The organism is Paenarthrobacter nitroguajacolicus, from assembly GCF_031455195.1.
Taxonomy (GTDB): Bacteria; Actinomycetota; Actinomycetes; order Actinomycetales; family Micrococcaceae; genus Arthrobacter; species Arthrobacter nitroguajacolicus_D.
The window spans coordinates 284,253-341,145 of sequence record NZ_JAVDSH010000003.1 but is presented as its reverse complement, the minus strand read 5'-3'; the positions used below and the strand labels follow the sequence as shown (position 1 = coordinate 341,145).

General features: G+C 63.0%; 56 protein-coding genes and 1 tRNA gene (2 of these 57 only partly in view). 34 read left to right on the top strand and 23 right to left on the bottom strand.

Features of this window, described 5'->3' with window-relative positions; genetic code table 11:
* A protein-coding gene (locus J2Y68_RS09005; RefSeq protein WP_309992347.1) for a Na+/H+ antiporter crosses the window boundary here: on the top strand, positions 1-431 show its final stretch. It extends 1,138 nt beyond the left edge of the window; only the last 431 of its 1,569 coding nucleotides appear in the window; its start codon lies beyond the left edge, outside the window; it ends in the stop codon at positions 429-431.
* Positions 432-483: 52 nt separating this feature from the next.
* Here J2Y68_RS09005 and J2Y68_RS09000 read toward each other — a convergent pair whose 3' ends face one another.
* Positions 484-1,701, bottom strand: a complete 1,218-nt coding sequence (locus J2Y68_RS09000) for an ROK family protein (RefSeq protein WP_309992344.1) — start codon at positions 1,699-1,701, stop codon at positions 484-486.
* A gap of 233 nt (positions 1,702-1,934) precedes the next feature.
* Here J2Y68_RS09000 and J2Y68_RS08995 point away from each other — a divergent pair, with 233 nt between their 5' ends.
* The 5 genes from J2Y68_RS08995 (at position 1,935) to J2Y68_RS08975 (ending at position 7,863) form a co-directional block, all read left to right on the top strand.
* Positions 1,935-3,206, top strand: coding sequence for an ABC transporter substrate-binding protein (locus J2Y68_RS08995; protein ID WP_309992620.1), 1,272 nt, complete (start codon positions 1,935-1,937; stop codon positions 3,204-3,206).
* Positions 3,207-3,228: 22 nt separating this feature from the next.
* Positions 3,229-4,143, top strand: a complete 915-nt coding sequence (locus tag J2Y68_RS08990; protein ID WP_309992341.1) for a carbohydrate ABC transporter permease — start codon at positions 3,229-3,231, stop codon at positions 4,141-4,143.
* A complete protein-coding gene (locus J2Y68_RS08985) occupies positions 4,143-5,054 on the top strand; it encodes a carbohydrate ABC transporter permease (RefSeq protein ID WP_309992338.1) in 912 nt (303 codons plus the stop codon). The genes J2Y68_RS08990 and J2Y68_RS08985 overlap by 1 nt, the downstream gene beginning before the upstream one ends.
* 78 nt (positions 5,055-5,132) lie before the next feature.
* A complete protein-coding gene (locus tag J2Y68_RS08980) occupies positions 5,133-6,887 on the top strand; it encodes a glycoside hydrolase family 13 protein (protein ID WP_309992335.1) in 1,755 nt (584 codons plus the stop codon).
* A gap of 16 nt (positions 6,888-6,903) precedes the next feature.
* A complete protein-coding gene (locus J2Y68_RS08975; protein WP_309992332.1) occupies positions 6,904-7,863 on the top strand; it encodes an aldo/keto reductase in 960 nt (319 codons plus the stop codon).
* A 102-nt stretch (positions 7,864-7,965) separates the two neighbouring features.
* Here the strand turns inward: J2Y68_RS08975 and J2Y68_RS08970 are convergent, their stop codons facing one another.
* From J2Y68_RS08970 to J2Y68_RS08955, 4 genes are all read right to left on the bottom strand, one after another.
* Positions 7,966-8,895: a TauD/TfdA dioxygenase family protein gene (locus tag J2Y68_RS08970; protein WP_309992329.1), complete on the bottom strand. Its 930-nt coding sequence runs from the start codon at positions 8,893-8,895 to the stop codon at positions 7,966-7,968.
* A gap of 81 nt (positions 8,896-8,976) precedes the next feature.
* Positions 8,977-9,885 (bottom strand): ABC transporter permease, encoded by a 909-nt coding sequence (locus J2Y68_RS08965; RefSeq protein ID WP_309992327.1) that lies wholly within the window; start codon positions 9,883-9,885, stop codon positions 8,977-8,979.
* The gene (locus J2Y68_RS08960; protein WP_309992324.1) at positions 9,885-10,775 is read right to left on the bottom strand and encodes an ABC transporter ATP-binding protein; all 891 of its coding nucleotides are present in this window, start codon (positions 10,773-10,775) and stop codon (positions 9,885-9,887) included. The genes J2Y68_RS08965 and J2Y68_RS08960 overlap by 1 nt, the downstream gene beginning before the upstream one ends.
* A complete protein-coding gene (locus tag J2Y68_RS08955) occupies positions 10,772-11,806 on the bottom strand; it encodes an ABC transporter substrate-binding protein (RefSeq protein ID WP_309992321.1) in 1,035 nt (344 codons plus the stop codon). Before J2Y68_RS08955 ends, J2Y68_RS08960 begins: the two co-directional genes overlap by 4 nt.
* Positions 11,807-12,181: 375 nt before the next feature.
* Here J2Y68_RS08955 and J2Y68_RS08950 point away from each other — a divergent pair, with 375 nt between their 5' ends.
* Genes J2Y68_RS08950 through J2Y68_RS08920 form a run of 7 tightly spaced genes read left to right on the top strand, consistent with a single transcriptional unit; the run spans position 12,182 to position 17,538 of the window.
* Positions 12,182-13,045, top strand: a complete 864-nt coding sequence (locus J2Y68_RS08950) for an HpcH/HpaI aldolase/citrate lyase family protein (protein WP_309992319.1) — start codon at positions 12,182-12,184, stop codon at positions 13,043-13,045.
* A gap of 2 nt (positions 13,046-13,047) precedes the next feature.
* Positions 13,048-13,962 (top strand): DUF2797 domain-containing protein, encoded by a 915-nt coding sequence (locus tag J2Y68_RS08945; protein ID WP_309992316.1) that lies wholly within the window; start codon positions 13,048-13,050, stop codon positions 13,960-13,962.
* Between the two features lie 29 nt (positions 13,963-13,991).
* Positions 13,992-14,216: a DUF3188 domain-containing protein gene (locus tag J2Y68_RS08940; protein WP_309992313.1), complete on the top strand. Its 225-nt coding sequence runs from the start codon at positions 13,992-13,994 to the stop codon at positions 14,214-14,216.
* A gap of 30 nt (positions 14,217-14,246) precedes the next feature.
* Positions 14,247-14,696 carry an FAS1-like dehydratase domain-containing protein gene (locus J2Y68_RS08935; protein ID WP_309992310.1) on the top strand — a complete coding sequence of 150 codons (450 nt, stop codon included), beginning with the start codon at positions 14,247-14,249 and terminating at the stop codon, positions 14,694-14,696.
* A 2-nt stretch (positions 14,697-14,698) separates the two neighbouring features.
* A complete protein-coding gene (locus tag J2Y68_RS08930) occupies positions 14,699-15,136 on the top strand; it encodes a MaoC family dehydratase (RefSeq protein ID WP_309992307.1) in 438 nt (145 codons plus the stop codon).
* A 41-nt stretch (positions 15,137-15,177) separates the two neighbouring features.
* Entirely contained in the window at positions 15,178-16,461 is a 1,284-nt protein-coding gene (locus J2Y68_RS08925) for an MFS transporter (protein ID WP_397334828.1), read from the top strand.
* Between the two features lie 9 nt (positions 16,462-16,470).
* Positions 16,471-17,538 (top strand): UDP-N-acetylmuramate dehydrogenase, encoded by a 1,068-nt coding sequence (locus J2Y68_RS08920; RefSeq protein WP_309992303.1) that lies wholly within the window; start codon positions 16,471-16,473, stop codon positions 17,536-17,538.
* A gap of 80 nt (positions 17,539-17,618) precedes the next feature.
* Here the strand turns inward: J2Y68_RS08920 and J2Y68_RS08915 are convergent, their stop codons facing one another.
* Positions 17,619-18,098 carry a hypothetical protein gene (locus tag J2Y68_RS08915; RefSeq protein WP_235517162.1) on the bottom strand — a complete coding sequence of 160 codons (480 nt, stop codon included), beginning with the start codon at positions 18,096-18,098 and terminating at the stop codon, positions 17,619-17,621.
* A gap of 85 nt (positions 18,099-18,183) precedes the next feature.
* Here J2Y68_RS08915 and J2Y68_RS08910 point away from each other — a divergent pair, with 85 nt between their 5' ends.
* Together J2Y68_RS08910 and J2Y68_RS08905 are read left to right on the top strand one after the other, a co-directional pair.
* Positions 18,184-19,308, top strand: a complete 1,125-nt coding sequence (locus tag J2Y68_RS08910; protein WP_309992300.1) for a winged helix DNA-binding domain-containing protein — start codon at positions 18,184-18,186, stop codon at positions 19,306-19,308.
* 424 nt (positions 19,309-19,732) lie between these two features.
* A complete protein-coding gene (locus J2Y68_RS08905) occupies positions 19,733-20,731 on the top strand; it encodes a DUF559 domain-containing protein (protein WP_309992298.1) in 999 nt (332 codons plus the stop codon).
* A gap of 23 nt (positions 20,732-20,754) precedes the next feature.
* On the opposite strand, the gene asd is transcribed toward J2Y68_RS08905, so the two are convergent.
* The 9 genes from asd to J2Y68_RS08860 form a co-directional block, all read right to left on the bottom strand.
* Complete coding sequence (gene asd, locus J2Y68_RS08900; RefSeq protein ID WP_309992295.1) at positions 20,755-21,897, bottom strand: aspartate-semialdehyde dehydrogenase; 1,143 nt, start codon at positions 21,895-21,897, stop codon at positions 20,755-20,757.
* Between the two features lie 118 nt (positions 21,898-22,015).
* On the bottom strand, positions 22,016-22,237 hold the full coding sequence (locus J2Y68_RS08895; RefSeq protein WP_309992292.1) for an NF038396 family protein: 222 nt from the start codon (positions 22,235-22,237) through the stop codon (positions 22,016-22,018).
* A gap of 10 nt (positions 22,238-22,247) precedes the next feature.
* Complete coding sequence (locus tag J2Y68_RS08890; protein WP_309992289.1) at positions 22,248-22,847, bottom strand: dihydrofolate reductase; 600 nt, start codon at positions 22,845-22,847, stop codon at positions 22,248-22,250.
* Complete coding sequence (locus J2Y68_RS08885; protein WP_309992285.1) at positions 22,844-23,647, bottom strand: thymidylate synthase; 804 nt, start codon at positions 23,645-23,647, stop codon at positions 22,844-22,846. Before J2Y68_RS08885 ends, J2Y68_RS08890 begins: the two co-directional genes overlap by 4 nt.
* A complete protein-coding gene (locus J2Y68_RS08880; RefSeq protein ID WP_309992284.1) occupies positions 23,644-25,314 on the bottom strand; it encodes a hypothetical protein in 1,671 nt (556 codons plus the stop codon). The genes J2Y68_RS08885 and J2Y68_RS08880 overlap by 4 nt, the downstream gene beginning before the upstream one ends.
* A gap of 71 nt (positions 25,315-25,385) precedes the next feature.
* Entirely contained in the window at positions 25,386-26,354 is a 969-nt protein-coding gene (locus tag J2Y68_RS08875; RefSeq protein ID WP_309992618.1) for an NUDIX hydrolase, read from the bottom strand.
* 8 nt (positions 26,355-26,362) lie between these two features.
* Complete coding sequence (locus tag J2Y68_RS08870; protein WP_211712097.1) at positions 26,363-28,612, bottom strand: RNA degradosome polyphosphate kinase; 2,250 nt, start codon at positions 28,610-28,612, stop codon at positions 26,363-26,365.
* A gap of 91 nt (positions 28,613-28,703) precedes the next feature.
* Complete coding sequence (mshD, locus tag J2Y68_RS08865) at positions 28,704-29,675, bottom strand: mycothiol synthase (RefSeq protein WP_309992280.1); 972 nt, start codon at positions 29,673-29,675, stop codon at positions 28,704-28,706.
* 239 nt (positions 29,676-29,914) lie between these two features.
* A complete protein-coding gene (locus J2Y68_RS08860) occupies positions 29,915-30,613 on the bottom strand; it encodes a winged helix-turn-helix transcriptional regulator (protein ID WP_090817688.1) in 699 nt (232 codons plus the stop codon).
* A 261-nt stretch (positions 30,614-30,874) separates the two neighbouring features.
* On the opposite strand from J2Y68_RS08860, the gene J2Y68_RS08855 reads away from it, so the two are divergent.
* From J2Y68_RS08855 to J2Y68_RS08825, 7 genes are all read left to right on the top strand, one after another.
* Positions 30,875-31,609, top strand: a complete 735-nt coding sequence (locus J2Y68_RS08855; protein WP_309992276.1) for a permease — start codon at positions 30,875-30,877, stop codon at positions 31,607-31,609.
* Positions 31,610-31,775: 166 nt separating this feature from the next.
* Positions 31,776-32,375, top strand: a complete 600-nt coding sequence (locus J2Y68_RS08850) for a nitrobindin family protein (RefSeq protein WP_309992273.1) — start codon at positions 31,776-31,778, stop codon at positions 32,373-32,375.
* A gap of 51 nt (positions 32,376-32,426) precedes the next feature.
* Entirely contained in the window at positions 32,427-33,149 is a 723-nt protein-coding gene (locus tag J2Y68_RS08845; RefSeq protein WP_309992270.1) for a flavodoxin family protein, read from the top strand.
* Positions 33,150-33,171: 22 nt separating this feature from the next.
* Positions 33,172-34,257, top strand: coding sequence for a CAF17-like 4Fe-4S cluster assembly/insertion protein YgfZ (gene ygfZ, locus J2Y68_RS08840; protein WP_309992267.1), 1,086 nt, complete (start codon positions 33,172-33,174; stop codon positions 34,255-34,257).
* Positions 34,254-34,667 carry an ankyrin repeat domain-containing protein gene (locus tag J2Y68_RS08835; RefSeq protein WP_211712104.1) on the top strand — a complete coding sequence of 138 codons (414 nt, stop codon included), beginning with the start codon at positions 34,254-34,256 and terminating at the stop codon, positions 34,665-34,667. The genes ygfZ and J2Y68_RS08835 overlap by 4 nt, the downstream gene beginning before the upstream one ends.
* 103 nt (positions 34,668-34,770) lie before the next feature.
* Positions 34,771-35,400: a PadR family transcriptional regulator gene (locus tag J2Y68_RS08830; RefSeq protein WP_309992264.1), complete on the top strand. Its 630-nt coding sequence runs from the start codon at positions 34,771-34,773 to the stop codon at positions 35,398-35,400.
* A complete protein-coding gene (locus J2Y68_RS08825) occupies positions 35,384-36,904 on the top strand; it encodes a DHA2 family efflux MFS transporter permease subunit (RefSeq protein WP_309992262.1) in 1,521 nt (506 codons plus the stop codon). The genes J2Y68_RS08830 and J2Y68_RS08825 overlap by 17 nt, the downstream gene beginning before the upstream one ends.
* Positions 36,905-36,982: 78 nt before the next feature.
* Here the strand turns inward: J2Y68_RS08825 and J2Y68_RS08820 are convergent, their stop codons facing one another.
* The 5 genes from J2Y68_RS08820 to J2Y68_RS08800 form a co-directional block, all read right to left on the bottom strand.
* On the bottom strand, positions 36,983-37,732 hold the full coding sequence (locus J2Y68_RS08820) for a GNAT family N-acetyltransferase (protein ID WP_309992259.1): 750 nt from the start codon (positions 37,730-37,732) through the stop codon (positions 36,983-36,985).
* Between the two features lie 9 nt (positions 37,733-37,741).
* Complete coding sequence (locus tag J2Y68_RS08815; protein WP_211712108.1) at positions 37,742-38,767, bottom strand: ATP-dependent 6-phosphofructokinase; 1,026 nt, start codon at positions 38,765-38,767, stop codon at positions 37,742-37,744.
* Between the two features lie 189 nt (positions 38,768-38,956).
* Complete coding sequence (locus J2Y68_RS08810) at positions 38,957-39,205, bottom strand: PspC domain-containing protein (protein ID WP_211712109.1); 249 nt, start codon at positions 39,203-39,205, stop codon at positions 38,957-38,959.
* Positions 39,206-39,253: 48 nt separating this feature from the next.
* The gene (locus tag J2Y68_RS08805; RefSeq protein ID WP_309992254.1) at positions 39,254-39,628 is read right to left on the bottom strand and encodes a hypothetical protein; all 375 of its coding nucleotides are present in this window, start codon (positions 39,626-39,628) and stop codon (positions 39,254-39,256) included.
* Between the two features lies 1 nt (position 39,629).
* Positions 39,630-41,123, bottom strand: a complete 1,494-nt coding sequence (locus J2Y68_RS08800) for a PspC domain-containing protein (protein ID WP_309992251.1) — start codon at positions 41,121-41,123, stop codon at positions 39,630-39,632.
* Positions 41,124-41,248: 125 nt separating this feature from the next.
* Here J2Y68_RS08800 and J2Y68_RS08795 point away from each other — a divergent pair, with 125 nt between their 5' ends.
* Both J2Y68_RS08795 and J2Y68_RS08790 read left to right on the top strand, forming a co-directional pair.
* Entirely contained in the window at positions 41,249-42,733 is a 1,485-nt protein-coding gene (locus J2Y68_RS08795) for an ATP-binding protein (RefSeq protein ID WP_309992248.1), read from the top strand.
* Positions 42,730-43,404: a response regulator transcription factor gene (locus tag J2Y68_RS08790; protein WP_309992245.1), complete on the top strand. Its 675-nt coding sequence runs from the start codon at positions 42,730-42,732 to the stop codon at positions 43,402-43,404. The genes J2Y68_RS08795 and J2Y68_RS08790 overlap by 4 nt, the downstream gene beginning before the upstream one ends.
* A gap of 147 nt (positions 43,405-43,551) precedes the next feature.
* On the opposite strand, the gene J2Y68_RS08785 is transcribed toward J2Y68_RS08790, so the two are convergent.
* Positions 43,552-44,781: a pyridoxal phosphate-dependent aminotransferase gene (locus tag J2Y68_RS08785; protein ID WP_309992242.1), complete on the bottom strand. Its 1,230-nt coding sequence runs from the start codon at positions 44,779-44,781 to the stop codon at positions 43,552-43,554.
* 255 nt (positions 44,782-45,036) lie between these two features.
* Between J2Y68_RS08785 and J2Y68_RS08780 the strand changes: the two genes are divergently transcribed.
* The 9 genes from J2Y68_RS08780 (at position 45,037) to rplL (ending at position 51,562) form a co-directional block, all read left to right on the top strand.
* A tRNA-Trp gene (locus J2Y68_RS08780) sits at positions 45,037-45,109 on the top strand.
* Between the two features lie 80 nt (positions 45,110-45,189).
* Positions 45,190-45,471: a preprotein translocase subunit SecE gene (gene secE / locus J2Y68_RS08775; RefSeq protein WP_211712115.1), complete on the top strand. Its 282-nt coding sequence runs from the start codon at positions 45,190-45,192 to the stop codon at positions 45,469-45,471.
* A gap of 115 nt (positions 45,472-45,586) precedes the next feature.
* Entirely contained in the window at positions 45,587-46,450 is an 864-nt protein-coding gene (nusG, locus tag J2Y68_RS08770; RefSeq protein ID WP_309992238.1) for a transcription termination/antitermination protein NusG, read from the top strand.
* 130 nt (positions 46,451-46,580) lie between these two features.
* Positions 46,581-47,012 (top strand): 50S ribosomal protein L11, encoded by a 432-nt coding sequence (gene rplK, locus J2Y68_RS08765; protein WP_011775609.1) that lies wholly within the window; start codon positions 46,581-46,583, stop codon positions 47,010-47,012.
* Between the two features lie 131 nt (positions 47,013-47,143).
* Positions 47,144-47,851, top strand: coding sequence for a 50S ribosomal protein L1 (gene rplA, locus J2Y68_RS08760; RefSeq protein WP_211712117.1), 708 nt, complete (start codon positions 47,144-47,146; stop codon positions 47,849-47,851).
* 105 nt (positions 47,852-47,956) lie between these two features.
* Positions 47,957-49,066, top strand: a complete 1,110-nt coding sequence (locus J2Y68_RS08755; RefSeq protein WP_309992234.1) for a GNAT family N-acetyltransferase — start codon at positions 47,957-47,959, stop codon at positions 49,064-49,066.
* A complete protein-coding gene (locus J2Y68_RS08750; protein ID WP_309992232.1) occupies positions 49,045-50,214 on the top strand; it encodes a GNAT family N-acetyltransferase in 1,170 nt (389 codons plus the stop codon). The genes J2Y68_RS08755 and J2Y68_RS08750 overlap by 22 nt, the downstream gene beginning before the upstream one ends.
* A 300-nt stretch (positions 50,215-50,514) precedes the next feature.
* Positions 50,515-51,108, top strand: a complete 594-nt coding sequence (rplJ, locus tag J2Y68_RS08745; protein ID WP_062073190.1) for a 50S ribosomal protein L10 — start codon at positions 50,515-50,517, stop codon at positions 51,106-51,108.
* 76 nt (positions 51,109-51,184) lie between these two features.
* Positions 51,185-51,562, top strand: a complete 378-nt coding sequence (gene rplL / locus J2Y68_RS08740; RefSeq protein ID WP_011775604.1) for a 50S ribosomal protein L7/L12 — start codon at positions 51,185-51,187, stop codon at positions 51,560-51,562.
* A gap of 70 nt (positions 51,563-51,632) precedes the next feature.
* On the opposite strand, the gene J2Y68_RS08735 is transcribed toward rplL, so the two are convergent.
* Positions 51,633-52,115, bottom strand: coding sequence for an aminoacyl-tRNA deacylase (locus J2Y68_RS08735; protein ID WP_309992227.1), 483 nt, complete (start codon positions 52,113-52,115; stop codon positions 51,633-51,635).
* 11 nt (positions 52,116-52,126) lie between these two features.
* Positions 52,127-53,326: an acetyl-CoA C-acetyltransferase gene (locus J2Y68_RS08730; RefSeq protein WP_309992224.1), complete on the bottom strand. Its 1,200-nt coding sequence runs from the start codon at positions 53,324-53,326 to the stop codon at positions 52,127-52,129.
* A 394-nt stretch (positions 53,327-53,720) separates the two neighbouring features.
* Between J2Y68_RS08730 and rpoB the strand changes: the two genes are divergently transcribed.
* Positions 53,721-56,893: the 5' portion of a DNA-directed RNA polymerase subunit beta gene (rpoB, locus tag J2Y68_RS08725; RefSeq protein WP_144648597.1), read on the top strand. 334 nt of this gene lie beyond the right edge of the window; 3,173 of the gene's 3,507 nt are visible here — the first part of the coding sequence; its start codon is at positions 53,721-53,723; its stop codon lies beyond the right edge, outside the window.

Below are 56,893 nucleotides of genomic sequence, written 5' to 3'. Positions count from 1 at the left end.
CCGTGCTCCTGGCCACATTGGTCCTTCCCGGGTTGACGCTGCCTTGGCTGATGCGGGTCCTGAAGGCTACCGAGGATGGTTCGCACGAACAGGACGCAGCGCGTGTCCTGGCGCGGCGCGCCCAGTCCGCCGCCGTTGCGGCCCTGAAGGACCACGACCTCATGAAGGAATTGCCCGCCGAGAAGGTGGCCCTGATCAAGGAGAAAATGCGTCGGCTCCACGCCGAACTGTTGGATGGCACCTTGCAGAATGAGACGACTGCCGAGAAGCGCAAGCGCGGGCGGGAGTTGTCAATCGCCGTTCAAACGATCGCCCTGGACGCCGCACGCCAGGAAGTGGTCTCAGCACGCAATGAGCCTGGGACTGACCCTGAAGTGGCTGACCGGGTGCTGCGGCAACTGGACCTCCGGACCATGTCGATGCCGGAGTAGGCCCGGTGGGGCCTAAGGCGTCCCCGCTGGTTTGTTCAACGAAGCTGTTTGTTCAACGAAGCTGTTTGTTCAACGAAGCGGGCGAGAGGTCCAGTGCATTCTCTTCCACATAGTCCAGTGCGTGACGAACGGCTCCGAGTGACACGATGCCATCGCCGAGGGTGGAGCTGGCCAGGCGCGGGGGAGTGAAGGTGAACTCCGGGAGCTGCTTTTCAATGGCGGGGAGCAGGGCGTTGGCGGACGCTGCGACACCTCCCGCTATGACAAACAGTTCGGGATTGACCAGGGTGCTGAGCGAGCCAATGACCCTGGCCATTCGGTGTGCCACGCGGTCCAGCGCGCTTTGTGCGGCGTGATCGCCGTCGGCTGCCGCTGTGAAGACCATCCCGGCGGTCAGTGCTGAGGGGTCGCCGCCACAGAGTGTTCCGAGGGCCGAGGTGGCGTCGTCTTTGAGGGCTTCACGGCCCCACAGGGCAGCGTAGTGGGCAATTCCGTACGTGTCGCCAACGCCGTCTACGTTGTCGAGGTAGCCGAGTTCACCGAAGCCGCCCAGTTGGCCGTGGAGCAGGCGTCCTGATTCGAGGATGCCCGAGCCCAGGCGGTCGCCGGCCAGCATGACCACCAGGTTGTCCACTCCTTGGGCTGTTCCCTGCCAGCGTTCGGCGAGGGCGGCCAGGTTGGCGTCGTTTTCCAGAAGCACATGCCAGCCATGCCGTTCGGCAACTATCCGGCGGACATCGAAGGAGCGCCAGAATTCCTGGACTGTGAGAACCTCGCCTTGGCGGTTTACCGGGGCAGCAACGCCGACGGATACGGCGAGGACGGAGTCTGCCGTGATACCGGCCTTGTGCAAGGCATCTGCCGCGATCCGGTCCAGTACATCGGCGCGCTCATCAGCGGGGACGTTGTAGGTCCGGAAGGGCATGGTGACCTGGGACAGGGGCGTGCCGGCCATGTCCGCCACTATGGTGGTGATCTTGGTGGCGCCGATGTCGATGCCCAGAACGTGGGCCGCGTTGTTGTCGAAGACGAAGCGGCGTGCAGGGCGGCCCTTCACATAGTCTCCGGCCACCCGTTGATTTTCCAGTTCCTGGAGCCATCCGAGGCGGACCAGTTCGTCGCATATGGAGATGACGGTGGCCCGCGAGAGTTCGGTGGAGGCCATCAGTTCGGTGCCCGTAACGACTCCGGCGCCACGCATCGCCTTGAGCATCGCGCTGGCGTTGACCCGGCGGACCAGCTGTGTAGACGGAGCGGTACCGGTCAGCATGCTGCTTCCTCGCTTTCCCGACCGCCTGCAGGAACTGAGACAGCGGTCTATCTAAATTTAGTGCATAAATTTAGATACAGACACATTTCCTTCAAAGTCTTGACGGTGTGGCGGCCGTCACTCGATACTAGCGATAGGTTATAAATTTATCTCCTATCTAAAATCATGGTCGGGGTAACTGACTCCCTGGATGGTGACGCGGCCGCTGGGGTCCGCAGGATGAAAGGACTATGGTGTCTGCACAATCGACACGCAAGAAACGCCTGGCAGCGATGGGGCTGGGGCTGGCTCTGCTGGCAGGCCTCCTCTCGGGTTGCACGGGTGACCCGGGCAAGGAAACAATCCGGTTCACGTTCAGTAAGCGCGAGGCCATCGGCTTCATGAGCAAACTCGTTGCAGAGTACAACGCCTCGCAGGACAAAACAGAAGTCGTCATGGACACGTCCGGCGTCGACGTCGTGTCCGCAAGCTTCGTACGCGGCAACCCACCGGACATTGCCCTGGCCAACTACAACATGGAATCGTCCCGGTTCGTCCAGCGCGGTGTTTTGAGCGATCTTTCCGGAACCAAGGCTGCCTCCCGCATCAGGGAAGACCTCCAGCCGTTGATGGACCAGTACGGCAAGTACCCGGGCCGTACCAGCGCCCTTCCCTATTCGGTGATGGCATCCTCCGTGATCTACAACAAGGACATCTTCGCGGCGAACAACATCAGTGTGCCTACGACCTGGAGCCAGTTGATCGCTGCCTGCGAGAAACTGAAAGCCGCTGGAGTGACGCCGTTCTATGCCACGTGGAAGGACGACTGGACGATCGCGCAGGGATGGTTCGACTACTCCGTTGGGGGCCAGGTGGACACCATCGACTTCTTCAAGAAGCTGGCCGATGAAGGAACGGAAGTCGGTCCGGATTCCCCGGTGTCGTTCCAGAAAGACTTCGACCAGCCGGTTGCCAAGATGCTGCAGTTGACCAAGGACTACGTCAACAAGGACGCTGCGAGCAGGGCCTATGGCGACGGAAACCTCGCGTTTTCGCAAGGCAAGGCCGCTATGTACCTGCAGGGGCCGTGGGCCTTCAGCGAAGTGGCCAAGACCGCCCCCGACCTCCAGCTGGGAACTTTCCCATTGCCCATGACCGAGAACCCGGAGGACTTGCGCGTCCGCGTCAACGTGGACCTCGCAGCGTGGATTCCTGAGGCGTCCAAGCACAAGGACGCTGCGCGCGGCTTCCTTGAGTACCTGTACAGGCCGGAAGTGATGGACGCATATAACAAGTCCCAGCTTGGGTTCACCCCAACCAAGGACTCCACGGTGGTTCCGGACGCGCGGATCGCGGGCATGGCCGGCTACTACGAGCAAGGAAAGGTGTACCAAGGTCCCTCGGTTTTGGTTCCAAAGACCATCCCCATCATGAACTACACGCAGGCGCTCGTCTTCGGCGCGGGACCTGAATCCACCCTCCGAACCCTCGACGCAGATTGGGCGCGCCTGGCGTTTCGCCAGTAGTGCCGGACCCGGGAGCTAAGAAATGTCCATCCTCACCAACAAAACCACCTCCGGCAGGGACCTTCCCCGGCAACGCAGCGCGCGATCCGTTGAACCCATCTTCTACTTCTTCCTTGTACCCAGCCTTCTCTTGTTCACGCTGGCCATCACCATCCCGGCCATCATTGGTATTTTCTTCAGCTTCACGGATTCCATCGGCATCGGCGATTGGGAATTCGTAGGCTTTACCAATTACCTTGCGATCTTTGGTGACCCAGCGATCCTGCAGAGCTACCTTTTCACCTTCGGGTTCTCCCTCGTTACGGTGATCGCAGTCAACGTGGTCGCCTTCCTCCTGGCCGTGGGACTGACATCGCGGATCCGGATGAAGTCTGCGCTTCGAACCGTTTTCGTCATCCCCATGGTGGTTTCCGGCATCATCATCGCCTACGTCTTCAACTTCCTGTTCTCCAACTCGCTGCCGGCAGTCGGGGCGGCAGCTGGGATTCCATGGCTGGAAAGCAGCCTGCTGGCCAACCCGGACCTGGCATGGATCGCCATTGTGCTGGTCACCGCGTGGCAGGCAGTTCCCGGCGCCCTGCTCATCTACATCGCCGGCCTCGTCGCTGTTCCCGGGGACGTCTATGAGGCGGCGGACATTGACGGTGCCAGCAAGTTCCAGCAGCTCGTGAAGATCACCCTTCCGCTGGTGGCCGGATATGTGGTCATCAACATCATTCTCGGGTTCAAGGGCTTCCTGAACGCCTACGACATCATTGTCGGGTTGACGAACGGCGGCCCGGGAACCTCCACCCGAAGCATCGCAATGACCGTTATCGCCGGCTTCAACGGCGGCGACTACGCCTACCAGATGGCCAACGCAACGATCTTCTTCGTTGTAGCCATCCTGATTTCCCTTGTACAGCTCTCGTTGACCCGCGGACGGAATGCTCTCTGATGACCGAACAAGCCACCATCCAAACTGAAGCCCGGCAAACCAAGCCAGGCGCCGCCGTCGGACGCTCCCGCTCCGAGGCCAGAGTAAAGCCGGAACGGGCCAACTGGCCGGGGACCGCTATCCTCCTGCTGTGTGCCGTTACTGTCCTGCTACCCCTGTACGTCACGGTTTCCATGGCTTTCAAGACCCAAGGGCAAGCGGTGGATGGCAACGCCTTCTCATTCCCGGCGCCATTAAGCCTCGACGGCTTCGTCCAGGCTTGGACGTTGACGAACTTCCCCGTTGGCGCCGCCATGTCGCTGCTGGTCACGGCAGGCACGGTTGTGGCTACCATCATCCTGGCTGCGTTCGCTTCATACGCGATCGTGCGCAATTGGGAGCGCAAACTGTTCCGGTACTCGTTCTTCTACCTGCTGGCGGCCATGTTCATCCCGTTCCCCGTGGTGGCACTGCCGCAGATCCAGCTCACCGGCCGGCTGGGACTGGACAACCCGTTCGGCGTGATCCTGCTCGCCACCATGTTCCAACTGAGCTTCAGCGTGTTGCTCTTCACCGCGTTCCTCCGGTCAATCCCCATGGAATTGGAAGAGAGCGCCCGGATCGATGGTGCTACGACGTGGCAAACGTTCTGGAAGCTGATCTTCCCGCTTCTGGCCCCGATGAGCGCAACGGTTGGAATCTTTGCGTTCCTCTATGCGTGGAACGACTTCATGATGCCGTCGCTGATCATTTCCGATCCGGGCCTGCAAACCCTTCCGGTGCGGCAAAACCTGTTCCAGACCCAATTCAGCAACAACTACCACGTGTCCTTCGCGTCCTACCTCATGGCCATGGCGCCCGCGATCATTGCTTATCTCTTCACCCAGAGGTGGGTCATGGCGGGCGTCACCCAGGGCGCAGTCAAGGGCTGAATCACTGTTGACCTTCCCGCGTCCGGCGTTTCATACTGGTCCGGGATCTAAATTTAGAATCTAAATCAAAGGAGTTTCGTGAGCACCCCCACTACGCAGGCACACCGTACCGACGCCGGGCGCATGGCTGATCCGAACTGGTGGCGTCAAGCAGCTGTCTACCAGATCTATCCCCGCAGCTTCCACGACGCGAACGGGGACGGGCTGGGAGACATCAAGGGCATCACAGCCAAGGTTCCGTACCTGAAGGAACTGGGAATCGATGCGGTCTGGCTCAGCCCGTTCTATCCTTCGGCCCTCGCCGACGGCGGCTATGACGTGGATGACTACCGCAATGTGGACCCCAAGCTGGGGACTCTGGAAGACTTCGACGAGATGGCCGCAGCCCTGCACGCCGCTGGCATCAAGATCGTCGTGGACATCGTGCCCAACCACTCTTCCGACCGCCACGAATGGTTCAAGGAGGCGCTGGCATCCCCGAAGGGCTCAGCCGCCCGCGAGCGCTACATTTTCCGTGACGGCAAGGGCGAAAACGGTGAGCTGCCTCCGTCGGACTGGGATTCCGTCTTTGGCGGGCCCATCTGGGAGCGCATCACCGAGCCGGACGGCACGCCTGGCCAGTGGTACCTGCACATCTTCGCCAAGGAGCAGCCGGACTTCAACTGGGAGAACCCGGAGATCCGCGAGGACTTCCTGAAGACCCTCCGCTTCTGGTCGGACCGCGGCGTGGACGGCTTCCGCATCGATGTGGCCCACGGCATGGCCAAGGACCTTTCCGAGCCGCTGCCCATGAAGGCCGACCTCGAGGCCAAGGCACATGGAACTGACGGCTTCACCGACGGCTCGCACCCATTCTGGGACCGCGACGAGGTCCACGAGGTTTATTCAGAGTGGCGCAAGCTTTTCAACGAGTACAACCCGCCGCGGACCGCTGTTGCCGAGGCCTGGGTCCATGAGTCCCGCCGTGCCCGCTACGCCAGCCCAGAGGGACTCGGCCAAGCGTTCAACTTTGACCTGCTGCAGTCCGACTTCGACGCCGCATCCTTCAAGAAGATCATCACGGACAACCTGGTTGCCGCCAAGGAATCCGGAGCCTCCTCCACTTGGGTCTTCTCCAATCACGACGTCGTCCGCCACGCCACCCGTTATGGGCTGCCGAAGGGCGGTTCGGTGGCACAAGGAACCAACGCAGCCCAGGACATCACCGGTAGCGAACCCAAGGGCCAGGACGGCAAAGGCTGGCTGCTTGCCGGCGCGCCCGCTGAGGAGCTCGACGTCGACCTTGGCTTGCGTCGCGCCCGCGCCGCTACGCTCTTGTTGCTCGCGCTTCCGGGCTCCGCGTACCTGTACCAGGGTGAAGAGCTGGGCTTGCGTGAAGTGACGGAGATTCCCGACTCCGAGCGTCAGGACCCGTCGTTCTTCCGCAACCCGGGAGTGGAAATCGGCCGCGATGGATGCCGTGTTCCGTTGCCGTGGACAGCGGAGGGCCCGTCGTTTGGGTTCGGCTCCGGCGGCGCCCACCTCCCGCAGCCTGAGTGGTTTGCGGAGTACGCAGTCGCCAAGCAGGACGGCGTCGAGGGTTCCACGCTTGAGCTCTATCGGAAGGCGCTGCACCTGCGGAGCGAACTCCAGGCCGATGAGGAACTCGAATGGGTGGAGACCGGCAACCCGGACGTGCTGCACTTCAGCCGTCCCGGTGGGTGGCACACGCTGACCAACTTCGGCGGTGGGTCCGTTGACCTGCCGGCGGGCGAGGTGGTGGTCTCCAGCGGACCATTGGAAGAGGGCAAACTGCCTTCCGACACCACTGCCTGGGTTGTCAGCAAGGCGTAGGCGGAGTACTGACGCTATGGCATTTGCGAACGGGCGGGGACGCCTCATATACGGCTGCATGGGACTTGGCGGTCCATGGGACGGCACGTCCTACGGGGCGGCGGAAATCGATCAGGCCGCTGCGGTGATTGATGCCGCGTGTGGGATTGGCGTTGAGCTGTTCGATCATGCGGACATCTACCGCAGCGGCAAGTCCGAGGCCGTGTTTGGCGAGGTCCTCGCCCGTTCGCAGGGTCTGCGCGGGAACATCCAGTTGCAGACCAAGTGCGGGATCAGGCTGGGGGAGCGCGGGTTGGATACGCACTACGACCTCAGCCGGGAAGCCATCCTTGAACGGGTCAACGGGAGCCTGAAACGGCTCCAAACGGATTATGTGGACCTGTTGCTCCTGCACCGGCCCGATCCCCTGATGGACCCGCATGAGGTGGCGGCCGCCGTCGGGCAGTTGATGGCCGAAGGCAAGGTACGGCAGTTGGGGGTGTCCAACATGTCAGGCGAGCAGATCGCGTTCCTCCAGGACCAGTTGGAGACACCCATCGTGGCGAACCAGTTGGAAATGAGCCTGCTTCGGCGGGACTGGGTGGAGAGCACCGTGTTGGTCAACCATGCAGAGGGTGCGGGGTACAGCTTCCCGCACGGGACCCTGGAGTACTGCACGGCCCACGGGGTGGAGCTTCAGGCATACGGGTCCTTGGCCCAGGGCCGGTTCACCGGAGCCAAGTCCGGTGAACTCTCAGCTGCGGAGTCTGCCACCGCGGCAATGCTGGAACAGGTGGCGATGGCTCAGGGGTCCACGCCGGAGGCTGTGCTGCTGGGTTGGCTCATGAAGCACCCGGCAGGTATTTCGCCTGTCGTGGGCACAACCAACGCCGCACGGATCACGGCGTGCGCCGACGCCGCGAATGTTGCGAAGAACATGACACGTGCCCAGTGGTACGGACTGTGGGTCACCGCCCGTGGAAGCAACATCCCTTAAACCCAACTGAGTCGCAGTTGTGCGCGTTATGCGGGCCTATGAGGTCCCACAACGCTGTTCACTGCGACTCAGTTGGGTCAGGACAGCAACACATGCGACCCCCTACGAGGTGGTCACGGGTGCCACCACGGAGTACGTGCTGGAGTCACCCTGGATCGCCTGGCTGGGCTTTCCATCGATGCTGACCGGGATGTCCCCGGCGATGGTCACACGGTTGAGCTTGCGCGGCTGGCCGTCGTAGTTGTCCGGTGCGTAGTGCTGGGTAATGCGGTTGTCGAACAGGACCACCTGGTTGGGCTCCCAGTTCACGCGGACCACGTTCTCCGGACGGGTCACGTACGCCTGCAGCAGGCGGATGATGTCCTTGGACTCTGTGTTGGATAGGCCCACAATCCTCAGCCGCTGCGCGAAGCCCCCAATGAACAGTCCGCGCTCGCCGGTCAGCGGATGGACGCGGACCACGGGGTGCGCCGTCTCGAACTTCAGCCGCGTGAACTCCTTGCGACGTTCCTCGGCGTTGGAGTGCTCCAGGTTCTTGGGCACCGAGTAGTCGTAGTCGTTCGTGTGGATGGCCCAGAGGGTGTCCGCGAAGTTGCGGAGCTCCTCCGGGAGATCCCGGTAAGCGCCGGCCGAGGACGCAATCAGGGTCTCGCCACCATAGGCAGGAAGGTCGATGCTGCGCAGCGTGGATGCCTGCGGCGGGTTGACCACGAACGTGACGTCGGTGTGCCAGTTATTGGCTGAGCCGTTTTCGCTGTCAACGGGCAGGACGTTCTCTTCCCCTTCCACCGAGGCAACGGTCGGGTGGGCCTTGGTGAGTGGCCCGAAATGCGAAGCGAACTTCACCTGGTCCTCGTCGGTGAGGATGTTTGCTTCTCGGAACACCAGTGCCTTGTGTTCGTTGAGTGCTGCCCTGATCTGCGCAACGGTTTCCTGGCTCAGGTCTCCGCTGATGTCCAGCCCACGGATTTCAGCGCCGATGCGGGAGCCGAGCTTGGCGAACTCGAGTTTGGTTTCGGTAACGACGGTCATTTGATGTCCTTTTCTTTCAGTGATTTCAGTGATTTCAGTGATTTCAGTGATGGATGTGGCTGGGATGCCACGGGTAAAAACTCAGGAAGCGGCCGCACCGACGGCGGTCCGCCAGCGGGAGAAGTGCCGTTCAAGGGCCACCAGCAGGAAGTTCACTCCGAGCCCCAGCAAGGACACCGTGAGGATGCCCGCGTACATGTCCGGGATCAGGAAGCTGCTCTGTGCATTCACGATCAGGTAGCCCAGACCAGCCTTCGCGCCGACCATTTCGGCGGCGATCAGCACCAGGATGGATGCGGTACCGGCCATGCGGATACCCGTGAAGATCGTGGGCACGGCGGAGGGCAGGATGACTTTCTGGAAAAGCCGGAAGCTGTTGAGCCCCAACGAACGCGCAGCCCTGATCAGGAGCGGGTCCACGGTCTTTACACCGGCAATGGTGTTCAGCAGCACCGGGAAGAACGCCGCGTAGGCCACGATGCTGATCTTGGATTCCTCGCCGATGCCAAGCAGCAGCGTGAACACCGGCAGGAGCGCCAGTGCGGCCGTGTTGCGGAACAGCTCCAGCAGCGGGTTCAGGACTGAGTTCAGCCGCCCGTACCAGGCAATGAGCAAACCCAACGAGACACCCGCCACCAGCGCGGCACCGAAGCCCGCTACCGAGCGCGTGAGGCTGGCCGCGATGTGGCCCTGGATGGTGCCGGATTCGAAGAGCTTGCCCCAGGCCAGGAGCACTTCATGCAGCGGCGGCAGGAACACACGTGTGGAAGGGCTGGCCAAGTACGTCGGCCCCAGCTCCCACAGCGCCAGGAACGCCAGGATCGCCGCGGACTTCCATACGGCTGAACCAAGGACTGCGGCGACGCGGCGCGCTTTGCCGGGTGCCGGCGTCGTGCTCTCCCCGGCGGCTGCCGTCACGGAAGGTTCGACGGCGGTTGTCTGGCCGGGTGCGGAGGCTGCGGTTTCCGGATGTGTCAGCGTGGTGGTCATCAGGCCGCACTCCTTTCAGTGATGGTGGTCGCAGGTTCGTCCGGTGCGCTGCCGTCCGGCAGGATCTTGCGGTGCCCGGCGTCCTGGGCGCGACGGACTTCGTCATGCAGGAGTGTCCAGACCTGATGGCGGTGCTCCACGAAGGCGGGGTGGGAACGGATGTCCTCGTCGCCGTCGCGGTCGGGGATGTTGATGTCCACGATCTCCTTGAGCCGCCCCGGGCGCGCGCTGAGCACGGCAACGCGCTCGCCGAGGTACACGGCCTCGTCGATGCCGTGGGTGATGAATACGATCGTTTTGCCGGTGGCCTTCCAGATCCGGAGCAGTTCGTCCTGCAACTGCTCGCGCGTTTGGGCATCCAGTGCTGCGAACGGTTCGTCCATGAGCAGCACGTCCGGCTCGTAGGCCAGGCTGCGGGCGATGGCCACGCGCTGCTTCATGCCGCCGGAGAGTTCATGCGGGTAGCGGTCCTCGAATCCGGCGAGCCCCACCAGTGCCAGATATTCGCTTGCTTTTGCTGCACGTTCACGGCGGTTCAGCTTCTTGCCTTCAGGGCCTACGCCTTCGAGGCCAATCGAGACGTTCGCCGAGGCCGTCCGCCACGGAAACAACGCGTATTGCTGGAACACCACGGCACGGTCCTTGCCCGGCCCGGTGACGGGCTTGCCGTCCACCAGTACCTCTCCGGAGGTCGGGGTGGACAGCCCGGCGAGAAGGTCCAGCAGGGTGGTCTTGCCCGAACCGCTGGGACCAACCAGGGTGAGGAACTCGCCGTCGCGGACGTCCAGGCTCAAAGAATCGATTGCGGTGAGCCGGGTGGCGGCGGTGGTCTTGGTGGCCCGGACCGTGAATTCCTTGGTGACGTTCCGAAGACTGATTTTGGAGGTCATGACGATCCCTTCTTGTCGCCGGCGAGCTCGTTGAACTCGTTGGTGTAGTACTTGGAGGGGGTGAGCTTGTCCTTGACGATGCCAGCCGAGCTGAGCCAGGCCTCCCAGCGGGTGAAGTCCTCGTCCTTGATCACGCCGGCGTCAGGGACTCCGGGGCTCTTCCAGAACTTCAGGTTGGCCGTGCTCTCATTGCGGCCGCGGCCCTCGATGATCTTGGTGTATCGCGCAATGACTTCCTCACGCGGCGTCTCGGCGGCCCATTTGATCGCTTTGGCCACGCCTGTGGTGAAGGTGCGGGTGGCGTTCGGGTTCTTTTCGATGAAGTCGTTGCGGAGCACGATCTGGCCACCTGCAAAGTTTCCAAACAGCTGAACATCGCTGAACAGCGAGCGGAGTCCGCCTGCTTCGATAGCCCGGTCCTGCAGTACGCCGCCGAGTGTTCCAGCATCAACCTGGCCGCGGCGGATGGCTTCCTCGGTGTCGTTCGGTGCCAACGGGACAAGCTGGACCTGCTTGATCTCGTCCGCGCTCAGTCCATTCTTGGTAAGCCAGGTGTTGATGACTGCTTCATGATGGGCGCCCAAGGTGTTCACGGCGATCTTCTTGCCGATCAGGTCCCGGGGCTCCTTGATGGTGCTGTCCGCCTTGACGTAATAGCCGCTGAACGTCTTCTCGTCCGAGCCGTAGTAATTGACTACGGCTTTGACCGGGGCTCCGGCTTCGATGAGCTTGACCACCGCGCCGGAAAACGCGCCGCCGAAGTCGGTCTGGTTGGTCGCAGCGGACTGGATGTCCTGGGGCCCACTGGTGGTGTTGCCCACCCAGTTCAGTTTCAGGTCGCCCAGGTAGCCCAGGTCCGCAGCAAGTTCGGGGAAGGTCACATTGTTCGCTGAGCCCTGGTAGCGCAGTTCCTTGACTTCGTTGCCTGCTTGGTTGGCTTGTCCGGCTTCGGCTGCACCGCCGCAGCCGGACACCGTCAGCGCTAGTACGACGGCGGCCGCGACGCTCAGGAGGGGCAGATGCAGTTTCATGGGAGCTACTTTCAGATGATGGGGGTGTTGGGTGGTCGGCCGATGCAGGAGTTTGGAAACCCGTGCAACGGCTTGGGAACGATGAAAGCCCATTTCGACGCCGGGTGGAAAGCGATCGGGTAACGCCTGGAAACGCTGCGAAACAGCCCGACACGGGAGGAAATCCAGGGCAATTACCGGCAACCGGGGGACACAAGACGCCGCGTTGAGCCCTGTGAACAACAGCGTCCGGTGGGACCTATATGACTGGCGGGTACCGTCGTCGGGCGTTCATACTGCGGGACCCCACAGTCATATGGGGTTTAGTTCGTATTGATCCTCACAACCGGGCGGAATTCTTCGCCTTGCGGCACGCTGGACGGATACGGTAGATACATGACGTCTAGCATCGCCGCCGAGTCCATTCGGCCTACCCGCAACATTCCCGCCGATATCGCCCGTTCCTGGCTTCTTGTCAATGCCATGAAAACGGAGCTTTTTGATGAATCTGCGGGTTCGCGGGCCGACGCGATCATCCTTGACATTGAAGACGCCGTGGACCCATCCCAGAAGGATGCCGCCCGCGAGAACGTGGTGAACTGGCTGACCGCCGGTGGCCAGGCATGGGTCCGCATCAACGACGCCACCAGCCCGTTCTGGGCCGATGACCTTGCCGGACTGCGCGGCACGCCCGGACTTCTGGGCGTGATGCTGGCCAAGACCGAGTCCGCTGACCAGGTCACCGAGTCTTACCACCGCATGGACGGCAAGACGCCCGTTATTCCGCTGGTTGAGTCCGCCCTCGGCATCGAGGAAGCCAACAACATTGCCCGCGCGCAGGGAGCCTTCCGCCTCGCGTTCGGTTCGGGCGATTTCCGCCGCGACACCGGCATGGCCGCCACACCGGAAGCCATGGCGTACCCGCGTGCCAAGCTGGTTGTCGCCAGCCGCGTCGGTAACCTGCCGGGCCCCATCGACGGACCCACGGTGGGTACCAACCACCCGATCCTCCGCGAGCAGACCGGCATCACCGTGACCATGGGCATGACCGGCAAGCTCTGCTTGGCCATCGACCAGACCACGGTCATCAACGAAGTCATCAGCCCCACGCCGTCGGACGTCGCCTGGGCCACTGACTTCATGAATGACTTCGAAGCCAACGGCCGCGTGATCCGCGATGGTTCCGACCTTCCGCGTTTGGGCCGCGCCGAGAAGATCATGAAGCTCGCAGTGGCCTTCGGAGTCCAGCCTTCCCTGTAGGCATGCTGGTCCACGGAGTCGCCTGGGACTCTGCCGTCCCTGCGTTATGGCTGTGGGCGCCGCAGGCGGAGTTTTCTGAAGTGGCGTTGGCCCAGGGTGCGTCCCTGGGCCTTCGCGTTGCCCCCGGTTTGTGGTGCCTTGGCCACACCAAGGTTCACGGACCCGGCGAGCGCACGCACGTTCCGTGCCCCGGTGGTTCGCCGGCGGAGCGGGGCAAACAATGCGGGGCCTGCTTTGCGCGGGACGATTCGCGGTTGATGCATGACTTCCACCGCGGCGGCTCCGTCCCGTCCGGACTGAGGGCGTACCTCATGCAACCGCACTGGCTCTACGTGGCCACCTTCGCGAACGGTGCCACCAAAGTTGGAACGGCTTCCGCGCCACGCAAGTGGAACCGCCTGGCTGAACAGGGCGCCGTGCATGCCTCCTACGTGGCCCACGCGGAGGACGGCCGCATTGTTCGCGTCCTTGAGGACCTTGTTACCCGCGACCTCGGCCTCGTCCAGCAGGTCCGTTCGGCAGCCAAGGTGACCGGACTGGTGGAGCCGCGTACCGGCGTCGAGCTTGCCGCTGTGAACTGCCAGCATGCCGGGCGTGTGCGGGAACTGTTGGGCGGCCTGGCCATGACCGGTTACTCCGTTGTGGAGGAAGAGTGGGAGAGGCCCGCGCTGGCCGATACCCTCTGTAACGCGCGCACCGGCCTTCGCCACCCTTACCCGGTAACGTTCGACGGCGGCGGGCACGGTTTGCGGGTCCGCTCGCTGTCCGGAGCGATCGCTTTGGTTGGCCTTCCCGACGCTTCGGGGAACGAGGTAGAGGGCAGTTTCGTGGCAGACCTTGGTGCCTTGAAGGGCCGCAAAGTGGAGTTCGGCCCGCACACCACGGAGATCCCGGCCCTGCAGGACTCGCTTTTCTAGCCCCCTCGGGGCGCCGGTAGACTTGGACGGTGCTTGAACAATTCTGGGCCACCGCCCCTACGTCCTACAAAGTGCTGGTCTTTGGCGCCATGGGCCTGATCGCCGCCGGAATTATCCTGAGCATCGTGGGCAACACGTCCGGCAACCAGGGACTGGCATTGGCATCGCTCCCATTGATCGGTGTGGGCTTGCTCCTGCACGTCGCGGGGCTCGTGGTCCGCGGCCAGAAAATCCGCAAGGACTACAGGAAGTAAACCAACCCTGCGGGCCGATAGGGTTGGATCATGAGTATCAATCCGGACCTGCAGGGCCGAAGCTACCCTGCCGCAGAGGTATACGACGTCGGGCGCGAAAAGATTCGCGAATTTGCCCAAGCCGTGAAGGCTACCAACCCCGCGCATTTTGACGTGGACGCGGCCAAAGCCCTCGGACACCGCGACCTCGTAGCCCCGCCAACCTTCGCCATCATCGTCGCCCAGCGCGCTGACGCGCAGCTTGTACAGGACCCCGAGTCGGGCATTGACTTTTCCCGCGTGGTCCACGCCGACCAGCGGTTCACGCACCACCGCGCCATTGTTGCCGGTGACCGGCTTGTGGCCGAACTGCACGTTGACGGTGTCCGGGCCATGGGCGGAGGAGCCATGATCACCACACGCTCCGAAATTTCCACCGAGGCGGGCGAAAAGGTCGCCACCACCACCTCATCCATTCTGGTCCGCGGAGAGGGACAGTAACCATGAGCCCCACATTCGAAGAACTCTCTGTTGGCCAGGAAATCGGCACCCGCAGCATCGACGTCACCCGCCAGGATCTGGTCAAGTACGCCGGGGCTTCAGGAGACTTCAACCCGATCCACTGGAACGAAGCCTTCGCCACCTCGGTTGAACTGCCCGGAGTTATTGCGCACGGCATGTTCACCATGGGAGCCGCAGTGCAACTGGTGAGCGACTGGGCGGGCGACCCGGCCGCCGTGGTCGATTACCAGACCCGCTTCACCAAACCTGTCCTGGTCACGGACACCACCGGCACGGACGAAGCCGGCGCCGTCATCGACGTCACCGGCGTGGTGGGGGCCCTCGACGCCGAGGCCCGCACCGCCCGTATCGATCTCACTGTTGTCGCCGGCGGACAGAAAGTCCTCATGAAGTCGCAGGCGGTCGTGAAGGTCTCTTGAACCAACCGAACCATTCCCTGCAACTCGCCACTGCGACCCAGATGCTCCAGTGGCGCGTCGCTGTCCTGACGTCCTATGCGGCCAGCGGCGTTGCGTTCGCCACCTGGGTGTCGCGGCTCCCGGCGATCCGTGACGGATTGGACCTGACACCCGGTGGCATCGGGCTCCTGCTCATGTGCATGACTGTGGCGTCGTTCATTTCGATCTCCGCGTCCGGACTCATCGTGCTGCGGCTCGGCCCTAAACTCACCAGCTGGATCGGGAGCTGCATGGTGGGGGCAGGCTTGGTCACTGTTGGTGTGGGGGCCTCAATCGCGGCGAACCCCATCGTTGTTGCCACGGGGTTGGTGGTATTAGGCCTTGGCACGGCCAGCTGGAACACGGCGTCCAACGTCGAAGGCGCGGCAATGGAGCGGGCACTGGGACGGCACGTCATGCCGCACCTCCACGGCGCCTTCAGCCTGGGTACTGTCGCGGCTGCGGGGTTTGGTGCGTGGGCCGCCGCCGTGCACCTGGCCGTGTTCTGGCATTTCCTGATCGCGGGTGTCGTGGTAACTGGTTCCGTGGTGGCCGCAGGATTCTTTTTCCGGGCGGAGAAGACCGCGGCGCCGGCCCGCGCTCACCGTTCGGAGGAGACCGATACCTTCCAGGACCCCTCGACCGGTCCGCTGCCCATCATCACCCCGGGGTCCGCGGAAACCGGCGCCGCCGCTGCACCACTGGACAACAAACGGCTTGTGGCCCTTGCCTGGCGTGACCGTCGAACGTTGCTGATCGGCGTACTGGTCCTCGGTCTGGCCTTGGCCGAAGGCGCCGCGGGAGACTGGGTGGCTTTGGCACTCGCCGACGGCTACGGCCAGTCGGACGCGGCAGGAGCGGTTGGCTACGGCCTGTTCGTCACGTTCATGACCATTGGACGCTTCGCCGGCACCGCCATCCTCGACCGTTTTGGGCGGGTAGTGGTGATGCGGTGGTGCTCGGCCACCGCCGTCGTGGGTTTGGCGCTTTTTGTCTTTTCGCCCGTGCCGTGGCTTGCTTTCGTGGCGCTGGCTGTGTGGGGCCTCGGGGCCTCGCTGGGGTTCCCGGTGGGGATGTCAGCCGCTGCCGATGACCCGGTGCACGCAGCCGCCCGCGTTTCCGTCGTCTCCACCATCGGGTACGGTGCATTTCTGTGCGGACCGCCGCTCCTGGGGCTGTTGGCTGAACACTTTGGCATCCTCCATTCGCTGCTCGCGCCTCTTGTGATGCTCGTTGTCAGCTTCTTCCTGGCTCCCCTCGCTGGCCAAACCACAGGGAAGTCCATGCAGCCCAACGAAGCCCGTTAGGCTTGATTGGTGACCCAGACGCTGCTTTCCGAATTGACCACATCCGCTGTTGGCGGCCCCGCAGGGAACTTTGTGGAGGCCCGCACCGAGGCTGAAATCATCGACGCCGTTCGGTCGGCTGACGCTGCAGGCGAGAAACTCCTGATCATCGGCGGTGGATCCAACCTCCTGATCTCGGACGACGGATACCCCGGTACAGTCCTGAAGATCGCATCCGAGGGGTTCACGGTGAACTCCGAGGACAGCTGCGGTGGCGTGTCCGTCGTGGTGCAGGCCGGCCACAACTGGGACGCCTTGGTGCAGCACGCCGTCCTTCACGCATGGTCCGGCCTGGAAGCACTCTCCGGTATTCCGGGTGCCACGGGAGCCACGCCCGTACAGAACGTGGGAGCTTACGGCGCTGACGTATCGCAAACCATTGCGGCCGTGCGGACATGGGACCGTGAACGCAACGCTGTGCAGACTTTCACCAACTCCGAGCTCAAGTTCGGATACCGCGACTCAATCCTGAAGCAGACCACCGTCGACGGGTCGCCGCGCTACGTGGTCCTGACGGTCGAGTTCCAGTTGCCGCTGGGCCGGATGAGTGCCCCTATCCGCTATGCAGAGCTGGCCCGGGTGCTGGGTGTGGAGGCAGGCAAGCGCGCCTACTCCAACGATGTCCGTCGTGAAGTTCTCCGGCTCCGGGCGTCCAAGGGGATGGTCCTGGACAAAGAGGATCGGGACACTTATTCCACGGGCTCCTTCTTTACCAATCCGATCGTGCCCGCGGAGCGCGCGGCAGGGCTGCCCGCCAACGCACCGCAGTACCCCGCCGGAACCGATGGACTGGTGAAGCTCTCCGCTGCGTGGCTGATCGACCAAGCCGGGTTCGGCAAGGGTTTCGGGCTCGAAGAGGGCAGCGTTTCCGGGGGCCGGGCGTCACTGTCCACCAAGCACACGCTGGCTATCACCAACCGTGGTTCGGCCTCAGCCGCGGATATGGTTGCCATCGCGCGCGAGGTGCGGGCCGGCGTCGTCGAGCGTTTTGGTATTGAACTGCACCCGGAACCGCTGTTGATCGGCGTGTCCCTCTAAGACGCGTTGCGGGTTCGCCCGGGGTTGGCTCTCGGCTCCATGGATGCCGAATACTCCCGGGATCCCGCTCCTCTGCGCTCCTAGCGCGTTCGCCGTTCGGCGATCGGCAGGACCTTGTTGAGCAGCAAGAACGTCAACCCGCAACTGATGGAGCCCAGAAGGAATATCTGGCTAAACGCGATGCTCTGGGGCGAGGGACCACTCGGCATGAACAGCCCGGCTGCAGCAAAGCCCACCAAGCCCAGGAGCATGACAACAGACCCGAGCAGGAAGCTGCGGACTTGGGCGGCCGCGGCCGGGTAGAACCACGGCTCGGGGGCGTCATCATCACGATCGGACACGGGCTGGCTGGCCGCAGCTGTTCCTATGAGGAGCGCGGCCGTAGCCGTTGCGACCAGACTGACGGTTTGGATGGCCTGCATCGATGGGGAAAGGCTGACGCCGGTCCCGACGGCCACGATCAGCCCGGCACCAAGTCCAACGAGCGTGCAGAACCAGCCGGCGGTAGCCAACCACCGGCTCATCGGCCGCACGAACGGAGCGAGGTCACCAAAAAGCATGAACTCATCCTAGGTTCCCCTGCTGGGTGACGGCTGGGAGGCATGGGAAGGTTCCCTGTGCCCGCGTGCGCTCTTAGGATGAAGCATGCCTACACCGCTGACTCCCCGCGTCATGGGCCGGCTCCGGCTCGCCAGCCAGGGCCTTCTTGCTGGTGGCTTCCCTGGCATCGCCGATGCCGTACGCTGGATGACGGCCATGCAAGCCCAGGACCTTGGGATGGCTTTCTGGGCTGTTGGGCAACGGGTGCCCGGTGTTGCGGCCTCGGACGTCCGGGCAGCCCTCGACGCCGGGACGGTGGTTCGCTCCTGGCCCATGCGCGGGACCCTGCACCTGCTCGCACCCGAAGACTTGCGCTGGATCCTGGGTATCACCAGCGGTCGGCTGGCAACCATGGTGGCGGGCCGCCACCGCGAACTGGGCATCACCGCCGACGACATTAGCCACTGCCGCGACATAGCGTATAAAACCGTCGAGGTCCTCAAAAGAGGCGAGGGCGCCGCCGGGGCTACCCGCGAGCAGCTGTTCCAGGCTTTTGAGGAAGCCGGCCAGGTAACTAAGTCCCAGCGCGGCATCCACCTCCTGGGAAGCCTGTGCCGTGAAGCATGGCTCGTCCAAGGGCCCATGGCGGCCTCGGGCGGTAAAGCCGGTGTCCAGCAACTGTTTGTCCCCTTCGACGACTGGATTCCGAAGTCCAGGGATCTGGGCCGTGACGAAGGGATTGCCGAGCTTCTCTTCCGCTACTTCCGGGGCCACGGTCCAGCGACCATCAAGGACTTTGGGTGGTGGAGCCAAGTGCCGCTCACCGAGGCCCGCGCTGCCCTGGCATCCGTGCGGGACCGCCTGGTCGAGCTTCAGTTCCGCGGCGCCAGCTATTGGCTGTCACCCGAAGCGGCAGCAATGCTTGACGACGGCGTTCCCGGCTCCCGCTCGCTGCTGGCACTGCCTGGGTTCGACGAATACCTTCTCGGGTACCAGGACCGAAGCCTGGTTCTCGCCCCGAAGTGCGCCGAACGCGTGGTGCCCGGGAATAACGGCGTCTTCAAGCGCATCATCGTTTCCGGAGGCGAAGTGGTGGGGACCTGGGCCCGTTCGGGCTCCGCCAAGGCCTTCAGCGTGGTTCCGGAACCGTTTGCAGGAGCGCTTGGACCCGCCGCCGAGCGCTCGTTCCAGGCCCAGGGACGGGCATACGTGCAGTTCATGGCGAGCTGAGGCGTGGGCCGGCCTGGGGAGATCCGTGGCTGGCCCGCTGTTTCGTGGTTGGCCAGCGACGTGGGAGCGGGTTGGCAACGGCTCTGGCTGGGAAGTGGGCCTGGGGCACGGGGCCGGGCGGGGCTGGGGTGGTCCGTTGCTTGCCCGCTGATCCGTGGTTGGCCAGCGACGTGGGTGTGGGTTGGCAACGGCTCTGGCTGGGAAGTGGGCCTGGGGCACGGGGCCGGGCGGGGCTGGGGTGATCCGTTGCTTGCCCGCTGATCCGTGGTTGGCCAGCGACGTGGGTGTGGGTTGGCAACGGCTCTGCGTGGGGTGTGGGCCTCGGGCACTCCTCGGCGCCCCGACTCCGACGAGCTGATCGAGGTTATCCACATACGGGAACTGGGCCATGGTGAGGCATCCCTTCGCCCCACACGATGGACAGATGCAAACAAAGAAACTTGACGAACACATCTCGAAGCTCTGGCCCGGCACCTCGGTAGCCACAACAGCAGACTTGTCCGGGCTGGGCTTTAGTGATCGGGTGCTGACCGCGGGCGTCCGCTCCGGGAAACTCATCAGGCTTCGACGTGGGGCCTACGTCAGGGCCCAGGATTGGCATCGGCGGAAGCCATGGGAGCAGGACTTGCTGAGGATAGAGGCGCATCACCGCGGCGCGCGTACAACCAGTGTTTACAGTCATGCCAGTGCCGCACGGTTGCACGGATGCTCCCCTTGGGACAGTGGTTCCCGCGTGCACGTCACCACACCGTTTTCCCCGGCCCAAGGGAGTTCCGGTGACGACGTTGAGGCGCACGGAGGCCCGCTGCCTGGGGCTGAGATCGTCGAGGTGCTGGCACCGTGGCAACGGCCCATCCCGGTCACCAGCATTGAGCGCACCGTGGTGGACTGTGCGCGGACCTTGGACTTTGAGCGGGCCTTGGTCATCGCGGACCAAGGTCTTCGAAAGGGTGCTGATCCGCAGGTGATGCGGGATTATCTCAGTAGCGGAGCGATCACGCGGGGTGCCCGACGTTTGTGGCGGATCCTGGAGGCAATGGATGGGAGGTCCGAATCAGTGGGGGAGACCCGTACCCGTGTGCTCTTGGACCGGCGCGGCATCGTCGGCGCAGACCTTCAGGTAGAGGTCACCACGCCAATCGGAACCTACAGGGGAGACTTCGGTTGGAGGGACCACAAGCTCATCCTTGAGTTCGATGGTCGAGCCAAGTACTTCGACTATGCCCCAACCGAGGACGTCATATTTCAGGAGCGGCGGCGGGAGAAAGCCCTGATGGCAATGGGATGGAATGTCCTCAGGATCGAGTGGGAAGACCTCAGTAGGCCTTGGGAAGTTGAGCGCCTACTCAAAACCGCCTTGGCTAAGGCAGGAAGTCGAAAACCCGCTGTTCCGTTGCGGGGCAGCAACGGAACAGCGGGTTAGCGAAGTGGGTGAGCGTGCGGAACCTAGAGCTTGCCGGTCGCGATGTTGAGCATGCGACGGAGCGGTTCGGCCGCACCCCACAGGAGCTGGTCGCCTACAGTGAAGGCGCTGATGTACTCCGGGCCCATTTCGAGCTTGCGGATACGGCCCACGGGGATGTCCAGCGTGCCGGACGCGGCTACTGGGGTCAGGTCCGCCATGGAAGCTTCCTTGGTGTTGGGAACAACCTTGGCCCACTCGTTGTCCTTGGCGAGGAGGTTCTCAATCTCGGTGACGGACAGGTCTTCACGCAACTTGAGCGTTAGGGCCTGCGAGTGGGAGCGCATGGCACCGATGCGGACACAGAGTCCGTCCATGGCGATGTGGTCCTTGCCTGCGGTGCCGTTTCCGGTGCCGAGGATCTTGTTGGTTTCGACTCCGGCTTTCCACTCTTCCTTAGACTGGCCGTTGCCGAGGTCGGCATCGATCCACGGAATCAGGGAGCCAGCCAACGGGACGCCAAACTGGGTGGCGTCAACGCCGGTGCGCTGTGCCGCCAGGACCTTGTGGTCGATCTCGAGGATGGCCGAGGCAGGGTCCTCCAGCTCGCTGCTGACCTCGTTATTGAGGGTGCCGAACTGGTTCAGGAGCTCACGCATGTGGCGGGCACCGCCACCGGAAGCTGCCTGGTACGTCATGGACGTACCCCACTCCACGAGGTTGTTCTTGAAGAGGCCGCCGAGGCCCATCAGCATGCAGGAAACCGTACAGTTTCCGCCGATGAAGTCCTTTACGCCACCGGAAAGGCCTGCGTCGATGACGTCGCGGTTGATGGGGTCCAACACGATGATGGAATCGTCGTTCATGCGGAGGGTGGAGGCAGCGTCGATCCAGAGGCCGTCCCAGCCACGGCTCCGGAGTTCGCCGTGGACCTGCTTGGTGTAGTCCCCACCCTGGGCGGTGACAATAATCGGCAGCTTGGCCAGCGTCTCAATATCGAACGCATCCTCGAGCTTGCCTGCCCCGCCAGCGAAGGAAGGGGCGGCACCTCCCGCGTTCGAGGTGGAGAAAAATACCGGGTTGATGTTGGCGAAGTCGTTCTCTTCCTGCATGCGCTGCATCAGGACAGAGCCGACCATGCCACGCCAACCGACCAGTCCAACGGACGGATTAGCTGCTGTAGTCATTCACCCAGTCTAAACTTTCGGAGCGAACTGCCGCTGTTGGTTACGTCACGGCAGCGACGCACGACGACGGCACCCCGCCCGGCGGCCGGCCCCACCCCACCGCGGGCGGCTGGAAACGCTAGCTGCCGGCCTTATGCTCCTGCACCAGCGCGGCTTTACGTGCCCGTAAGGCGAAGAATGACCCAAACGCGAATACCTGGGTCACGACCACCAGGATGATGATGCCCACGATCTTGTTGCCACCAAGGATCATGGTCAGGCCCACGATGGCGGAGATCAGGGCGAAGAGCGGCAGCAGCATATAGCCCAGCACGAAAAGGGTTTCAGGTTTTTTCAACATGCAGGCTTTCCTAGCTTTCGTTCCGGCGCCACGTGGTGAACCGGTAGTTTGTGCCGTTTTTGGCGGTGAGCCACCCCCCGGCCGGCGCCATGGTGTCGAAGGTCCAGTCATCACCGAGTTCGGGTGCGTACGTGTCACCCTCCACATCGGTGTCGATGATGGTGACCACTGCGAGGTTGGCGAGGTTCATGGATTGCTCGAAGATTTGGGCGCCGCCGATGATCCATACTTTCTGGCCGCCTGGCGCGAACTGGGATTCCAGGAGGGCCTCATCAAGTGACGAAACAACAAGTGCACCCTCCGCCTCGGGCGTGGAGGACCATTCAGCGTTTCGTGTCACCACGATGTTGGTGCGCCCAGGCAAGGGGCGATACTTCGCGGGGAATGATTCCCATGTCTTGCGGCCCATGATGACGGGGTGACCGGTGGTGAGTTGGCTGAAGTGCTTCAGGTCTTCCGGAAGGTGCCACGGCATGCTGCCGTCCTTGCCGATCACGCCAGCTTTGGTCTGGGCCCAGACCATTCCGATCCCGGTCATCGCGGCAGCCGTTTCCTGGGTGAAGATGACGCCCGGGAGCTGCGCGGGAACGTCGGCGGAAGGAGTGCTCATACGGCGATCGGTGCTTTGATGGTGGGGTGGTGCCGGTAGTCCACAACCTCGAAGTCATCCAGGGTGTAGTCGAAGATCGAGTCTGGTTTGCGGAGGATCTTCAGTTGCGGGTATTCGTACGGTTCGCGGGTGAGCTGCTCGGCAACCTGGTCCACGTGGTTGTCGTAGACGTGGACGTCCCCTCCCGTCCAAACGAATTCGCCGGGTTCAAGTCCCAATTGCTGCGCGACCATGCGCGTCAGCAGGGCGTACGAGGCAATGTTGAAGGGGACCCCCAGGAATGTGTCCGCCGAACGCTGGTACAGCTGGCAGGACAACTTTCCGTCGGCCACGTAGAACTGGAAGAACGCATGGCATGGGGGCAGGGCCATGTCCTTGAGCTCGGAAACGTTCCAGGCGGAGACGATGTGGCGCCGTGAATCCGGGTTGCTGGCCAGGCCCTTCATGACCTCGGAAATCTGGTCGATGTGTCCACCGTCGGGGGTTGGCCAGCTACGCCACTGGACTCCGTAAACCGGGCCGAGTTCGCCGTCCTGATCCGCCCATTCGTCCCAGATGGAGACGCCTTGGTCCTGCATCCACTTGACGTTCGAGTCGCCGCGCAGGAACCACAGGAGCTCCACTGCCACAGACTTGAAGTGGACCCGCTTGGTAGTGATGAGCGGGAAGCTCTCGGCAAGATCGAACCTCAACTGACGGCCAAAAACGCTGCGCGTACCGGTTCCGGTGCGGTCCGACTTGTGCGTGCCGTTTGCCATGACGTCGCGCAGAAGGTCTTCATAGGGGGTGGGGATACTCACGGGTCCAGCTTACTTTGCCGGGGCGGGTTGCCCGTCATGGAGTTGGCATGTCGGTCGCGGGGAATAGTGCGGATGAGCCCGCGTACAGGGGTAATGGCAGTGATGACCGCTATCGCTGCCAGGACCATTCCGATGGTGACGGCGGGGCTTGGCCCGAGCGGGTAAACCCCTGGGGCGGGGAGGAACAGCTGGTACCAGATATTTCCTGAAGTCATGAGGAGAAGAGCCGTTTGACCCAGGCAATAGGCGCTCAACGTCCTGACGATCCGGTACATCGAGATTGCCCTCAATGCGGCGTCCAAGCCGCCGTCGCCGTCGGGTATACCACGACGTCGGCGGGCGGCGTGAGTGGCCAGGGCACCTACCGCAGCGACCACCAGGGTGGCGGCTAAGGCAGCTGGCCATGCCGCCTCACCGAGTGGTTGTCCGTCGAAAATTGCCACCATGAAGGTGATGGAGGCAAGAAATACGAGTGCACTGGCCAAGGCGTAATACGACAGCCCGCGGGATACTGGGCTAAGCGGCCACCTGACAGGTGCCCCTGGGGTGCCGTAGTTTCGTCCCATCAGCAGGGCTCCTCCCCAGATGGTTGCCAGAAGGAGCGCGGTCGCCAGCCCCAGTACGAGGGGCGCTACCCACGCATTCTGGGGCTGGGTCAAGGCGTACATTGCAGCCAAACCGCCGATTCCCGCCAGCCCTCCAAGTGTGCCGAGCATAACCCCGATGTTGATGCTGAGCCGGGCTGCTCCGTGAGTTCCGGGATCAGCACGGAGGGCCCGGACGCTGGTGGACTGACCTGCAGAGAGGAGCGAGGGCATGGATGGAACCCCCCACCACAACATCACCAGCAGTACGGCCATATTGACGAAGCCCAGGGCATTGAACCATGACGATTGCCAGGAGGGTCCGGGTTCTGGTTGTGCCGCGAAATTCCCGGCGATGCTGGCTAGGCCGGCCGCAATGGTTGCCACGGTGCGTAGAAGCCGGTTGGCGGCGATGGCACGGAGGGTCCGGTCGTCGTCGGCGTCGAGTGTTGCCAGCTGACGGCGACGCGCGATCAACAGCAGCAACAGCCCGGTTCCGGCGGCGAGGACCAGCAGCGCGCCTCCGAGCCACACAACCAGCTCCCAGCCAGGAATCCTGCCGTCCTGTCCTTGGCCGTAGTACCCGGTGTTGACGTTCTGGGGCTCCGGCGGGGTAGCTGAGGGGGCCACCGGAGTGTAACCAGGAAGTGTGGCGATCCACGCAATGACCAAGGCCGCTAACGCGAATATTGCCGCTGTGGTCCAGGCGAGTTTCCGGGGGACGAAGTCGCGGACCCTGCAGATCGGCAGCTTGGCGAACCTGTGCTCTCCCTTGGATCTTGGGTAGCTGAGTTGGCCCAGGGCGTGGACGCCGAGGCAGGCGAGAATGGGCCATGCCAGGGCGGTCCCGATCTCTTCAGCGGTTGCCGGAGCAGAGGACAACGTTGGATTCCCGTGCAGGATCCCCGCGTTCATGGCCCCTTGGAGTGAGCTGGCCATCCAGCCGATGACTCCCACCCACAGCCCATGCGAGGCCACGGACTGGGCATCGGGCCTGGACCAGACCTGCATCCGCAGGAACAGGTACACCACGGCAGCGCCGACAACCGGTCCCAGGAAGAACAGCGTGGGCACTGCAACCACAACAAGACCCCCAAGTCTTTGAAACGAAGTACCTACGATTCGTCACAAAGACCCGGGGGTCAAGTCATACGTCAGTCGTCGAAGGGTTTGACCTGTTCCACGGAGACGATCTTCCGGTCTGCGCCCCGCGCGACCTGGCACACGATGACCTCACCGGGAGCCAGATAGGGGTCCGTGGTCGGTAGCACGGCCCGCAAACCCGACGGCATGTGCTGCCCCAACTGTTTCAACGCCGTAGGCAGCGCGGGTCTGTGCGTGCAAACCGCGACCGGTACCTGCTTGTCGAACAACGCCTCAACAGCGGCCGCAGTCTTTTTGGGCGAGCGCTGATGGTGGTGTTCGGTCAGGGCCTCCACCAGCTTCACCTTCGCCCCAGTGGCTTTGGCGTAGGGAGCGATGGTGGCGACGCACCGCACCCATGGGCTGGTGACGATGCGCTGCGGCTTCCACACTCCGAGGAGACGCTGGACTGCCACAGCTTGACGCTGTCCGGTTGCTGCCAGCGGCCGATCGCCTTCGGCCTTGGTCCACGAGGACCGGGGCTTGGCCTTGGCATGGCGGATCAAGATCAGGGGCCACGTGTCCAGCTCGCCACGGACATGGGCCTTTTCAAGGTATTCCAGTGGCTCCACATCGGTCGGGTTGCTCAGGAACGTTGCCGCCCGGTCGGGGCTGCACCACATGACGCTGTCCACTTCCTTGCCGTCCGGGCGCAACTGGGCACCGTTGACCTTGACGGCCCAGTATCGGACCACCTTCAGCCCGGCAGCCACATGGTAGTGGATGGGTGGAAGCGGGATGCCGAGCGGGGCCTGGAGCCCAATCTCTTCCCACACTTCGCGGGCCGCGCATTCGGGAACCGTTTCGCCGGCGTCGAGCTTTCCTTTGGGCCAGGACCAATCGTCGTAGCGTGGCCGGTGGATCAGGAGCACCTCAAGGGCACCCTTGTTGACCCGCCAAGGGATGGCTCCGGCCGCAACAACGGCCACCGTCTCGCCTGGGTGGTCTGTTTGATCGGCCACTGGGGTATCGCTGTTCAACTGCTTCTCTACCGCCGTGCCGATGCGCGCTGCCGCGAACGCGATTCCAGGAGCCATGACTGCATGTCCAGCAGTGGTTTCCCGTCAGGGTCCTGGTGATAGCGCGTCCAGTGGCCTTGGTTGTCCAGGTGCCAGCTCGCTGTTCCGTCGTCGACGTAGCGGCGCATCAGGTCCATGACCGTGGCTGTGTCTTCCTTGCTGGCCAACTGCACCAGGGCCTCCACACGACGGTCCAGGTTGCGGTGCATCATGTCGGCCGAACCGATGTACACCACAGGCTCGCCGCCGTTACCGAAAGCGAAAACGCGGGAGTGTTCCAGGAAGCGTCCCAGGATGGAGCGGACGGTGATGTTCTCGCTGAGTCCCGGGACCCCCGGGCGCAACGAGCAGATACCGCGAACGACGACGTCGACCTTCACGCCAGCCTGCGAGGCGCGGTACAGCGCATCGATGATGGCTTCGTCCACCATCGAGTTGACCTTGATCTGCACCAATCCCGGGATCCCCGCGCGAGCATTCCGGATTTCCGTTTCAATTCGCTCCACCAGCCCGGCGCGCACCGAGCGTGGCGCCACCAGCAGCCTCTTGAACGTCGACTTGGGCGCATAGCCGGAGAGCTGGTTGAACAGCTTGGACAGGTCCTCGCCCACTTGTTCGTTGGCGGTCAACAGGCCAAGGTCTTCGTAGTACCGGGCAGTGCGCGGGTGGTAGTTGCCGGTGCCGATGTGGCAGTAGCGGCGCAGGCCGTCCACTTCCTGGCGGACAACGAGGGACAACTTGCAGTGCGTCTTCAGCCCGACAATGCCGTAGACCACGTGAACGCCTGCCTGTTCCAGCTTGCGTGCCCAGGAGATGTTGGCTTGCTCGTCAAAGCGGGCCTTGATCTCAACCAGGGCCAGGACCTGCTTGCCGGCCTCGGCTGCATCAATCAAGGCGTCCACGATGGGGGAGTCGCCGGACGTCCGGTACAGGGTCTGCTTGATGGCCTGCACCTTGGGGTCCGCCGCGGCCTGCTCCAGGAAGGCCTGGACCGAGGTGGAGAACGAGTCGTACGGGTGGTGCAGGAGGATGTCCCTGCGGCGCATCGCGGCAAAGACGTTGGCCGCCTTGGACGTTTCCGATTCGTTCAGGTACCGCGACGTGTGCGGCACGTGCTTGGGGTAGTGAAGGTCGGCGCGGTCGATGCCGCTGATCGCGGACAGCCCCCGCAGGTCCAAGGGAGCAGGCACGGAGTAGACCTCGGACTCCTCGACGCCGAGCTCACGGATGAGCAGCGCCTTGATGTTCGGGTTGATGTCCGTGGTGACTTCCAGGCGCACGGGAGGACCGAAACGGCGGCGCAACAGTTCTTTCTCCAAGGCCTGGAGGAGGTTCTCGGCGTCGTCCTCTTCTACTTCGAGGTCCTCGTTACGGGTGACGCGGAAGGTGTGGTGCTCCAGGACTTCCATCCCCGGGAACAGCTTGTCCAGGTGCACGGCAATAACTTCTTCGAGGGCGATGAAGCGGGCCACGCGCCCGGGAATGGCGCCGGCACGGGGCCCGTCCACGGAGATCAGCCGGGGGAGCTGGTCCGGGACCTTCACGCGGGCGAAGAGCTCCTTGTCGCTGATCGGGTTGCTCACGATCACGGCCAGGTTCAGGGAAAGCCCGGAAATGTAAGGGAACGGGTGGGCGGGGTCCACGGCCAGCGGGGTCAGGATGGGGAAGACCTTTTCCTGGAACATGATGCTGATCCGGTGCCTGGCGTCTTCATCCAACTCATTCCAGTGCATGATGTGGATGTGCTCGTAGGCCAAGGCGGGGCGGATCTGTTCAGCGAAGACCCGCGCGTGGCGTTCCTGCAGCTTGTGGGCCTCGTCTCCGATCTGCTCCAGTACCTCGATGGGGCTCAGCCCGGCGGGGGACGGGACAGCAAGCCCGGTGGCGATACGGCGTTTGAGGCCAGCCACCCGCACCATGAAGAACTCGTCAAGGTTGGAGGCAAAAATGGAGAGGAAATTGACGCGTTCCAGCAAGTAAAGGTCTGGATCTTCGGCCAGTTCCAGAACCCGGGAGTTGAACGCGAGCCAGCTCAGCTCGCGATCGAGGAACCGGTCCGGGGAGATGTCCCCTTCAGGCTCCAGGCTCGGCGCGAACTCAGGAATGTCGATGCGGTCTTGGGTGGCTCGCGAGGCCGGGACCTCCGATGATCCGAAGCGCGGAGGCAACGTAGCGCCCTTCGAGGTGGATCCGGCGGTGCCGACGGGGTCCGGCTGCATGGGTTTCTCCTAAGCTCAGGACGGGGTTTCCTCCCACATTACAAGCAATTTCGATGCCCGAATCCAAGATGTCCCCGGCATTCGCGCCAGGTTAATCTTTGGCGACCGGACCGTACATCACATCGGTGTCCCACCGAACGAAGCCGAGCTTCTGGTACAGGGCTACCGCTGCCTCATTGTCGGCGTCCACGTAGAGCATCACAGCGTGCAAGCCTTTCCCCTGCAGGTAGGTGATTCCGGCAACGGTAAGGGCCTTGCCGAGGCCCAGGCCCTGGGCTGCCGGGGTAACCCCCACTACGTATACCTCACCGATGGCCGGGTGCGGACCCTGCCGGGGATGGACTTTGGTCCAGTGGAAGCCCAGCAGCTCACCGTCGGCGTTGACCGCCAGCAGGAAGCCTTGCGGATCGAACCAGTCTTCGGACTTGCGGGCCTCAAGGTCCGCCAGGGTCATCGAACCCTGCTCGGGGTGGTGCGAGAACGCCGCCCGATTGGCGGCAAGCCATGCCTGCTCATCCTGGCCCGGCACGAAGGCGCGCAGCGACATACCGTCCGGAAGGCCGGCGTCGGGCAGGGCAGAAGCCGACGACATCAGCCTCATCTTCCACAGTTCACGCACCGGACCATAACCGAAACGGGTGGCAAGCTCCGCAGCGGCTTCATGGTTTCCGTGGGACCAGGCACTGAGGCCATCCAGGCTCCGCTTTTCCTGGAGTGCGGCCAGGAGCCGGCCTGCAACGCCCTGATTGCGGTAGCTCGGGTGGACCGCCAGCTCCAACACGCCGCTTGCATCGGGGTCTTCAACCACGACGGCGATCCCCGCCAGATCTTCACCGGTCGCCGGATCGGAATCCTCGTCCGGGGCATACACGGCAAAGGACAGAACCGAGGATTCCCCCGAGTCGGCGCCACGCAACATCACCAGGGTCTGCTCGGAGAGGGGAGGGTTCCCATCGGATTCCTCCGCGGCAGCAGCAAGGGTGGTGAAGTCCTTGAGGAGTTCGGCGTCCAAGGCGCCGTTGATGATCAGTACGGGCCAGTTCTCAGGGTGCGCGTGACTCATGATGCAAGGCTATACGGCCCGGGCAAGCACCGGGATTTGAAGTCCCTGCAAAACAGGGATAGTCTCGGTATCTCGTTCGGCTTTGCGGCCAGTCCGCAGCAGTCAACGCGAGGGGGATCCACCAGTGGGGTGGCCTCGATACGTTCGACCCGTATGTCCTCCACAACAAAACAAAGGAGAGGCCGGAATCCGCAGGGATTCCGGCCTCTTTTGTGCATCAGGTCCTACACCAAACGTGCTCAGGCCTCGGAGAGTTCATCGTCGGGAAGGCGAACCAACGTCAGCCGGTAGCCGACGTTGCGGACGGTGCTGATCAGGTTTTCATGGTCCACGCCCAACTTGGCGCGAAGGCGTCGGATGTGGACGTCCACGGTCCGGGTGCCTCCGTAGTAGTCGTAGCCCCACACTTCGGTCAGCAGTTGCTGGCGGGTAAACACCCGCCCCGGGTGCTGTGCCAGGTACTTGAGGAGTTCGAACTCCTTAAAAGTCAGGTTGAGCGGTTGGCCGTTGACGCGCGCTGTGTAGCTCGCCTCATCAATAACGACGCCGGCTGCCCGGATCTCGGTCTGGGTTTCCTCTTCACCGGTGACAGCACGCGCCATGGCGAGTCGGATGCGCGCTTCGACCTCGGCGGGCCCGGCGGAGTCCAGCACGATGTCGTCTACAGCCCACGCCGACGACACGGCAGCCATGCCGCCTTCGGTGAGGATCAACATCAGGGGCGCGCTGAGGCCGGTCGCCTTGAGCAACTGGGTAAGCGAGCGGGCACCCACCAGGTCTTTGCGGGCGTCCAGGAAGACGATGTCCGTGGGATCAGTTTCCAGGAGGGCCGTGGGTTCGGCCGGGAGGATGTGCACGCGGTGGTTCAGCAGTTCCAAGGCAGGCAGAATGTCCACCGAAGAGCCGGTGCTGTTCGTTAGGAGCAGGATGTGCGACATAGTTCCTCCAATGGGCTTTACGCGCATCATCGGGCGTCGAAACCGGAGTCTCACCGGTCGGTCACAGCACGCAGGCCGCCTCTGCCCGTTGTAACGGGATCAAGGCATACACTGTGCGCCGTTGAAGTCTGAGTATACCCACCTGGGCCCCGCCAGACAGGGATTCGTGACGGGCAGGGGGCGGAATTACGACATATTGGGCTGGGTTAAGGCAGGATTGTCGAGAGGTCGTAAGGCGCATCGGATTGAGGTCGGCACACAGTGAAGTCTTGGAGCATCGGGGTATTCGGACTCGTGGCGCTCGCAGCCATCGTGGCCAGCACCTTCGTTTCCCGGGAGGCCATGGTGGGGGTAGGTATCGCCGCTTCCGCGGCCGTGGGTATTGGATGGCCGCATTTCCTTGCGGTTCCAGCCAAGAAGACCCTGGCCACCGTCATTGGGCTATCGGGTGCGGGGTCGGCGGTGGCCGCCGCTTATATGCCGGCACCGGGTTTTCTGGATGGCACGCCCGCTTTCGTTGCCCTGGGCGTCATGGCAGTATTCGTCGTCCAGCTGGTCAGAGGCACGGGCCAGGCGCAGCGACTTGAATCCACTCTTGGCTGCTGCGCAGGTGTCTTGTTGAACTGCCTCGGCGCAGGCTGGATTGCGGGCGCCCGTTTCAATGGCGTTAAGGAAATGGTCCTTGTGGCGGGACTGAGCGCTGCGGTTGCCCTGCTGGTGGGGATCATCCGCTGGCCTGATCGCATCGTGGCCCCACTGGGCGTGGTCATGGCTGGGCTGATGGGTCCCCTGGCTGGACTTGTCTTCTCTGATATCGCAGTACTTCCCGCAGCTTTGGTGGGTGTCGTCGTCGGATCGGTGCTGGTGTGTTTCCGGAGGATGACCACGCTGAGGCGCGGCAGGCTTAACATTGCTGCTGCGGTGGGCATGGGTGTGGCACCCGTATGGGCTGTGGGCGCCTTGGCGTACTTCATCGACAAACTTCTCATCTACTAACGGTTAGGATGGCATCATGTCTGTACTCGCATTTGAAATCTTCTTCCTCGTTCTCCTCGGCCTGGCAAGTGTCGCGATGGCATGGTTTGCTGGTTTTGTCGTTTACCGTCTGTTCCAGGGCCAGAAGTAGGACTTTTGGTTCTGCAGTCCAAGCAAGGTTGCCGTTGTGCCTATTGAGATCCCAACTGACCTGACGCCTGAACTCGTCCCGCTTTCCTGGCTCATTGGTGAGTGGGAAGGCCGCGGACGGCTAGGCAGTGGTGACGAGGATTCCGAGCATTTCGTCCAGCATGTCTCCTTCACCCATAACGGCCTTCCGTACTTGCAGTACAGGGCCGAAACCTGGCTCAGTGACGACGCCGGCGCAAAGCTGCGCCCGTTGACGGTTGAAACGGGCTTCTGGGCTTTGGAGCGGAAGCTTGAAGAGGGCGACGGCGGCCCGGGTCTGATCCCGGCCGATATTGTCCCTGTGCTCAAGACCGCGGACGAGGTGGAAGAACGCCGCAATGAAGATGGCGGCTTCGACATCTCCGTCTCGATTGCGCATCCCGGCGGTATCACCGAGCTCTACTATGGCCAGATCAAGGGTCCCCAGATCCAGCTCAGCACCGACATGGTGATGCGCGGGAGCCACTCCAAGGAGTACACCGCAGCTACCCGGATCTTCGGCTTGGTTGACGGCAACCTCCTGTGGCGCTGGGATGTCGCTGCCAGCGGCAAGGCCCTCGAAGCGCACGCCTCGGCTTTCCTCAACAGGGTCCCCTGACAAGAGGTCTCACTGTACGTTCCGCATAGCAACCAGCAAAAGGAGCAGATAGTGACCACCAACCTCAAGCCCCAAGGCTACGAGGGCCTGAAGGCCGTCTTCTTCAACGGCACCCTTAAGCCCTCGCCGCAGCTGAGCAATACCGATGGCCTGATTCGGATCAGCCGCGCCATCATGGAGAAGCAGGGCGTTTCCACCACGCTCATCCGCACGGTCGACCACGACATCGCCAGTGGTGTCTACCCGGACATGCGTGAACATGGTTGGGCGACCGACGAATGGCCAGACCTCTACCCGGCGGTGCGGGAAGCCGACATTGTGGTGGTTGCGGGCCCTATCTGGCTGGGAGACAATTCGTCGCAGACCAAGAAGCTGATCGAACGGTTGTATGCCCATTCCGGCGAGTTGAACAGCCAGGGCCAGTGGGCGTTCTACCCGAAAGTGGGCGGTTGTCTCATCACCGGCAACGAGGACGGCATCAAGCACTGCTCCATGAACGTGCTGTACAGCCTCCAGCACGTCGGCTTCACGATCCCGCCCCAGGCCGATGCCGGGTGGATCGGTCCCGTGGGTCCTGGCCCCAGCTATTTGGACGAAGGATCGGGTGGCCCCGAGAGTGATTTCACTAACAGGAACACCACGTTCATGACCTGGAACCTGCTCCACATGGCCAAGATCCTTCGGGACGCCGGCGGAATCCCTGACTATGGCAACCTGCCTGCGGAGTGGAAAGCCGGCACCCGTTTTGATTTCGAGAATCCGGAATACCGCTAAGCCGCAAGGACTTCTACTACATATGACTTACAAGAGCCCCCTGTTGTCGCGCCCTGGCGCGGTCGAAGATACCGGCCTCGACGCCGGTGTCGCGGCGCATTACGGCGAGCCCCTGCGGGAGCAGCGCGCCCTGGCGACCGGAACCGCCGTCGTCGATCTTTCACACCGCGGCGTGGTGACCGTGTCCGGCCCGGACCGGCTCAGCTGGCTCAATACGCTGTCCTCGCAGCAGCTCACCAACCTGCAGCCCGGCGTCGCCAGCGAGTTGCTGCTCCTCAGCGTGCAGGGCCGCATTGAATTTGATGCGCGGGTCATTGACGACGGCGAAACCACTTGGCTGATCGTCGAGGCGGCGGAAGCGGGTCCCTTGGCCGAATGGCTGAACAAGATGAAGTTCATGCTGCGTGTCGAGATCCAGGACGTCTCGGAGCAGTGGGCCGTGGTGGGTGCCACTAAGCCTGTTGAGCAGTTGTCGTCCAGCCTGGTGTGGGAAGACCCCTGGCCGCATGTCGGCCCGGGCGGCTACGCCTACAGCGTCGTTGCGGAGGAGTCCCACCCTGGCCTTGAGCGTCCCTGGTTCGAGTACTTGGTTCCGGCTGCCGAGCTGGAACGTGCTGTGGACGGCCTGCCCGTGGCTGGTGCGATGGCAGCGGATGCCCTCCGTGTTGCGGCGTGGCGGCCGAGGCTTGGTGCCGAGACTGACGAGAAGACCATTCCCCACGAGTTGGATCTTCTCCGGACGTCCGTCCATCTGAACAAGGGCTGCTACAAGGGCCAGGAGACCATCGCACGTGTCCACAACCTGGGGCACCCGCCGCGGCGCCTCGTCTTCCTGCAGCTGGATGGTTCGCAGCACACGCTGCCGGCCGTGGGCAGTGTTGTATTTGCCGGGGAACGCAAGGTAGGTACCCTGACATCTGTGGCGCAGCACTTTGAAATGGGACCAGTGGCTTTGGCTGTCATCAAGCGTTCAGTGTCCGCGGAAGAGAACCTGACAGTGATGGACGGTGACGAACCTTATGCCGCTGCCCAGGAAGTGATCGTCGCCCCCGACGCCGGCCAGGTTGTCGGGCGCCAGACCGGATTCCTGAAGGGACCCCACCGATGAGCCAACCCACCAACGCCGCCGGTACTGAGGGCGGCGCGGACGACGACGCTTTGGCCCTCGCCCATGCGCTGTTCGATGCTGCCCGTGAAGGCAACACGGACTTGCTGCGGGGATATTTGGGCGCCGGCGCTCCGGCGAACCTGACCAACGCTGCCGGGGATTCCCTCCTCATGCTGGCCGCCTATCACGGCCACGACGAAGCCGTGCAGCTGATCCTGCATCATGGCGCGGACGCCAACGCGGCCAATGACCGCGGCCAGACCCCGCTTGCCGGTGCTGTCTTCAAGGGCTACACCAGCGTCGCTCGGGTCCTGCTGGATGCGGGGGCGGACCCCGACGCCGGCCGACCCACCGCACGCGAGGCTGCCGCGATGTTCTCCCGAACTGAAATCCTGGCGCTGCTGGGCTGAAGCGGATTGCCAAGCCAGCCCGGTCGCCATGGCGGCCGGGCTTTCTTGCGCCAGGCTATTCCACGTGGAATAGTTGTTGTGGAATATATGAGGGAGGGCCTGTATGCCCAAAGCTGCAGAACTGACACCGCTCGGTGTGGCGTCACTGGCACTTCTGGCCGAAGGGCCCATGCATCCGTACGAGATGTACCAGCTGCTCATGGCCCGCCATGAAGACAGGTTGGTAAAGGTCCGTCCGGGTACGCTGTACCACTCGGTAGGCCGTCTCGAAGAAAACGGACTCGTGGAGGCGACCGGAACCGAGCGGGAAGGTAATCGCCCCGAGCGGACGACGTACCGGATTACCGACGCAGGCCACCAAGCCCTGGACTCCCGGCTGCAGGCCATGCTGTCCACACCTGTCAACGAATATCCGCTCTTCCCCCACGCCATCGCCGAAGCCCACCACTTGCCCGCGCAGGTGGTGGCTGATCTGCTCGAGCAGCGCTTGGTGGCGCTCAATGCCGACCTCGACTTCCTGGTCCATGCCGAGGGCGTTGTGACTGGCAAAGGACTGGATCGTAAGTACTGGATTGATATCACCTACCAACAGGCCATGCGCCGAACGGAGATCGCGTGGATCCGCGGTCTCCTTGAGGAGTTGAGCAGCGGGCAACTGCCCTGGGACGAACCCCAGCCAACTCCTGCCGAACTTTCAAACAAGCCAAAGGAATCCCTTGGAAAACGTAGCTAAGCCGTGGCCCGCGCTGTGGTCACTCGTCGTAGGGTTCTTCATGATCCTCATCGACACCACCATCGTGTCGGTCGCGAATCCGCGCATCATGGAGGGCCTCAATACCGACATCAACGCCGTCATCTGGGTCACCAGCGCCTACTTGCTGGCCTATGCGGTGCCCCTGCTGATCACTGGCAGGTTGGGTGACCGTTTCGGTCCCAAGAACCTCTACCTGATTGGCCTGGTGGTCTTCACACTTGCTTCCCTGTGGTGTGGTCTCTCAGGCGATGTCACCATGCTGATCGCCGCCCGCGCGGTCCAGGGCCTGGGTGCTGCCATGATGACACCGCAGACCATGGCCGTGATCACCCGTATCTTCCCCCCGGACCGTCGGGGTGCTGCCATGGGCCTGTGGGGCGCCACCGCAGGCATGGCGGTCCTTGTCGGCCCCATCCTTGGCGGTGTCCTGGTGGACAGCCTGGGTTGGGAGTGGATCTTCTTCGTCAACGTTCCTATCGGACTGGTCGCCTTCATCCTGGTAACCCGGTTCGTGCCGAAACTGACCACGCACAGCCACACTTTCGACGTCGTCGGTGTGCTGCTTTCCGCCGTCGGCATGTTCCTGCTGGTCTTCGGCATCCAGGAGGGCCAAACCTACAAGTGGGGAACCGTTTCCGGTTTCATCTCGGTGTGGGGACTCATCATCACAGGGATCGTTGTGCTGGTCCTCTTTGTTGCCTGGCAGTGGATCCTTGAGCGTCGTGGCGGTGAACCGCTGCTTCCGTTGGGCCTGTTCAAGGACCGCAACTTCTCTCTTGGCAACACCACCATCATGGCCGTTGGCTTTACCGTGACGGCATTTCCGTTGCCCACCATCTTCTACTACCAGACAGTCCGCGGCCTGACGCCCACGCAGTCGGCGCTTCTCATGATCCCCATGGCCGTGATTTCAGGTGCCTTGGCCCCCTTTGTGGGCAAGCTAATTGACCGTGCCAACCCACGGTACTTTGCGGCGTTCGGGCTCGTCTGCATGGCAGGAGCGCTGTTCTGGACCGCGGCCTTGCTGGGACCGGACACCCCCATCTGGATGTTCCTGCTGCCCAGCGCTTTGCAGGGTATTGCCAACGCGTTCATCTGGGGCCCCGTGTCCAACGCCACCACGCGCAACCTGGCACCGCGCCAGGCTGGCGCTGGTTCAGGTGTCTTCAACACCACGCGCCAGATTGGTGCCGTACTGGGTTCGGCTGCCATCGCTGCGTTGATCCAGTCGCGGCTGGCAGCAGAACTGCCTGCGGCGCCCGCTGGTGCCCCTGTTGGCGAAGCCTCCATGAGCGGCGTCTTGCCGGAAGCCCTTCACGCAGGATTCTCGACGGCGATGAGCCAGTCCATCATCCTGCCCGCCTGCGCGATCCTGCTGGGCGCTGTCGTTGCGTTGTTCTTTGGGAAACCGAAGTCAGTATCGGGCTGGGGTGGCAAGGCTCCGGCGCAAACTGAGGAAGCAAGCGCCGAACTCCAGCGCTAGCATCGGAGTTTCTGAACAGCTGACGCCCTTATGAGCGCCTCTTAGGGTCGTTGGCTGTACAGGAAACTCCGGAGGGTGTCAGCCGAGCCGGACGCTTGCGTGGAGCCCGCCCGTGGCGAAGCCGAGGTGACGGGCCATCGCAAGCGCTCCGGTGTTGCTGACGTCGGCCTTCCATTGGAGCGTCAGGCCTGCCGCCAGGGCTTCGTGGGCGGCGATGGAAGCAGCCAGCGTTCCCAGGCCGCGTCGGCGCCACGGAGGAGCAACCAGCACGCCCATGTCAGCCAGTATCCCCTCCCACTCGGAGTAGGCTCCACAGGCCACAGGGGTGGATTGCTCCTCCTCCGGATGCATGATGGTGAACCGGTGTTCAAGGCCCTGGAGCCCCACTTCGTTGACGTCATCCGGAGGGCACAGCCCTTCAAGGAGGATGGCTTCGGGGTTGCCGGGGGAGACCATGAGGTCATCCGAGGGCTGTTGGAGTGGCAAATCGTCGGCGAAGAACAAGGCCGAGGACCCCAGTCCGTGTCCGCCGTGTGAACGGGTCAGGGTCAACAGCGTTACATGCTGGGCAAGGTCGGTGTCCGGGAGCCTCGCCGCCGCATCCAACGCCCATTGCGGTCCCACCAGGGCCGACACTCCGAAGAGCCGCAGGAAGACCACGGCCCGGGCAGACTCGTCTGCGCGGGTGATTCTGTCGGCGGGATCGCCAGGGTCAGCCCCGGCTGAGGCGAGCCGCGCAGCGGCGGTGGCGAAAGCGTCGTCGTCGAGCCCCAAATGGCGAGCCCACGCCAGCTGGATAATGGCAGCGGACGTGGGCTCTAATGTCATGGATTCAGCCTAGCCGAACAGCACCGACGCTTCGTCGTAGCGGTGCTGCGGCACTGTCTTAAGCTTGCCCAGGGCTTCCTCGAAACCTACGTGGGAGATGTCCGTACCCTTAAGGGCCACCATGGTGCCCCAACGGCCTTCCACCACGGAGTCGATGGCGGCCATGCCCAGGCGTGTCGCCAGGACGCGGTCGTAGGCGGTGGGGACGCCGCCGCGCTGGATGTGGCCCAGGATGGTGGCGCGGGTCTCGATGCCCGTGCGGGCCTCAATCTCGGGTGCCAGCTGATCGGCGATGCCACCAAGCCGCGGACGGCCGAACGTATCCAGGCCGCGCTCGGAGTGGGGGGATTCCATGTGGTCCGGCACGAAGCCTTCGGCCACAACCACCAGCGGTGCACGGCCGCGGTCGTGGGCCTCCTGGACCCATTCGGTGATCTCTTCGATGCTTGCCTTCTGCTCCGGGATCAAGATGGCGTGCGCGCCGGCCGCCATGCCGGCATGCAAAGCGATCCAGCCAACGTGGCGGCCCATGACCTCGGCGATCATGCAGCGGTGATGGGATTCACCTGTGGTGCGCAGCCGGTCGATGGCCTCGGTGGCAATCTGGACGGCGGTGTCGAAACCGAAGGTGTAGTCAGTGGCATCGAGGTCGTTGTCCACGGTCTTGGGGACCCCAACAATTTTCAATCCGGCATCCGTGAGCCGCTTGGCAGCAGCCAGGGTTCCCTCGCCGCCGATCGCGATGATGGCGTCAATGCCAAGGCGCTCCATGTGCGCCTTGATGACGTCCGGGCCGCCGCCGTTTTCGAAAGGATTGGTCCGGGAGGTGCCCAGGATGGTTCCGCCCTGCTTGGCGATACCGCGGACCATGGTGCGGGGGATGTCGATGACATCACCTTCAACGACTCCGCGCCAGCCGTCACGGAAGCCCACAAACTCCTGGCCGTGGATGGCGATGCCTTTGAGGACTGCTCCACGGATCACTGCGTTGAGGCCGGGGCAGTCGCCACCGCTGGTAAGAATGCCAATTTTCATGTTTGCTCACTCATGGCTTGGAGGAATACGTCAGAGCGCCACGCTGAGCTCCCCATGATTGTAGACGGGCATGTGGGGTGGGACACAAACGGTTACTTTTTAACCTGGCCGTGCGGTATTGGAAACATGGCTGAAAACCAGCAAAAGCGCCCCGCCAACCGGCAGGGCGCTTCGCGACGTAACCGGCGACTAGCGGGAACGTTGGCTGATGAAGGATTCGAGGGCGATCTTGCTGTGCTGGTCCGGCAGGATGAGCCAGGCCAGGATGTAGACCACGAATGCCGGTCCGGGGAGCAGGCAGAAGAGCAGGAATGCGACGCGGACGTACGCTACGTCCACGTTGAGCTTGGCTGCGATCCCTCCGCAGACGCCGCCCAGCCAACGTTGTGGCCCACGCTTCAGGCCGAAGCCCCTGACGATGCTGAAGAACTTGTCCATGGCTACACACTCCCCTGTTGTGGTTGCTTTGTCACGTGCACGGCCAAGTCACCGCGCCGAACTCTTTGGTTTTGCCGAACCCTTGCGGGCGGAAAGGAGGCCGCCGACCACCAATGCCGCTCCAGCTCCGATCATGAGGCCGATCAGCACGTAGGTGCCATTCAGTGCCACCCAGCCGAGCGTGGAAATAACGATCAGGGCGGCTAAGGCAATGACGATCAAACCCCACACAATGGTTCCGACCCTGGCTTGGCGGGGTTCGTCGTCGTCCCTTGGCTCCACCCGAAAAGTAGGCTCCAACGGCGGGGTCAAGGGGATGGGCTGCAGGCCGGGCTTCGGCAGGGCCTCCGTGGGGCGGGTTTCCTTCGGCAGGGCCTCCGTCGGTTGGGCGTCGCGTGCCTCGTCTGGCTCGTTGGTGCTCATGTCAGTTTCCTTCCTGGATGGTCACGTTGCTGAACGTGCCGTCGATTTCCACCACGAGGTTGGCGCCGGGCTTTTCCGAGTTGTAGAGGGTGGTGTCGTCCTGGAGACGGCCACCGCGGTCCGAGCCACGTTCGTTGAGGTTGCCGAAGGTTATGTCCGCCTTGACTTCCACGGGTACGTTGTCCGGGATGATGACGGTGACGTTGCTGGCGGTGGCGTCCACTGGGACCACGACTTGGGAGATCAAGGGCGCCTGCAGCGTCATGTCACTTAAATCCAACCGGCCTTGGGCTCCCGTGACATTGATGCCCAGACGCGCCTGCTCCAGGCTGGTGGGTGCCCAGTTCACGTCGTGGAAGCTGAAGCGGTCCCCGTTCCTGGGAACCACGTTGAAGATTCCGCCGATGATAAGCGCCACGACCGCGAGGAATCCGAGGAATCCGGACGTTCGTCCACGGAGACCTGCCACCAGGATGCCGAGGCCAAGGACCGCAGCCCCGGTGGCCCACACCACGGCGTTAGCGGAGTTGCCCAGCTCAATGACATTGCCGGCGTCGAGCGCCTTCAACGTTCCGCCGGCCAGCAGCGCGGCACCGGCAGACACTGCGACAATCGCGGGCCCGGGTCCTTTGCGCTTCGGGGCAGCCGGTTGTGGCTCCCAGCCCTGTGGAGGAGTGGGTCCGTAGGGCGGACGGGGATCGGAAGGATTGGACGGACCAGCCGGGCCATAAGGAGGAACCGGGCCTGAACTGTAGCTTCCGGACGGATTGGGGCGGCCATGGTGCTTGGTCCCAGCTGGGGCTGCGCCATAAACAGGAACGCCGGTGTTGGTGCCCGCCGCCGTCGTGGTGCTGTAGGCGGTTGGCGTTCCATAGGCAGGCGAACTGCCCCGAGCCGTGGCGTAGTTTTGCTGCCCCACAGGCGGAGTTCCCTTCGAACCTTTGTTGCGTTGGACCAGGAAGTAGATGAGGTAGAAGACGCCACCCATCCAGAACAGGGTCCAGAACAGGCCGGGCAATCCATCCCATCCCCAGCCCCAGAAACCGCGGCCCAGGCCCGGCAGGCCAATGATGGTAGTGATCAGTGCGCCGGTCATGCCTCCGGACCAGCGGCCCGCAGCAGCTTCCTGTACGTGGATCCGGCCATCAGGCTCGGGCAGGAGTGCCCAGGCGACACCATAGAGGAGTACGCCCACGCCGGCAAAGAGTGCCAGGACGATGAAGATGCCCCGAACGATCAGGGGGTCGATACCGAACCGGTGGGCCACGCCACTCGCGACGCCGCCGATCCACCGGTCCGGTCCACGGCGGATACCCTGGCTGCGGATCCAGTCGAAGAAGTTCTGCTGGGCAGGGGCAGGGTCCCCACTGGTCGGAGCGTCCTTGCCGCCCTCAGAACCAGTGCCCGCAGGAGCACCGGTGTAGGCACTGGAGCCGGATGGGCCGGCAGTGCCAGGCGTTCCGGGTTCCTCTGGGTTCATGCTGTTCGCGTTCATACTTCGATCCTGCCGTCCCGCGTGCCGTGCCCTCTACTGGGGGATACCCTGAATGATCCCTGAGAGACCCCCGAACAACGCTGGTTCCCGGTCCGGGGCGCCCTGATCCGTGTTTGGATTGGTACATGACAAGCGCTGTACAACGCCCCGCGCTGGTCCGCAGCAGCGACCGCATGATCGCGGGCGTCTGCAGTGGATTGGCCGATCACCTGGGCTGGCCCGTCAAGTACGTGCGGCTCGGCATGATCTTGGCTTGCTTCGCGGGTGGGGCGGGCGTGGCCTTCTACGCGTGGCTGTGGACCATGGTTCCCACCGCGGATGAGAGCGCCAAGCGCAACGCCCGCCGACCGGCGTCGCCTATTGCTCCGGCGGTGAGCCTGCCGTCCCCGCCGGCACCTGCCGTCGGGCCCACTGCAGCGTTCGACGCCGGACTGCCGCCAGCCGCGTCTGGCGGACCTTTGGCGGGCGGGGCCGCAGCCGCTGCCGGATCAGCTGCGGGAGCTTCGGCCAGTCCGGCGGGAACGGCGCCCGGCTTTAGCGCCACCCCCGCTGCAGACGGGTGGAGCGGCACTGCCTTGGCATCGTGGTTCTCCTTCCGTCGGATCCAGTACGGCAAGGAGATCCTGCTGGGCACGGCATTGCTCCTGGTAGCGGCCATCCTGATCGCGCGCCAGTTCGGCGTGGACGTCCCGTTGGGGACGCTCATCCCGGCTGCGGCCATCCTGGGTGGTGCGGCGATCGCCTGGATGCAGTTGGATGAGACCCGCAGGGCCGGCCTGGTGGACAAGACGAAAGCCGACCAAGCCGGCGGCTGGGTCCGCTTGGCAGCAGGCCTGGCGCTGGTTGTGGCTGGTGTCTTGGTGATGGTGTCCGGTTCGGGTTCGTGGGAGCAAACCTGGTTGGCACTGTTGGCATCCGTGGCTGTTTTGGGCGGGGTGGCCTTGGTGCTCCTGCCATGGGGCCTTAAGTTTTGGAAGGACCTGGAAACCGAACGGGCCGGACGGGTACGCGAGACGGAGCGGGCCGAGATTGCCGCGCATCTGCACGACTCCGTCCTCCAGACCCTGGCCCTGATCCAACGCCGGGCCGGTTCCGAACAGGACGTGGTTCGCCTGGCAAGGGCGCAGGAACGCGAACTCCGCGCTTGGCTCTTCAGCGATGCCGCCAAGGAATCCGGCCTCCTCGCTGACCGAATTAAATCCGTGGCGGCCGAGGTGGAAGATTCCCACGGCCAAGCGGTCGAAGTGGTAACCGTGGGCGACACCGAGATGACTGACCGGCACGAGGCCCTGGTCCAGGCAGCCCGGGAAGCCATGCTCAACGCTGCAAGGCATGGTGGCGGAACGGTATCTGTGTACCTGGAAAGTACGGCGGGCATTACGGAGATCTACATTAAGGATCGCGGCCCAGGCTTCGACCCCGATGCTGTCCCGGAAGACAGGCTGGGCGTCAAGGAATCGATCATCGGACGCATGAAGCGGCACGGCGGTACTGCGGTGATCACCAGCAGCAAGGAGGGAACGGAAGTCCGCTTGGCGCTCCCTTCAGCAACCGTGGATGCCGGGGAACAACGGACCAATGATGTTCGGAACGGAGAATCGAAGCAATGAATATCAACCCTGACAGTGGTGCGGGACGCAGGGTGCGGGTGGTGATCGTGGATGACCACACCATCTTCCGCTCCGGGCTCAAAGCCGACCTCGATGAACGCATGGACGTGGTGGGGGAAGCTGGCACCGTGGAACAGGCCATCGCCGTGATCGCGGAGAATCGCCCGGAGGTGGTGCTCCTTGACGTCCACCTCCCGGGCGGGCTGGGTGGCGGCGGACGTGAAGTCATTGCCGGTTCGAATGCCCTCCTGGGTACCACCAGTTTCCTGGCCCTCAGCGTCTCCGACGCAGCCGAGGACGTGGTCTCCGTGATCCGCGCCGGCGCCCGTGGCTACGTCACCAAGACCATTTCCGGCAAGGAGATTTCCGATGCCGTGATCCGGGTGGCCGACGGCGATGCAGTGTTCTCGCCGCGGCTTGCAGGCTTTGTGCTCGATGCCTTTGGGACCGCTCCGGCGGACATCGCGGATGACGAACTGGACAAGCTTTCGGCCCGTGAACTTGAAGTCATGAGGCTGATCGCCCGTGGTTACAGCTACAAGGAAGTGGCCAAGGAGCTCTTCATTTCCATCAAGACCGTGGAAACGCACGTGTCCGCGGTCTTGAGGAAGCTGCAGCTCTCCAGCCGGCACGAGCTCACGAAATGGGCGGCCGAGCGCCGCCTCCTCTGACGCTCACTCACGTCCCGCCCGCTTGGGCGGGACGCTCATTCACGTCCCACCCGCTTGGGCGGGACGCTCACTCACGTCCCGCCCGCTTAAAAGCGAACGCTCTTCCACCCGCCGGGGCTGGAAGAGCGTTCGCTTCAGGAGGGAGCCTTATTTGGCCTTGCCCAGGAATTCCTGGATGCGGCGGACGCCCTCAGCAAGGTCGTCGTCCCCGAGGGCGTATGAAAGTCGCACGTAGCCGGAGGGGCCGAAGGCCTCGCCTGGAACTACGGCAACTTCAACTTCGTCGAGGATGAGCGCGGCGAGTTCAGCGGAGGTTTCCGGGCGGACAGGGCCGTTGGACGTCTCGAATTCCTTACCCAGCAGGCCGCGGACGTCAGCGTAGACATAGAAGGCGCCTGTCGGCGTCGGGCATTCAACGCCTTCGATGGCGTTCAGGCCGGCAACGATCGCCTTGCGGCGGCGGTCGAAGGCAACCTTCATTTCGTCGACGGCGGTCAGCGGGCCCGTGAGGGCGGCGGCGGCTGCAACCTGCATGATGTTCGAAACGTTCGAGGTCGCGTGCGACTGAAGGTTGGTGGCGGCCTTGATGACATCTGCGGGGCCGATCATCCAACCGACGCGCCATCCGGTCATGGCGTAGGTCTTTGCGACGCCGTTGAGGATGACAACTTTGTCGCCCAGTTCCGGCGCGGCAGTGGCAATGGAAGTGAACTCGACGCCGTCGTAGGTAAGGTGCTCGTAGATTTCGTCCGTGACGACCCACAGGCCCTTGGCCGCAGCCCACTTGCCGATCTCTGCCACCTGTTCCGGGCTGTAGACAGCACCGGTGGGGTTGGACGGAGAAACGAACAGCAGGATCTTGGTCCGGTCCGTCACAGCGGCTTCGAGCTGCTCGACGGTCACCAGGTAGCCCTGTTCGGGGCCGGCGAAAACCTCGACAGGCACGCCGCCTGCGAGGCGGATGGCCTCCGGGTAGGTAGTCCAGAACGGGGTGGGGATAATGACTTCGTCGCCCGGGTCCACCAGGGTTGCGAAGGTGTTGTAGACAGCCTGCTTGCCACCGTTGGTCACCAGGACCTGGGAAGGATCAACCTTGTAGCCGGAGTCCCGCAGGGTCTTTTCGGCAATGGCCTTCTTCAGCTCAGGAAGGCCGCCGGCGGGGGAGTAGCGGTGGTATTTCGGCTGGCTGGCCGCTTCAATGGCTGCCTGGACGATGTAGTCCGGGGTGGGGAAATCGGGTTCACCGGCGCCGAACCCAATCACGGGGCGTCCCGCGGCCTTCAATGCCTTGGCCTTGGCATCAACGGCAAGGGTGGCGGACTCGGCAATGGCGGAGATTCGCTGTGAAATGCGGGCGGCAGTTGTTCCGGCTGACATCTAGGTACCGTTCTTCGCAGGCAGCTCATGGGCTGGATGATGGGATTCGACGTAAACTACCTTATGCTGTTCTGCGGAGCTCCCGGGTGCCTGCCGAACTTTGTGACTGATGTTGCTGGTCACAGGCTTTATTCGGGGCCCGGAGGCAGGTAAACGGGCCGGTTCGACTATCGCGAAATTCTTGCGTAGACTGGTTCACCGGTGTTGAAAAGCACCACAGGCTGAAGTGCGGCCTGAAACATGGATTCATTCCATAGGGTAGTGGCGCAATTGGTAGCGCAGCGGTCTCCAAAACCGCAGGTTGCAGGTTCGAGTCCTGTCTGCCCTGCGCAAGCTGTTCCGGCGGAAACGCCGGAACACGCGCAGCAACCATGGCTCTGATCAGAGTCGGGTCAACGACTTTGCAAGGTGAGTGAGGACCAGGTGACCGAAACAGCTGCCAGCAGCTCGAAGGGCCGTCCCGCAAAGAAAGCCGATCGCGGCTTCTTCGCCCGTATTGCACTCTTCGTCCGCCAGGTCATTGGGGAACTGAAGAAGGTCGTTGCACCCACCCGTAAGGAACTGATCAACTACACGCTCGTGGTGCTGGTGTTCGTGGTCATCATGATGGTCATCGTCAGCCTGCTGGATCTCGCCTTCGGGACGGGAGCCAGTTGGGTCTTCGGTGGGACTGGGGCTGGGGACCGCTAAAGCGGATCTGTCCGTAAACTGTGCGAAATTCCTTGGTAGTTCAGGGAATTCGCGGGGTTTGCGGAATTGAGCCATTTAAATAGGCATGTTAGGCAATGAGGAAGCAGGAGACCAAGTGTCTGAGCAGGAGCTCGAGGTAAACGAGACTGAGCTGGAAGAGCCCGCTGAAAGCACGGACGACTCTGCAGCCGAGGCTGCGGAAGAGTCCGAGGTGGATTCCGCTGCGCCCGAATCTGCCGACGCCGATGATTCCGATGACGCTTTCGAAGCTGACGTGGATGACGAGTCGGACGACGCGTCCGCTGTCGCAGACGACGAGGATGCTTCGGAAGAGTCCGACGGCGACGCCCTGGCTGCCGCTGCTGCTGCAGCACCCGTGGATCCCGCTGAGGAATTCAAGGGCAAGCTGCGCCGCCAGGAGGGTGACTGGTATGTCATCCACTCCTACGCAGGCTACGAGAACCGCGTCAAGGCCAACCTTGAGACCCGCATCCAGACCCTGGACATGGAAGATTACATCTTCGAAATCCAGGTGCCCATGGAAGAGGTCGTCGAGATCAAGAACGCGCAGCGCAAGGTCATCAACCGCGTGCGCATCCCCGGCTACGTTCTTGTCCGTATGGACCTGACCGACGCTTCCTGGGGCGCCGTCCGCCACACTCCCGGTGTAACAGGCTTCGTGGGCAACGCCCACAACCCGGTTCCGCTGCGCTTGGATGAGGTCTTCTCCATGCTCGCCCCGGTCTTCGAAGAAGAGCAGGCAGAGCAGGGCAAGCCGGTCAACAAGCAGAACCAGGCTCCCGTGGCCGTCGACTTCGAGGTCGGCGAATCGGTCATCGTCAAGGAGGGCCCTTTCGAGACCCTCCCGGCCACGATTTCCGAAATCAAGCCCGAGTCCCAGACCCTGGTGGTACTGGTCTCGATCTTCGAGCGCGAAACCCCGGTGACGCTCGCATTCAACCAGGTCACCAAGATCTAGCTGATCCAAAAATTTCGCTCCAGTCCTGCCTGCTTAGCAGTTCGGGAGCGGCCGGCCGCCTCGCCATGGCGGCCACCAACCTGGGACGCGCTCCTGTGTCCCAGGAAGCTATTGAGAGAAGGACCCTACATTGGCTCCCAAGAAGAAGGTCACCGGCCTCATCAAGCTGCAGATCCAGGCAGGTGCCGCTAACCCGGCTCCGCCGATCGGTCCTGCGCTTGGCCAGCACGGTGTCAACATCATGGAATTCTGCAAGGCGTACAACGCTGCAACGGAATCCCAGCGCGGAAACGTTATCCCGGTTGAAATCACGGTTTACGAAGACCGTTCCTTCACCTTCATCACCAAGACCCCGCCGGCTGCAGAGCTCATCAAGAAGGCTGCAGGCGTTGCCAAGGGTTCGGCTACCCCGCACACCGTCAAGGTTGCCAAGCTGACCCAGGCACAGGTTGAAGAGATCGCTTCCACCAAGATGGAAGACCTCAACGCCAACGACATCAAGGCAGCTGCCCTGATCATCGCAGGCACCGCCCGTTCCATGGGCATCACGGTAGAGGGCTGATCCCAGCTTTCACCCGCCGGGCAACCGGTATTTGAACATTGAAATGTCGTGAGGATCCTTGCCGGATCCCGCGACTGTGGCAGGGCCCAGCGCGGTCCGCAGACCACAACTGCACAAGGAGAAACAGCAGCATGGCAAAGCGCAGCAAAGCATATGAGGCAGCCGTAGCCAAGATCGAGGCGGACAAGGTTTACGCTCCGGTCGAGGCCATTAACCTCGCGAAGGACACCAACCCTTCCAAGTTCGACGCAACCGTTGAGGTAGCTTTCCGTTTGGGCGTTGACCCGCGTAAGGCCGACCAGATGGTTCGTGGCACCGTCAACCTGCCGCACGGCACCGGTAAGACTGCCCGCGTCCTCGTTTTCGCAACCGGTGACAAGGCTGAAGCAGCAATCGCTGCCGGCGCCGACTTCGTTGGTTCCGATGACCTGATCGAAAAGATCGCAGCCGGCTGGACCGACTTCGACGCCGCAGTGGCAACCCCTGACCTCATGGGCAAGGTTGGCCGCCTCGGTAAGGTCCTCGGCCCGCGTAACCTCATGCCGAACCCGAAGACCGGTACGGTTACCCCGGATGTCACCAAGGCTGTCAACGACATCAAGGGCGGCAAGATCGACTTCCGCGTCGACAAGCACTCGAACCTGCACTTCATCATCGGCAAGGTTTCCTTCGACGCCAACAAGCTGGCCGAGAACTACGCAGCTGCACTGGAAGAGGTGCTTCGTTTGAAGCCGTCCGCTTCCAAGGGCCGCTACATCCAGAAGGCTACCGTTGCCACGACGTTCGGTCCGGGCATCACCGTTGACCCCAACGTCACCAAGGTACTCACCGACGCGTAAGCTTCGGGAGCTCTTGCTCTGAAAGGGACCGTCCGGCTTTTGCCGGGCGGTCCCTTTTCTTTCCCCACCTGTTCCCAGAGCGAGGTGGGCCGTAGGCTGTGGTGCGTGTCGACGTCGAACTTTTCTGCACGCGGGGGGCTGTCCGTAGAACGGATCGGCGTCCCCAAAAGTCCTGACGCCAGCGGAGTGGCCGACTTCCGCACTTTCCATGAGTTGGAAGAGGCCCACGAACTGGAGCTCTGGGGCAACCTGGACCGTTGTGCCACCTTCGCTGAGGCGGTGCTTTTTTGGCAGGGCAACAGCTACGAAGAACGGCAGGTTTTCCTGGCCCGCCTTGACGGCACCGTAGTGGGCAGCGGAACTTTGACGCTGCCATTGAGCGAGAACACGACGACGGCGGGTGTGGACGTCCTGGTCAGCGCACCTTATCGTCGGCGAGGCTTTGGGTCGGTGATCCTCAAGGCATTGGAGGACCTGGCGCGAGGACGGGGACGGGTGTCGTTCGATGCCTATTGCGGGGCACCCATCCAGCTTGTGGCGCCCGGCACGGAGGTCCTGGAGTCAAAATCGGGGGCAGGCGCCGTGCCCTTGGACTTCGCGTCGACCCGGTTCGCCCTGCACCATGGCTATTCGTTGGAGCAGGTGGAAACAAGCAGCCTGCTGCCGTTTCCGCCGCGTGAAGCACTGCTCCGGGAGCGCGAAGCAGGAGTGGTGCCCAAAGCCGCGGGGTACAGCCTTCTAACGTGGCCGGACAGCTGCCCGGAGGACTTGGTGGACGCCTTTGCCCGACTCAAGGGGTTGATGAGCACCGAGGTGCCCCTCGCTGGGCTGGGTTGGGAGGGCGAGGACTGGGATGCCGCACGGGTGCGGCAGGACGAAGCGACTTGGCAGGCCAGTGGTGGTGCTTCGCTAACGGCGGCGGCACGGCACGATGCCACCGGCGAACTGGCTGCCTACACGGTACTCACGCACCGGGACGCCAGGCCCGCAGTGATCTATCAGGAGGACACCCTGGTGGCTCCGGGGCACCGCGGGCATGGCTTGGGAATGTTGGTGAAGATCGCCAATCTGCGTCGTGCCAAGGAGTCCTGGCCTGACGCCACGTCGGTGTTGACATGGAACGCCAATGAAAACCGGCATATGCTGGCCATAAATATCGCCCTGGGATTCAAGCCCTCCGGCTTTGAAGGCGAATGGCAGAAACGGCTGGGATGACTGTAGACGAGGCGAAGACCGTTCACATCGAGCAGCTCTGGGTGCCTGACACCGTGGACAGCCCTGATGCTACTGATTTCCTGGCCGCCGTGGAGGTTGGGCGCAGGGTCCGGATGGAGACGTGGGGGAGTGACGACCTCGCCTACACCCCGTTGGAGAAACTGCTTGAGTTTTCCGATCCGTATGAGCGCCAGATCATCCTGGTGGCGAAATTGGACGGCGTCATCGTGGGCACCGTGGATATCGCCCTGCCTCTGGCGGACAACATGGACCTGGCAGAGTTCACCTTGGACATCCTTCCTGAGTTCCAGCGCCGCGGTGTTGGACGCCAGTTGCTGGAAGCGGCGGAGCAATTGGCCCGGGCAGAGGGCCGCACGATGGTACTGGTGGACACGAACCATCCGGCCACGTCCCTCACCGAGATACCCGAAGACCAACTGATTCCCGGAAGCGGAGCAGGCTTTGTTCCGGTCAGCAGCCGGGAGGTGGACTTCGCCAAGCAGGCCGGCTACACACTCCAGCACATCGAACAATTCAGTTCCTGCGCGCTGCCGCTCGACTCCAAGCTGGCTGCCGCCCTGCAGTTGGAAGCCGACGACGCCAATGGCGGCCGCTACGCCCTTCACCATTGGACCGACCGCTGCCCTGAACCTTGGTTGGAGGCCGTGGCCGCACTGGAGAACGCCGCCGGAGAGGTAGTCCGTGAGGACGGTGAAGACGAGGCCCCCGAACTTGAGGCCAGCGGCATGGTTTTCGATCCCGTTGTCCTGCGCGAAACCGAGGACGCCGCATTGGCGCAGGGACGGCGAACCGTGGTCACCGCCGTCGAGCACGTGGAGAGCGGACGCATCGTGGGCCTGACCACCATCAGCGTCCTGGCGCACCGCCAGGATGTGGTGTTCCAGGACGACACACTGGTCCTCCAGGAACACCGCGGGAACAAGCTGGGCCTGCTGATCAAGGTGGCCAACATGGAAAGGCTCAGCGAGCAGTTCCCCGATGCGCGTGTGATCTACACATGGAATGCGCCCGAGAACCGTTACCTCCTTACCGTGAACAAGCAGCTTGGATTCGCGACGGCGGGCGTCACCGGATTGTGGCAGAAGGAACTTCCGGGGCGGGGATCGGGAGCAACGACGTCGGACTAGGCCACCGCCGATTTGGTTTGACGAACACTCTCCCGTAACCTTGAAGTACCAAAGACCGTCGGTTGATGGGAATCCACTCTTTCGAGCCCAGCTCAATTCTGCAGCTGCGCCCCTGAGGCACAAGTGAATTCCTTGACGAAGGCCCCTGAACATAGGGCGGCCGGCGCAGGTGAACGAAGCAAGTCTCCACGGATCAAACTGTGTTGAGCCAAGCCCCGTGCATCTGCGCGGGGCGTTTTTAGTTTTAGCTCTCGTGAGCGGGGACCCGGAAGACCGGCTTTTATCCCCGGAAGGAGGGTTATGACAACGCCTAGCAAGGTCTCCGCAGTTGCAGAGATCACCAACGATTTCAAGGAATCGAACGCGGCTGTCCTGACCGAATACCGCGGGCTCACTGTTGCACAGCTCAAGGAACTGCGTGTTGCGCTCGGCCAGGACACCAAGTTCTCGGTCGTCAAGAACACCCTGAGCGCTATTGCAGCCAAGGAAGCTGGAGTTGAAGCATTCAACGATCAGCTTGCTGGCCCCACTGCAATCGCCTTCATCAAGGGTGACGCTGTTGCTGCTGCCAAGAGCCTGACGGACTTTGCCAAGGCCAACAAGCAGCTGGTTATCAAGACCGGCGTCTTCGAAGGCAAGGCATTGGACGCAGCAGGAGTTGCCGCACTGGCAGCCCTCGAGTCCCGCGAACTGCAGCTTGCCCGTGTTGCTGGTGTCCTCAAGGCTCCCGCATCCGCTGCTGCACGCATCATCGACGCTCTGCGCCTCAAGCTTGAAGAAGAGGGCGGCGCATCTGCACCGGCCGCTGAAGAAGCCCCGGCCGCCGAAGAGGCTGCTGCTGAAGAGGTTGCGGCTCCGGCCGAAGCCGCTGAAGCTGCAACCGAAGAGAACTAAGTTCTCCCCTCAATCAAACTCTGGTGCATGGACCGGTTTAGCCCGGACCTGCACCAACTAATGGAAGGACGCCACCATGGCGAAGCTCAGCAACGAAGAGCTCATTGAAGCTTTCAAGGAACTGACCATCATCGAGCTCTCCGAGTTCGTCAAGCTCTTCGAAGAGACCTTCGAAGTTACGGCTGCTGCTGTTGCAGTTGCTGGCCCCGCTGCCGGCGGTGCTGCTGAAGCTGCTGAAGAGAAGACCGAATTCGACGTCGTTCTCGAAGCTGCTGGCGACAAGAAGATCGCAGTGATCAAGGAAGTTCGCGCCATCACCTCCCTCGGCCTCAAGGAAGCCAAGGACCTGGTTGACAGCGCACCGAAGGCTGTTCTCGAAGGCGCCACCAAGGAAGCCGCAGAGAAGGCAAAGGCTCAGCTCGAAGAAGCTGGCGCAACGGTTACCCTCAAGTAACTCGTTCTTGCTTGTGGAAGCCCCGCCCGTTCCGTCAAAGGAGCCGGGCGGGGTTTCCTGCTTTAAGCAGCTAGGAGGGTTCGCTGATGTCCGCTACGGTGGCCCCCAGTGCTGCCGTGAGGGCGTCTGCGTCCACGAAGGCGCTGCGTCCATGCGCACCTGCGCCCATGGAGATCCGGCGTCCCGTAATCGTGGCGTCCGCATACACGGGCCAAGGCGTGGTACTGCCCAGGGGCGTGATGGTTCCGCGTTCGTAGCCGGTTGCAGCCAAGGCCACGTCGGCGTGGGGGAGCGAGAGCTTGTTCACGCCCACCAGCGCCCGGAGCTTTGGCCAGGAAATCTGGCGATCTCCCGGGATGAGCGCGAACAGGAAGCTGCCGTCGCGGTGTTTCACCACCAGTGACTTCACGATGTCAGCGGGGCTGATGCCCAAAATGCCGGCAGCCTCTTCAAGGCTGTTGGCGGCGGGACGTTCGACGACGTCGACGTCCAGTCCGCGGGCGGCGGCATCGTTCAGGAAGCGCTCGGCTCCGTCCATCACTTTCCCAGTCATGCTGTGTCCTCTCAGTCGCGGTACAGGAGGAGGGCTTCGCCCTGCCCGCCGCCACCGCAGAGTGAAACGGCCGCCTTGCCTGTCCCCCTGCGCTTGAGCTCGTGGGCTGCGTGGAGGGCCAACCTCGCGCCGGACGCGCCGATGGGGTGCCCCAATGCAATGGCACCGCCGTGGATGTTGCACTTTTCCAGCGGATAGCGGAGGTCCTTCAGGGACTGGACTGCCACTGAACCGAACGCTTCATTGATCTCGATGAAGTCGAGGTCCTCTGCTGTCCAGCCCGCCCGCTTCAGGGCTTGGGCGATGGCGTTCGACGGCTGGGAGTGCAGGGAGTTGTCGGGTCCGGCTACCTGGCCGGGCTTGCCCACCACGGCCAGGTACTCCAAACCGTTGTCCTCGGCAAAGCGGCGACTTGCCAGCACCAGTGCGGAGGCGCCGTCGGACAGGGGAGAGGAATTCCCGGCGGTGATGGTGCCGTCAGTGGCGAAGGCGGCCTTGAGTGGAGCCAGTGTCTCAACAGTGGTGTTGGGCCGCACGCCTTCGTCCGTGGTGAGCACCACCGGCTCGCCCTTGCGCTGCTTCACGCTGACGGGAGCAATTTCGACGTCGAATGTTCCGTCGGCGATCGCGGCGGCGGCCCGCTGGTGTGAAGCGGCCGCGACCTCATCCTGGGATGTGCGGTCGATGCCCAGGGTAACGTTCTTGGTTTCGGTGGAAAGACCCATGGACTGGCCATCGAAGGCGTCTGTGAGGCCGTCATGAGCGGCGACGTCCAGGGCCTGGATAGCCCCGTAGGTCCATCCTTGCCGGGATCCCGGCAGGAGGTGGGGTGCACGGGTCATGGATTCCTGGCCACCGGCAACCACCACGGTAGCGTCTCCGCTGCGGATCATGCGCGCGGCATCGATCACGGCAGTCAGGCCGGAGAGGCAGACCTTGTTGATGGTCACGGCCGGGATATTCCACCCAATGCCCGCAGCGATGGCGCTCTGGCGGGCGGGGTTCTGCCCGGCGCCGGCCTGCAGGACCTGGCCCATGATCACGGCGTCCACTTGTTCGGCTTTAACGCCGCTGGCCGCAAGGGCGGCTGCGATGGCATGTGCGCCGAGGTCGACGGCGGTGAAGCCCGCCAGTTGCCCGTTGAGCCGACCCTGTGGGGTGCGGGAAGCGGCAAGGATGACAACATCATTGTCGTCAGCGGAGTTGGTCATGGTCTCTCTTCCGATCCGGGAGTGGTGTAGCAAGGCTATCGCGGGCACGCGTGAACCTACCCCCTTCAACGATGGTGGCCCTCGCGGCATTCCAAGGGCATGTAGGTGCCTGCAGCAACGGTGCTTGCAATCACGGACGATCTGGGGTAGACAGGAAGGCTACTTTGCCGTATTGTAGATATTTGCGTCTTCCCTGTTAACCTTCAGCCTTCATATAGCGGTGGGCTTTACCTCTCAGCTGCGCCATTGACGTGCCGTTCCTTAACGTGCACTGCCTTGGGCAGGCTGGGTCCGGATCATATAGCGGAACCGGAACAAGTATCCTGCGGAGCACTCTGCGGGATGCAAACGGGGGAGATCTGAAAACGCCTGAAGGTCTGTGGAAGGATCCCTCTTGGTCGCCTCGAGCACCTCTAATAACGAAACCGCTAACACGGCAAGCACCGATGGTGCCACCCGCCGCCTCTCATTCGCAAAGATTCACGAACCCCTTGATGTTCCGAATCTTCTCGCCCTGCAGACGGACAGCTTTGACTGGCTCGTCGGAAACGAACGCTGGCAGGCGCGGGTAGCGAAGGCTGTCGAGGAGGGCGACCTCAGCGTCGCCACCACCTCCGGACTTGCCGACATCTTCGAAGAGATCTCCCCCATCGAGGACTTCCAGGGCACCATGTCCCTGAGCTTCTCCGAGCCGGAGTTCGCTGACCCGAAGTACACCATGGCCGAATGTAAGGACCGTGACGCCACCTATTCGGCCCCGCTGTACGTCAAGGCCGAGTTCATGAACAACAACACGGGCGAAATCAAGCAGCAGACCGTGTTCATGGGCGACTTCCCCCTCATGACTGAGAAGGGAACGTTCGTCGTCAACGGCACCGAGCGTGTCGTCGTCTCCCAGCTGGTCCGTTCGCCGGGCGCCTACTTTGAGCGCACTGCAGACAAGACCAGTGACAAGGACATCTTCACCGCGAAGATCATCCCGTCCCGTGGTGCATGGTTCGAACTCGAAATCGACAAGCGCGACCAGGTCGGCGTACGCCTTGACCGTAAGCGCAAGCAGTCGGTAACTGTTCTCCTGAAGGCACTCGGCTGGACCGAAGGCCAGATCCTGGAAGAGTTCGGCCAGTACGACTCCATGCGTGCAACGCTGGAGAAGGACGCCACCGAAACCCGCGAAGACGCCCTTCTGGATATCTACCGCAAGCTGCGCCCGGGCGAGCCGCCCACAGTCGAGGCTGCCCAGTCCCTGCTGGACAACCTGTACTTCAACGCCAAGCGCTACGATTTGGCCAAGGTTGGCCGCTACAAGATCAACCGCAAGCTCGGCATCGACCGCTCCCTTGGCGACAAGGAAGCTTCGGTCCTGCACGTTGAAGACATCGTTGCCATGATCAAGTTCCTCGTTGCGCTCCACGCCGGCGAGAAGACCCTCATGGGCAAGCGCGATGGTGAAGACCACGAGCTCCGCGTCGACATCGACGACATCGACCACTTCGGCAACCGTCGCATCCGCGCCGTCGGCGAACTGATCGAGAACCAGGTCCGCACCGGCCTGTCCCGCATGGAGCGCGTCGTTCGCGAACGCATGACCACGCAGGACGTCGAAGCCATTACGCCGCAGACGCTGATCAACATCCGTCCCGTTGTGGCAGCCATCAAGGAGTTCTTCGGAACGTCCCAGCTGTCACAGTTCATGGACCAGAACAACCCGCTTTCGGGTTTGACCCACAAGCGCCGCCTGTCGGCTCTTGGCCCGGGTGGTCTGTCCCGTGACCGCGCAGGCATGGAAGTCCGAGACGTTCACCCGTCCCACTACGGACGTATGTGCCCCATCGAAACCCCTGAAGGCCCGAACATTGGTCTGATCGGTTCGTTGGCCTCCTACGGCCGCATCAACCCGTTCGGCTTCATCGAGACGCCGTACCGTTTGGTGTCCGAAGGTGTCGTTTCCGACGAGGTCCAGTACCTGACCGCCGACGATGAAGCAGAGGTCCTGATCGCACAGGCCAACGCTCCGTTGGACGCTGACAAGAAGTTCTCCGAAGAGACCGTCCTTGTCCGTGCCCGTGGTGGTGGAGGCGAGCCCGTTCTGGTTCCCGCTGCAGACGTTCAGTTCATGGACGTTTCCCCGCGCCAGATGGTGTCCGTGGCAACCGCCCTGATCCCGTTCCTCGAGCATGACGATGCAAACCGCGCACTCATGGGTGCCAACATGCAGCGCCAGGCCGTGCCGCTGGTCCGTTCCGAGGCTCCCTTCGTGGGCACCGGCATGGAGCGCGCAGCAGCCGTCGACGCCGGTGACGTTGTCATCGCGAAGAAGGCAGGTGTGGTCACCGAGGTTTCCGCCGAGCTCGTTGTCATGATCAACGACGACGGTACCGAGACGAACTACCGGATCAACAAGTTCGCCCGTTCCAACCAGGGCAACTGCTACAACCACCGCGTCCTGGTCAACGAAGGCCAGCGCCTGGAAGTTGGCGGCATCATCGCTGACGGTCCCGCAACGGACCAGGGTGAGCTTGCCCTCGGTAAGAACCTGCTCGTGGCATTCATGTCATGGGAAGGCCACAACTTCGAGGACGCCATCATCCTGTCCCAGCGCATTGTTGCTGAGGATGTTCTTTCCTCCATCCACATCGAGGAGCACGAAATTGATGCCCGCGACACCAAGCTTGGTGCCGAGGAAATCACCCGTGACATCCCCAACGTGTCCGAGGAAGTCCTGGCAGGCCTGGACGAGCGCGGCATCATCCACATCGGTGCCGAGGTTGAAGCCGGCGACATCCTGGTAGGTAAGGTCACCCCCAAGGGTGAAACCGAACTGACCCCGGAAGAGCGCCTCCTCCGCGCCATCTTCGGTGAGAAGTCCCGCGAAGTCCGTGACACCTCCCTGAAGGTTCCCCACGGCGAGTCCGGTACGGTCATCGGCGTGCGCGTCTTCGACCGCGACAACGACGACGAACTGCCCCCGGGCGTGAACCAGCTGGTCCGCGTCTACGTTGCAGCCAAGCGTAAGATCACCGACGGCGACAAGCTCGCCGGCCGTCACGGCAACAAGGGTGTTATCTCCAAGATCCTCCCGATCGAGGACATGCCCTTCCTTGCAGACGGTACCCCGGTGGACATCGTCCTGAACCCGCTTGGTGTTCCGGGCCGAATGAACGTTGGCCAGGTCCTGGAAACCCACCTCGGTTGGGTAGCCAAGACCGGTTGGAAGATCGAAGGCGAGCCGGAATGGGTCAAGAACCTGCCGAACCTGCCCCGTGAAACCGGCCAGACCACCGTTGCCACCCCGGTGTTCGATGGCGCCCGTGAAGAAGAAATCACTGGCCTGCTCGACTCCACCAACGTGACCCGCGACGGCGACCGCCTGATCGACTCCTCCGGCAAGACCCGTCTGTTCGACGGCCGCTCCGGCGAGCCGTTCCCGGACCCGATCTCCGTCGGTTACATGTACATCCTGAAGCTCCACCACCTGGTGGACGACAAGATCCACGCGCGCTCCACCGGCCCGTACTCCATGATCACGCAGCAGCCGCTGGGTGGTAAGGCTCAGTTCGGTGGCCA

Bases quoted from the DNA above. Each gene is read 5' to 3' on its own strand.
- J2Y68_RS08735 (WP_309992227.1), bottom strand. From the start codon at position 52,115: ATGACTGGGAAAGTGATGGACGGAGCCGAGCGCTTCCTGAACGATGCC.
- J2Y68_RS08795 (WP_309992248.1), top strand. From the start codon at position 41,249: ATGACAAGCGCTGTACAACGCCCCGCGCTGGTCCGCAGCAGCGACCGC.
- J2Y68_RS08895 (WP_309992292.1), bottom strand. From the start codon at position 22,237: ATGTTGAAAAAACCTGAAACCCTTTTCGTGCTGGGCTATATGCTGCTG.
- J2Y68_RS08800 (WP_309992251.1), bottom strand. From the start codon at position 41,123: ATGAACGCGAACAGCATGAACCCAGAGGAACCCGGAACGCCTGGCACT.
- J2Y68_RS08820 (WP_309992259.1), bottom strand. From the start codon at position 37,732: ATGACATTAGAGCCCACGTCCGCTGCCATTATCCAGCTGGCGTGGGCT.
- J2Y68_RS08835 (WP_211712104.1), top strand. From the start codon at position 34,254: ATGAGCCAACCCACCAACGCCGCCGGTACTGAGGGCGGCGCGGACGAC.
- J2Y68_RS08870 (WP_211712097.1), bottom strand. From the start codon at position 28,612: ATGCAGCCGGACCCCGTCGGCACCGCCGGATCCACCTCGAAGGGCGCT.
- mshD (WP_309992280.1), bottom strand. From the start codon at position 29,675: ATGAGTCACGCGCACCCTGAGAACTGGCCCGTACTGATCATCAACGGC.
- J2Y68_RS08810 (WP_211712109.1), bottom strand. From the start codon at position 39,205: ATGGACAAGTTCTTCAGCATCGTCAGGGGCTTCGGCCTGAAGCGTGGG.
- J2Y68_RS08890 (WP_309992289.1), bottom strand. From the start codon at position 22,847: ATGAGCACTCCTTCCGCCGACGTTCCCGCGCAGCTCCCGGGCGTCATC.
- J2Y68_RS08730 (WP_309992224.1), bottom strand. From the start codon at position 53,326: ATGACCAACTCCGCTGACGACAATGATGTTGTCATCCTTGCCGCTTCC.
- J2Y68_RS08945 (WP_309992316.1), top strand. From the start codon at position 13,048: ATGCTGGTCCACGGAGTCGCCTGGGACTCTGCCGTCCCTGCGTTATGG.
- J2Y68_RS08930 (WP_309992307.1), top strand. From the start codon at position 14,699: ATGAGCCCCACATTCGAAGAACTCTCTGTTGGCCAGGAAATCGGCACC.
- J2Y68_RS08960 (WP_309992324.1), bottom strand. From the start codon at position 10,775: ATGACCTCCAAAATCAGTCTTCGGAACGTCACCAAGGAATTCACGGTC.
- J2Y68_RS08790 (WP_309992245.1), top strand. From the start codon at position 42,730: ATGAATATCAACCCTGACAGTGGTGCGGGACGCAGGGTGCGGGTGGTG.
- J2Y68_RS08830 (WP_309992264.1), top strand. From the start codon at position 34,771: ATGCCCAAAGCTGCAGAACTGACACCGCTCGGTGTGGCGTCACTGGCA.
- rplA (WP_211712117.1), top strand. From the start codon at position 47,144: ATGGCAAAGCGCAGCAAAGCATATGAGGCAGCCGTAGCCAAGATCGAG.
- J2Y68_RS08805 (WP_309992254.1), bottom strand. From the start codon at position 39,628: ATGAGCACCAACGAGCCAGACGAGGCACGCGACGCCCAACCGACGGAG.
- J2Y68_RS08990 (WP_309992341.1), top strand. From the start codon at position 3,229: ATGTCCATCCTCACCAACAAAACCACCTCCGGCAGGGACCTTCCCCGG.
- rplJ (WP_062073190.1), top strand. From the start codon at position 50,515: ATGACAACGCCTAGCAAGGTCTCCGCAGTTGCAGAGATCACCAACGAT.
- J2Y68_RS08905 (WP_309992298.1), top strand. From the start codon at position 19,733: ATGCAAACAAAGAAACTTGACGAACACATCTCGAAGCTCTGGCCCGGC.
- J2Y68_RS08935 (WP_309992310.1), top strand. From the start codon at position 14,247: ATGAGTATCAATCCGGACCTGCAGGGCCGAAGCTACCCTGCCGCAGAG.
- J2Y68_RS09000 (WP_309992344.1), bottom strand. From the start codon at position 1,701: ATGCTGACCGGTACCGCTCCGTCTACACAGCTGGTCCGCCGGGTCAAC.
- J2Y68_RS08915 (WP_235517162.1), bottom strand. From the start codon at position 18,098: ATGCTTTTTGGTGACCTCGCTCCGTTCGTGCGGCCGATGAGCCGGTGG.
- J2Y68_RS08925 (WP_397334828.1), top strand. From the start codon at position 15,178: ATGCTCCAGTGGCGCGTCGCTGTCCTGACGTCCTATGCGGCCAGCGGC.
- rplL (WP_011775604.1), top strand. From the start codon at position 51,185: ATGGCGAAGCTCAGCAACGAAGAGCTCATTGAAGCTTTCAAGGAACTG.
- J2Y68_RS08910 (WP_309992300.1), top strand. From the start codon at position 18,184: ATGCCTACACCGCTGACTCCCCGCGTCATGGGCCGGCTCCGGCTCGCC.
- asd (WP_309992295.1), bottom strand. From the start codon at position 21,897: ATGACTACAGCAGCTAATCCGTCCGTTGGACTGGTCGGTTGGCGTGGC.
- J2Y68_RS08860 (WP_090817688.1), bottom strand. From the start codon at position 30,613: ATGTCGCACATCCTGCTCCTAACGAACAGCACCGGCTCTTCGGTGGAC.
- J2Y68_RS08970 (WP_309992329.1), bottom strand. From the start codon at position 8,895: ATGACCGTCGTTACCGAAACCAAACTCGAGTTCGCCAAGCTCGGCTCC.
- J2Y68_RS08985 (WP_309992338.1), top strand. From the start codon at position 4,143: ATGACCGAACAAGCCACCATCCAAACTGAAGCCCGGCAAACCAAGCCA.
- J2Y68_RS08815 (WP_211712108.1), bottom strand. From the start codon at position 38,767: ATGAAAATTGGCATTCTTACCAGCGGTGGCGACTGCCCCGGCCTCAAC.
- J2Y68_RS08965 (WP_309992327.1), bottom strand. From the start codon at position 9,885: ATGACCACCACGCTGACACATCCGGAAACCGCAGCCTCCGCACCCGGC.
- J2Y68_RS08750 (WP_309992232.1), top strand. From the start codon at position 49,045: ATGGCAGAAACGGCTGGGATGACTGTAGACGAGGCGAAGACCGTTCAC.
- J2Y68_RS08955 (WP_309992321.1), bottom strand. From the start codon at position 11,806: ATGAAACTGCATCTGCCCCTCCTGAGCGTCGCGGCCGCCGTCGTACTA.
- J2Y68_RS08785 (WP_309992242.1), bottom strand. From the start codon at position 44,781: ATGTCAGCCGGAACAACTGCCGCCCGCATTTCACAGCGAATCTCCGCC.
- J2Y68_RS08950 (WP_309992319.1), top strand. From the start codon at position 12,182: ATGACGTCTAGCATCGCCGCCGAGTCCATTCGGCCTACCCGCAACATT.
- J2Y68_RS08975 (WP_309992332.1), top strand. From the start codon at position 6,904: ATGGCATTTGCGAACGGGCGGGGACGCCTCATATACGGCTGCATGGGA.
- ygfZ (WP_309992267.1), top strand. From the start codon at position 33,172: ATGACTTACAAGAGCCCCCTGTTGTCGCGCCCTGGCGCGGTCGAAGAT.